The 56,453-nt window shown below is 61.2% G+C and carries 52 protein-coding genes and 1 pseudogene (1 of these 53 running past the window's edge); 28 read left to right on the plus strand and 25 right to left on the minus strand.

The window, feature by feature from the left end:
* Both ltrA and alaS read left to right on the plus strand, forming a co-directional pair.
* Positions 1-1,524 (plus strand): group II intron reverse transcriptase/maturase (gene ltrA / locus FSY45_RS18890; protein WP_148748167.1); only part of this gene is annotated, 1,524 nt, incomplete at its 5' end.
* A gap of 238 nt (positions 1,525-1,762) precedes the next feature.
* Positions 1,763-4,387 (plus strand): alanine--tRNA ligase, encoded by a 2,625-nt coding sequence (gene alaS / locus FSY45_RS18895; protein WP_057092340.1) that lies wholly within the window; start codon positions 1,763-1,765, stop codon positions 4,385-4,387.
* 236 nt (positions 4,388-4,623) lie between these two features.
* Here alaS and trmB read toward each other — a convergent pair whose 3' ends face one another.
* The 4 genes from trmB to FSY45_RS18915 all read right to left on the minus strand — a co-directional run bounded on the left by trmB (position 4,624) and on the right by FSY45_RS18915 (position 8,676).
* A complete protein-coding gene (gene trmB, locus FSY45_RS18900) occupies positions 4,624-5,358 on the minus strand; it encodes a tRNA (guanosine(46)-N7)-methyltransferase TrmB (protein ID WP_003074922.1) in 735 nt (244 codons plus the stop codon).
* A 29-nt stretch (positions 5,359-5,387) separates the two neighbouring features.
* Positions 5,388-6,446 carry a tRNA glutamyl-Q(34) synthetase GluQRS gene (gluQRS, locus tag FSY45_RS18905; protein WP_046461517.1) on the minus strand — a complete coding sequence of 353 codons (1,059 nt, stop codon included), beginning with the start codon at positions 6,444-6,446 and terminating at the stop codon, positions 5,388-5,390.
* 41 nt (positions 6,447-6,487) lie between these two features.
* Positions 6,488-7,603, minus strand: coding sequence for an NAD(P)/FAD-dependent oxidoreductase (locus FSY45_RS18910; RefSeq protein ID WP_046461516.1), 1,116 nt, complete (start codon positions 7,601-7,603; stop codon positions 6,488-6,490).
* 134 nt (positions 7,604-7,737) lie between these two features.
* Positions 7,738-8,676, minus strand: a complete 939-nt coding sequence (locus FSY45_RS18915) for a LysR family transcriptional regulator (RefSeq protein ID WP_046461515.1) — start codon at positions 8,674-8,676, stop codon at positions 7,738-7,740.
* A gap of 121 nt (positions 8,677-8,797) precedes the next feature.
* Here FSY45_RS18915 and FSY45_RS18920 point away from each other — a divergent pair, with 121 nt between their 5' ends.
* The 3 genes from FSY45_RS18920 to FSY45_RS18930 all read left to right on the plus strand — a co-directional run bounded on the left by FSY45_RS18920 (position 8,798) and on the right by FSY45_RS18930 (position 10,701).
* On the plus strand, positions 8,798-9,499 hold the full coding sequence (locus FSY45_RS18920; protein WP_003064881.1) for a pirin family protein: 702 nt from the start codon (positions 8,798-8,800) through the stop codon (positions 9,497-9,499).
* A gap of 69 nt (positions 9,500-9,568) precedes the next feature.
* Positions 9,569-9,976: a DoxX family protein gene (locus FSY45_RS18925; protein ID WP_003064883.1), complete on the plus strand. Its 408-nt coding sequence runs from the start codon at positions 9,569-9,571 to the stop codon at positions 9,974-9,976.
* Between the two features lie 170 nt (positions 9,977-10,146).
* On the plus strand, positions 10,147-10,701 hold the full coding sequence (locus tag FSY45_RS18930) for a flavodoxin family protein (RefSeq protein WP_034355547.1): 555 nt from the start codon (positions 10,147-10,149) through the stop codon (positions 10,699-10,701).
* A gap of 149 nt (positions 10,702-10,850) precedes the next feature.
* On the opposite strand, the gene FSY45_RS18935 is transcribed toward FSY45_RS18930, so the two are convergent.
* The 9 genes from FSY45_RS18935 to FSY45_RS18975 form a co-directional block, all read right to left on the minus strand.
* Positions 10,851-11,636 carry a sulfurtransferase gene (locus FSY45_RS18935; protein WP_003064888.1) on the minus strand — a complete coding sequence of 262 codons (786 nt, stop codon included), beginning with the start codon at positions 11,634-11,636 and terminating at the stop codon, positions 10,851-10,853.
* 51 nt (positions 11,637-11,687) lie between these two features.
* Complete coding sequence (locus tag FSY45_RS18940) at positions 11,688-12,539, minus strand: MinD/ParA family protein (protein ID WP_046461514.1); 852 nt, start codon at positions 12,537-12,539, stop codon at positions 11,688-11,690.
* 4 nt (positions 12,540-12,543) lie between these two features.
* Complete coding sequence (locus FSY45_RS18945; protein ID WP_052057607.1) at positions 12,544-13,338, minus strand: GGDEF domain-containing protein; 795 nt, start codon at positions 13,336-13,338, stop codon at positions 12,544-12,546.
* 40 nt (positions 13,339-13,378) lie between these two features.
* Positions 13,379-15,094, minus strand: a complete 1,716-nt coding sequence (locus tag FSY45_RS18950; protein ID WP_034355603.1) for a SulP family inorganic anion transporter — start codon at positions 15,092-15,094, stop codon at positions 13,379-13,381.
* Between the two features lie 478 nt (positions 15,095-15,572).
* The gene (locus FSY45_RS18955) at positions 15,573-16,949 is read right to left on the minus strand and encodes a DUF1329 domain-containing protein (protein WP_046461512.1); all 1,377 of its coding nucleotides are present in this window, start codon (positions 16,947-16,949) and stop codon (positions 15,573-15,575) included.
* Between the two features lie 185 nt (positions 16,950-17,134).
* Positions 17,135-18,547: an amino acid permease gene (locus tag FSY45_RS18960; protein WP_003064899.1), complete on the minus strand. Its 1,413-nt coding sequence runs from the start codon at positions 18,545-18,547 to the stop codon at positions 17,135-17,137.
* 599 nt (positions 18,548-19,146) lie between these two features.
* Entirely contained in the window at positions 19,147-19,941 is a 795-nt protein-coding gene (locus tag FSY45_RS18965; protein WP_003064901.1) for an ABC transporter ATP-binding protein, read from the minus strand.
* Between the two features lie 23 nt (positions 19,942-19,964).
* A complete protein-coding gene (locus tag FSY45_RS18970) occupies positions 19,965-20,849 on the minus strand; it encodes an ABC transporter permease (RefSeq protein ID WP_003054767.1) in 885 nt (294 codons plus the stop codon).
* A gap of 116 nt (positions 20,850-20,965) precedes the next feature.
* Positions 20,966-21,934, minus strand: coding sequence for an ABC transporter substrate-binding protein (locus FSY45_RS18975; protein ID WP_003064908.1), 969 nt, complete (start codon positions 21,932-21,934; stop codon positions 20,966-20,968).
* Between the two features lie 395 nt (positions 21,935-22,329).
* Here FSY45_RS18975 and FSY45_RS27860 point away from each other — a divergent pair, with 395 nt between their 5' ends.
* Complete coding sequence (locus FSY45_RS27860; RefSeq protein WP_164091598.1) at positions 22,330-22,485, plus strand: hypothetical protein; 156 nt, start codon at positions 22,330-22,332, stop codon at positions 22,483-22,485.
* Here the strand turns inward: FSY45_RS27860 and FSY45_RS18980 are convergent.
* The gene (locus tag FSY45_RS18980) at positions 22,474-24,177 is read right to left on the minus strand and encodes an electron transfer flavoprotein-ubiquinone oxidoreductase (RefSeq protein ID WP_034355525.1); all 1,704 of its coding nucleotides are present in this window, start codon (positions 24,175-24,177) and stop codon (positions 22,474-22,476) included. The two genes, FSY45_RS27860 and FSY45_RS18980, sit on opposite strands and share 12 nt — an antisense overlap.
* Positions 24,178-24,434: 257 nt before the next feature.
* Here FSY45_RS18980 and FSY45_RS18985 point away from each other — a divergent pair, with 257 nt between their 5' ends.
* The 7 genes from FSY45_RS18985 (at position 24,435) to FSY45_RS19015 (ending at position 31,850) form a co-directional block, all read left to right on the plus strand.
* Positions 24,435-24,857 carry a thioesterase family protein gene (locus tag FSY45_RS18985; protein ID WP_012838431.1) on the plus strand — a complete coding sequence of 141 codons (423 nt, stop codon included), beginning with the start codon at positions 24,435-24,437 and terminating at the stop codon, positions 24,855-24,857.
* Between the two features lie 309 nt (positions 24,858-25,166).
* Positions 25,167-26,462, plus strand: coding sequence for a dicarboxylate/amino acid:cation symporter (locus FSY45_RS18990; RefSeq protein WP_046461511.1), 1,296 nt, complete (start codon positions 25,167-25,169; stop codon positions 26,460-26,462).
* A gap of 62 nt (positions 26,463-26,524) precedes the next feature.
* Positions 26,525-28,387 (plus strand): ATP-binding protein, encoded by a 1,863-nt coding sequence (locus FSY45_RS18995; RefSeq protein WP_223305673.1) that lies wholly within the window; start codon positions 26,525-26,527, stop codon positions 28,385-28,387.
* A gap of 13 nt (positions 28,388-28,400) precedes the next feature.
* Positions 28,401-29,723: a sigma-54 dependent transcriptional regulator gene (locus tag FSY45_RS19000; protein ID WP_046461509.1), complete on the plus strand. Its 1,323-nt coding sequence runs from the start codon at positions 28,401-28,403 to the stop codon at positions 29,721-29,723.
* An 83-nt stretch (positions 29,724-29,806) separates the two neighbouring features.
* Positions 29,807-30,922 (plus strand): saccharopine dehydrogenase family protein, encoded by a 1,116-nt coding sequence (locus FSY45_RS19005; protein ID WP_046461508.1) that lies wholly within the window; start codon positions 29,807-29,809, stop codon positions 30,920-30,922.
* On the plus strand, positions 30,922-31,464 hold the full coding sequence (locus FSY45_RS19010) for a DUF4166 domain-containing protein (protein ID WP_370512840.1): 543 nt from the start codon (positions 30,922-30,924) through the stop codon (positions 31,462-31,464). Before FSY45_RS19005 ends, FSY45_RS19010 begins: the two co-directional genes overlap by 1 nt.
* Entirely contained in the window at positions 31,461-31,850 is a 390-nt protein-coding gene (locus tag FSY45_RS19015; protein ID WP_046461506.1) for a thiol-disulfide oxidoreductase DCC family protein, read from the plus strand. The genes FSY45_RS19010 and FSY45_RS19015 overlap by 4 nt, the downstream gene beginning before the upstream one ends.
* A gap of 64 nt (positions 31,851-31,914) precedes the next feature.
* Here FSY45_RS19015 and FSY45_RS19020 read toward each other — a convergent pair whose 3' ends face one another.
* Entirely contained in the window at positions 31,915-32,487 is a 573-nt protein-coding gene (locus FSY45_RS19020) for a hypothetical protein (RefSeq protein WP_046461505.1), read from the minus strand.
* Positions 32,488-32,562: 75 nt separating this feature from the next.
* Here FSY45_RS19020 and FSY45_RS19025 point away from each other — a divergent pair, with 75 nt between their 5' ends.
* Together FSY45_RS19025 and FSY45_RS19030 are read left to right on the plus strand one after the other, a co-directional pair.
* A complete protein-coding gene (locus tag FSY45_RS19025) occupies positions 32,563-34,041 on the plus strand; it encodes an RtcB family protein (protein ID WP_080944458.1) in 1,479 nt (492 codons plus the stop codon).
* Positions 34,042-34,423: 382 nt separating this feature from the next.
* The gene (locus FSY45_RS19030; RefSeq protein ID WP_003064934.1) at positions 34,424-34,960 is read left to right on the plus strand and encodes a YcxB family protein; all 537 of its coding nucleotides are present in this window, start codon (positions 34,424-34,426) and stop codon (positions 34,958-34,960) included.
* A gap of 104 nt (positions 34,961-35,064) precedes the next feature.
* Here FSY45_RS19030 and FSY45_RS19035 read toward each other — a convergent pair whose 3' ends face one another.
* From FSY45_RS19035 to FSY45_RS19055, 5 genes are all read right to left on the minus strand, one after another.
* Positions 35,065-35,652 (minus strand): SRPBCC family protein, encoded by a 588-nt coding sequence (locus FSY45_RS19035; RefSeq protein ID WP_046461504.1) that lies wholly within the window; start codon positions 35,650-35,652, stop codon positions 35,065-35,067.
* A complete protein-coding gene (locus FSY45_RS19040) occupies positions 35,649-36,371 on the minus strand; it encodes a YceI family protein (RefSeq protein WP_046461503.1) in 723 nt (240 codons plus the stop codon). Before FSY45_RS19040 ends, FSY45_RS19035 begins: the two co-directional genes overlap by 4 nt.
* The gene (locus FSY45_RS19045) at positions 36,368-36,931 is read right to left on the minus strand and encodes a YceI family protein (protein ID WP_046461502.1); all 564 of its coding nucleotides are present in this window, start codon (positions 36,929-36,931) and stop codon (positions 36,368-36,370) included. The genes FSY45_RS19040 and FSY45_RS19045 overlap by 4 nt, the downstream gene beginning before the upstream one ends.
* A 116-nt stretch (positions 36,932-37,047) precedes the next feature.
* On the minus strand, positions 37,048-37,629 hold the full coding sequence (locus FSY45_RS19050; protein WP_046461501.1) for a peroxidase-related enzyme: 582 nt from the start codon (positions 37,627-37,629) through the stop codon (positions 37,048-37,050).
* Positions 37,630-37,760: 131 nt separating this feature from the next.
* Positions 37,761-38,444: a LysE family translocator gene (locus FSY45_RS19055; protein ID WP_046461500.1), complete on the minus strand. Its 684-nt coding sequence runs from the start codon at positions 38,442-38,444 to the stop codon at positions 37,761-37,763.
* A gap of 116 nt (positions 38,445-38,560) precedes the next feature.
* Between FSY45_RS19055 and FSY45_RS19060 the strand changes: the two are divergent.
* The 3 genes and pseudogenes from FSY45_RS19060 to FSY45_RS27865 all read left to right on the plus strand — a co-directional run bounded on the left by FSY45_RS19060 (position 38,561) and on the right by FSY45_RS27865 (position 40,324).
* A pseudogene (locus tag FSY45_RS19060) lies at positions 38,561-39,510 on the plus strand (LysR substrate-binding domain-containing protein).
* Positions 39,511-39,600: 90 nt separating this feature from the next.
* Positions 39,601-40,092 (plus strand): DUF6882 domain-containing protein, encoded by a 492-nt coding sequence (locus FSY45_RS19065; RefSeq protein ID WP_012838414.1) that lies wholly within the window; start codon positions 39,601-39,603, stop codon positions 40,090-40,092.
* A gap of 82 nt (positions 40,093-40,174) precedes the next feature.
* Positions 40,175-40,324: a hypothetical protein gene (locus tag FSY45_RS27865; RefSeq protein ID WP_003064948.1), complete on the plus strand. Its 150-nt coding sequence runs from the start codon at positions 40,175-40,177 to the stop codon at positions 40,322-40,324.
* A 46-nt stretch (positions 40,325-40,370) separates the two neighbouring features.
* Here FSY45_RS27865 and FSY45_RS19070 read toward each other — a convergent pair whose 3' ends face one another.
* Positions 40,371-40,967: a YigZ family protein gene (locus tag FSY45_RS19070; RefSeq protein WP_003064949.1), complete on the minus strand. Its 597-nt coding sequence runs from the start codon at positions 40,965-40,967 to the stop codon at positions 40,371-40,373.
* A gap of 187 nt (positions 40,968-41,154) precedes the next feature.
* On the opposite strand from FSY45_RS19070, the gene FSY45_RS27870 reads away from it, so the two are divergent.
* The 6 genes from FSY45_RS27870 to FSY45_RS19095 all read left to right on the plus strand — a co-directional run bounded on the left by FSY45_RS27870 (position 41,155) and on the right by FSY45_RS19095 (position 47,882).
* A complete protein-coding gene (locus tag FSY45_RS27870) occupies positions 41,155-41,322 on the plus strand; it encodes a hypothetical protein (RefSeq protein ID WP_003064951.1) in 168 nt (55 codons plus the stop codon).
* 111 nt (positions 41,323-41,433) lie between these two features.
* Complete coding sequence (locus tag FSY45_RS19075; protein ID WP_003064953.1) at positions 41,434-42,318, plus strand: helix-turn-helix transcriptional regulator; 885 nt, start codon at positions 41,434-41,436, stop codon at positions 42,316-42,318.
* A 187-nt stretch (positions 42,319-42,505) separates the two neighbouring features.
* Positions 42,506-44,203 carry an FAD-dependent monooxygenase gene (locus tag FSY45_RS19080; RefSeq protein ID WP_046461498.1) on the plus strand — a complete coding sequence of 566 codons (1,698 nt, stop codon included), beginning with the start codon at positions 42,506-42,508 and terminating at the stop codon, positions 44,201-44,203.
* 12 nt (positions 44,204-44,215) lie between these two features.
* A complete protein-coding gene (locus FSY45_RS19085; protein WP_003064957.1) occupies positions 44,216-44,404 on the plus strand; it encodes a DUF2783 domain-containing protein in 189 nt (62 codons plus the stop codon).
* A 215-nt stretch (positions 44,405-44,619) separates the two neighbouring features.
* Positions 44,620-45,159, plus strand: a complete 540-nt coding sequence (locus FSY45_RS19090; RefSeq protein ID WP_046461497.1) for a PepSY domain-containing protein — start codon at positions 44,620-44,622, stop codon at positions 45,157-45,159.
* A 236-nt stretch (positions 45,160-45,395) separates the two neighbouring features.
* Complete coding sequence (locus tag FSY45_RS19095; protein ID WP_046461496.1) at positions 45,396-47,882, plus strand: YgiQ family radical SAM protein; 2,487 nt, start codon at positions 45,396-45,398, stop codon at positions 47,880-47,882.
* A gap of 74 nt (positions 47,883-47,956) precedes the next feature.
* Here the strand turns inward: FSY45_RS19095 and FSY45_RS19100 are convergent, their stop codons facing one another.
* The 3 genes from FSY45_RS19100 to FSY45_RS19110 form a co-directional block, all read right to left on the minus strand.
* Positions 47,957-50,431 (minus strand): bifunctional diguanylate cyclase/phosphodiesterase, encoded by a 2,475-nt coding sequence (locus tag FSY45_RS19100; RefSeq protein WP_057092323.1) that lies wholly within the window; start codon positions 50,429-50,431, stop codon positions 47,957-47,959.
* A gap of 297 nt (positions 50,432-50,728) precedes the next feature.
* Positions 50,729-51,289, minus strand: coding sequence for an NUDIX hydrolase (locus FSY45_RS19105; RefSeq protein ID WP_003064965.1), 561 nt, complete (start codon positions 51,287-51,289; stop codon positions 50,729-50,731).
* A gap of 134 nt (positions 51,290-51,423) precedes the next feature.
* The gene (locus FSY45_RS19110) at positions 51,424-52,119 is read right to left on the minus strand and encodes a fumarylacetoacetate hydrolase family protein (protein ID WP_046461521.1); all 696 of its coding nucleotides are present in this window, start codon (positions 52,117-52,119) and stop codon (positions 51,424-51,426) included.
* Positions 52,120-52,281: 162 nt separating this feature from the next.
* Between FSY45_RS19110 and maiA the strand changes: the two genes are divergently transcribed.
* Positions 52,282-52,947, plus strand: a complete 666-nt coding sequence (gene maiA / locus FSY45_RS19115; protein ID WP_034355595.1) for a maleylacetoacetate isomerase — start codon at positions 52,282-52,284, stop codon at positions 52,945-52,947.
* 10 nt (positions 52,948-52,957) lie between these two features.
* Entirely contained in the window at positions 52,958-53,875 is a 918-nt protein-coding gene (locus FSY45_RS19120; protein WP_003064971.1) for a polyphenol oxidase family protein, read from the plus strand.
* On the opposite strand, the gene FSY45_RS19125 is transcribed toward FSY45_RS19120, so the two are convergent.
* Positions 53,792-54,106 (minus strand): hypothetical protein, encoded by a 315-nt coding sequence (locus tag FSY45_RS19125; RefSeq protein ID WP_039050799.1) that lies wholly within the window; start codon positions 54,104-54,106, stop codon positions 53,792-53,794. The genes FSY45_RS19120 and FSY45_RS19125 overlap by 84 nt on opposite strands.
* Positions 54,107-54,310: 204 nt before the next feature.
* On the opposite strand from FSY45_RS19125, the gene FSY45_RS19130 reads away from it, so the two are divergent.
* Positions 54,311-56,203 (plus strand): alpha/beta hydrolase, encoded by a 1,893-nt coding sequence (locus FSY45_RS19130; RefSeq protein WP_046461494.1) that lies wholly within the window; start codon positions 54,311-54,313, stop codon positions 56,201-56,203.
* 145 nt (positions 56,204-56,348) lie between these two features.
* Positions 56,349-56,453, plus strand: partial view of an acetyl-CoA C-acetyltransferase gene (locus FSY45_RS19135; RefSeq protein WP_003064978.1) — the start only. Its footprint extends 1,077 nt past the window's final position; only the first 105 of its 1,182 coding nucleotides appear in the window; it begins with the start codon at positions 56,349-56,351; its stop codon lies beyond the right edge, outside the window.

The raw sequence follows: 56,453 nt of genomic DNA on the forward strand, positions 1-56,453 counted from the left end.
AACCACTCGTTTTCCGCCAGGGCTCTGGCGGTAAGACGTGTAACTGAAAACCAAGGTAAGCGAACGGCGGGAGTCGATCGCCAGCTTTGGGATTCTCCTGCCCTGAAACGGGCGGCGATTGGAAGGTTGAAGCAGCAGCGGGGATACAAACCCAAGCCATTGCGGCGGGTCCACATCCCCAAAGCCAACGGGAAGGAGCGTCCTCTGGGCATTCCAACCATGTTGGATCGGGCCATGCAGGCGCTACACCTGCTTGGACTGGAACCGGTGGCGGAAACCACGAGCGATCCGAATAGCTACGGCTTCAGGAGAAATCGTTCGACGGCAGACGCCATGGGCCAGATATTCGTCACGACTTCCCAGAAGACGGCGTCTTCCTGGGTGTTAGAAGCGGATATCCGAGGTTGCTTTGACCATATCAACCACGAATGGCTGGTGCGCCACGTTCCTATGAACAAGGCAATCTTGCTGAAATGGCTGAAAGCCGGGGTAGTCCATAGAGGGCAGCTATCGCCGACTGTAGAAGGGACGCCGCAAGGCGGCATCATCTCGCCAACTTTGGCGAATATGTGTTTGAACGGGCTGGAAACCGACCTGAAAGCGCACTTGGTTGCGAAATACGGGAAGACAAAAGCCAAGGGACTCAAAGTCCATGTGATCCGGTACGCCGACGATTTTGTGGTGACTGGCATCTCGCGAGAGGTGCTGGAAACACAAATCAAGCCGTGGATAGAAGCCTTCCTCGCACAACGAGGTCTGCAACTGTCGCCGGAGAAGACCAAGGTCGTTCACATAGACGAGGGTTTCGATTTCCTGGGATGGAACTTCCGCAAATACAAAGGGAAGCTCTTGATCAAACCGAGCAAGAAGAACGCGCAAGCGTTCTATCGCAAGGTCAGTGAAATCGTGAAAACACACCTATCGACGAAGCAGGAGGATCTCATTGCCAAACTGAACCCAATCCTTCGAGGCTGGGCGAGGTATCACCAACCGGTGGTGGCGAAGGAAACCTTCAGTCGGATGGACAGCCTGATCTACTGGCGCCTGGTGCGCTGGACGAGACGGCGACATCCGAATAAGTCCCACCCCTGGTGCAAAAGCCGTTACTGGCAGCGCATCAAGGACAGGGATGAGTTTGCTGCAACCGTGAAAACGGCGGACGGCCCGCTTACGACCAAACTGTTGAAGCTTGCAGATACAGAGATCGTGAGGCACGAAAAGATCAAGGGGGAATACAACCCCTTTGACCCGGTATGGGAGGTGTACGGAGAGGAGTTGAGAACGAAACGCATGTTGAAAAACATGGCGTACCAGTACGAAACTTCGATGCTGTACATCAGCCAAAACGGGCGTTGCGCACTTTGTGCGGAGCCGCTGGAGGAAGGGGAACGCTGGCACGACCACCACATTGTTTACAAGGTGATGGGCGGGTCGGACAACCTCTCCAATCGGGTGCTGCTGCATCCGGTCTGTCATAGACGACTGCATGCCTTGGGTTTGCAGGTAGCGAAACCGGCCTCTTAAAGGCTTCGGGTTCATCTCGAAAAAGCCTCTCCGAAGTAGAATGGGGTGCTTTAGACGGGACTGAATCTTGTTGTGCTTGAGCCGGATGCGGTGAAAGTCGCAAGTCCGGTTCTTAGGGGGGAATGGTTCAGCAATGAACTGTTCCTACCCGCCTTTGCCTGTCTGCGCAGCTCCTGAAAAAGCAGCGCCGGGCCGTACTGATCGCAGGCGTCATGCAGGCGTCTTCATACCAAACACCATGAGTACACCCACTTTTTCCGTTGCGGACATCCGCAAGACGTTCCTGGATTTCTACGCTTCCAAGGGCCACACGGTTGTCGCGTCCAGCTCGCTGGTTCCCGGCAACGATCCGACGCTGATGTTCACCAACTCCGGCATGGTGCAGTTCAAGGACGTGTTCCTGGGCACGGACAAGCGCCCCTACAACCGCGCAACTTCGGTGCAGGCCTGCCTGCGCGCCGGCGGCAAGCACAACGACCTGGAAAACGTGGGCTACACCGCGCGCCACCACACGTTCTTCGAAATGCTGGGCAACTGGTCCTTCGGCGACTACTTCAAGAAGGAGTCCATCGAGTGGGGCTGGGAGCTGCTGACCAAGGTTTTCGGCCTGCCCGCCGAGAAGCTGCTGGCCACGGTCTATCACGAAGACGACGAAGCCTATGACATCTGGAAGAACGTCATCGGCCTGCCTGCCGAGCGCATCATCCGCATCGGCGACAACAAGGGCGGCAAGTACAAGAGCGACAACTTCTGGATGATGGCCGACACAGGCCCCTGCGGCCCCTGCTCGGAAATCTTCTACGACCACGGCGAGCACATTGCCGGCGGTCCTCCCGGCAGCCCGGAAGAAGACGGCGACCGCTTCATCGAGATCTGGAACCACGTGTTCATGCAGTTCGACATGAAGGAAGACGGCTCCGTGGTGAAGCTGCCCGCACCTTGCGTGGATACCGGCATGGGCCTGGAGCGCCTGGCTGCCATCCTGCAGCATGTGCACAGCAACTACGAGATCGATCTGTTCCAGGCATTGATCAAGGCTGCCGGCCGTGAAACCCACACCGAAGATCTGAGCACTCCTTCGCTGAAGGTGATTGCCGACCATATCCGCGCCACCTCCTTCCTGGTGTCCGACGGCGTGATCCCTTCCAACGAAGGTCGCGGCTATGTGCAGCGCCGCATCATCCGCCGCGCCATCCGTCACGGCTACAAGCTGGGCCAGAAGACTCCCTTCTTCCACAAGCTGGTGGCCGACCTGGTGGTGCAGATGGGCGATGCCTATCCCAAGCTCAAGGAGCAGGAAGCGCATATCACCAGCGTGCTCAAGGCCGAGGAAGAGCGTTTCTTCGAGACCCTGGCCAACGGCATGGAAATCCTGGACAGCGCGCTGGCCGGTGACGTCAAGGTGCTGCCCGGCGATGTGGCCTTCAAGCTGCATGACACTTACGGCTTCCCGCTGGACCTGTCCAACGACGTGGCGCGCGAGCGTGGCGTGACGGTGGACGAGGCAGGCTTCAACGCCGCCATGCAACACCAGAAGGAAACTGCGCGCGCAGCCGGCAAGTTCAAGATGGACCGTGCGCTTGAATACACGGGGGACGCCAATGTGTTCACCGGCTACGACAAGCTGGCCGAGGCTGCCAAGATCGTCGCGCTGTACGCCGATGGCGTGAGCGTGAACGAGCTCCAGGCCGGCCAAAACGGTGTCGTGGTGCTGGATACGACCCCCTTCTACGCCGAATCCGGCGGCCAGGTCGGTGACCAGGGCGTGATTGCCGCAGGCGGCAACCGCTTTGCCGTGGAAGACACACTCAAGATCAAGGCCGATGTATTCGGCCACCACGGCGTGCTGGAAGCCGGCAGCCTGAAGGTGGGCGATGCGGTTGAAGCACAGGTTGATACGGCCGTGCGCGCAGCGACCATGCGCAACCACTCGGTCACACACATCATGCACAAGGCCTTGCGCGAAGTGCTGGGCGGCCATGTGCAGCAAAAGGGCTCGCTGGTCAATGCCGAGCGCACCCGCTTCGACTTTGCGCACAACGCCCCGGTGACTGCCGAGCAGATCCGCGAGATCGAAGCACGCGTCAATGCCGAGGTGCTGGCCAACACAGCCACCGACGCCCGCGTGATGGATATCGAGTCGGCTCAGAAGACCGGCGCGATGATGCTGTTCGGCGAGAAGTACGGCGAAACCGTGCGCGTGCTGGACATCGGCTCCAGCCGCGAGCTGTGCGGCGGCACTCACGTCAGCCGTACCGGCGACATCGGCCTGTTCAAGGTGGTGGGCGAATCCGGCGTGGCCGCTGGCGTGCGCCGTATCGAAGGCATTACCGGCGAGAACGCGCTGGCCTATCTGCAGTCGCTGGAGTCCACCGTGGACCAGGCCGCGGCCGCTTTCAAGGCCCCTGCAGCCGAGCTGACCAACCGCATCGGCGGTGCGCTGGATCAGATCAAGGCACTGGAAAAGGAAATCGCTGCGCTCAAGGGCAAGCTGGCTTCCAGCCAGGGCGACGAGCTGGCCACGCAGGCTGCCGACGTCAATGGCGTGAAGGTGCTGGCAGCCAAGCTCGAAGGCGCCGATGCCAAGACCTTGCGCGACACCATGGACAAGCTCAAGGACAAGCTGGGCGCAGCCGTGATCGTGCTGGCTGCCGTGGACGGCGACAAGGTGCAACTGGCTGCGGGCGTGACCAAGGCTGAAACCGCCAAGGTCAAGGCCGGCGAGCTGGTGAACTTTGTGGCCCAGCAAGTGGGCGGCAAGGGCGGTGGCAAGCCCGATATGGCCATGGCTGGCGGCACCGATGCCGCAGCCGTGCCCGCAGCGCTGGCCAGCGTCCAGGCCTGGGCGGCCGAGCGTCTGTAAGCGCATCGGAAAAGGCAGCTGGGGCTGCCTTGTCCCAAAACAAAACGCTCCTCAATGAGGAGCGTTTTTTATGGCTTGGAGCCAAGTCCTTGCAACTGGCGCTATCCAAATAGCTGGCGCTGACTCAAATCAGAGACAGCAAGCAAGGGCCGCCCCGCAGCGAGGCTGTCGTCCCCCTCCGCGAAGCAGAGAGGGGGAAGCGGCGGGGCCGCCTAGGCAAAGCCGCTCAGGGGGTGTTACTTTTTCCTGAACACCAGATCCCAGACGCCATGACCGAGGCGAATGCCGCGGTTCTCGAATTTGGTCAGCGGACGGTAGTCGGGCTTTTCGGCGTAGTTCTCGGCCGTGTTCTGCAGCATGGGTTCTGCGTTCAGTACTTCCAGAATCTGCACCGCATAGGGCTCCCAGTCGGTGGCGCAGTGGATGTAGCCGCCGGGCTTGATGCGAGCGGCCAGCTTGGCGATCAGCGGGCTCTGGATCAGGCGGCGCTTGTTGTGCTTTTTCTTGTGCCAGGGATCGGGGAAGAAGATGTGCACGCCGTCGATCGAGGCTTCGGGCAGCATGTTGTCGATGACTTCCACGGCATCGTGCTGCAGGATGCGGATGTTCTCGATCTCCTGCTCGCCAATGCGCTTGAGCAGCGCGCCCACGCCGGGCTCGTGCACTTCGCAGCACAGGAAGTTGTCGTCGGGGCGCACGCGGGCGATATGGGCGGTGGCTTCACCCATGCCGAAGCCGATTTCCAGAATCAGCTTGCCGTCGCGGCCATAGGCGGCAGCGGCGTCCAGAGGAGCCTTCTGGTATTGCAGCAGGAAGCGCGGACCTAGTTCTTCAAAAGCCTTGGCCTGGCCCGTGGTGGTGCGGCCGGCGCGGCGTACATAGCTTTTGATGGTCTTGGGATAGGCCACGCCTTCGGGCGCCTGACCTTGGGATGCTGCGGATGCGTCAGCGGCTGGCACGTTTTCGGCCATATCGGTGGTAGGTGTTGGATTTGAAGAAGTCACGGGGCGATATTGTAGGTTTGGCGCCAGCACCGGACCCAGAAGTCCAGCGCCAAAGGCAAGGCGCTTGCGGGGCTTTCGCTGCTGCAGGATGCGGCTGCTGGCGCTTGTGGCAGGCCGAGCTGCTGCGCGGCGCCAGAAAGCACGGTCAGCGGCTGGCTGACATCCACGGCGGGTGCGCCGTGCTGTTTGGAGAGCTTTTCTCCGTTTTCCATGCAGACCAGCGGCGTGTGCAGATAGCGCGGCTGGGTCAGGCCCAGGGCGTGTTGCAGCACGATCTGGCGAGGGGTGTTGTCGGCCAGGTCTTCGCCGCGCACCACGTCGGTGATGGCTTGCTCGGCATCGTCGACGACCACGGCCAGCTGGTAGGCCCAGAGCCCGTCCGCTCGGCGCAGCACAAAGTCGCCCACGCTGGTGATCAGGTTCTGCTGCTGCGCGCCCAGACGCCGGTCCTGCCAGTGCAGCACGGGGCGCTTGCTTTCGAGGCAAGAGCGCCCGATTGCTATGCTTTGCGTAGCTGCTTTCGCTTGTTGGTAGGGTGTTTCGGGTTGATGCTCTTGTAAGTCATGTACCTGCTGCTCCAGCGCAAAGCGCCAGGCTCTGGCAGGCTTGCCTCGCAGGCCATGACGGCAGGTTCCGGGGTAGGGTCGCTCCACATGGCGTTCGTGAGTCAGTCCCTGTGCCAGCCAGGCGGCTTCGATGTCCTTGCGCGTGCAGCCGCAGGGGTAGGCCATTTTTTGCGCCTGTAGTTGCTGCAGGGCCTTTTCATAGAGTGCATGACGCTGCGACTGCCAGACCACGGGGGCATCGGAGTGCAGGCCGCAGGCGGCCAGTTGGCGCAGGATTTCCTGGTCGGCGCCAGCCTGGCAGCGTGGCGGATCGATGTCTTCGATGCGAATCAGCCAGCGTCCGTGGTGGGCGCGTGCATCCAGCCAGCTGGCCAGCGCCGCGACCAGAGAGCCGGCATGCAGCGGCCCGGTGGGAGAGGGCGCAAAGCGCCCGATATATGGCCCCGTGCAGGGAGCGCTGGAGGAGGAACGGGAAAGGGCCGTAGTCATGAGGGACGCCATCTTACGCCCCTTGACTGCGCGCAGTTGGCTCAGGCCAGGGCCAGCCCCATTTCCAGACCCGAGACAAAAGCGTCTTCCACCCGCATGCCTATGCACCAGTCCCCGCACAGGCCCAGGCCGACCGAGGGGTCGTGGCTGAACGGCCTGCCCAGGGGCGCCAGCGTCTGGGCATGCTGCCAGAGGTAGACGCTGGCATGGCGCGGCGCAACGCGGATGCCTGTGATCTCGCCAAAGGCCTTTTGCAGCTTGGCAAGCACGCGCGTGGCGTCGTCGTGGCGGTGCTCGTTGGACCACAGCGGGTTGGCATGGATCGTCCAGCGCTCGGTCTGGGCGCGGCCGGGTTTGGAGGACTCGCGGGCCACCCAGGCAACGCGCTCATGCGTGCTGCGTGCGGCATTCCACTGTGGGCCCAGTGTGGTCAGTCCGGCCTGCGCAGCCATGGGGTAGGACAGCGTCATGGCCCAGCAGGGGGCCATTTCCACAGGGGCCAGGGTCCTGGCCAGGGCCGCACCCTGAGGCGCGGTCTGCAGCAGCTGCGCGGCCACGGGCGCCGGCACGGCCAGCACCACGGCATCGAAGTCGGCAGCAATCTGCGGGCCGTGGTCTTCGGTATCCAGCATCAGGGACCATTGGTGGCGGCTGTGGCTGCTGCCGCTGGCAATGTGGTGGCTCATGGCGCGCAGGGACTGGCCCAGATGCAGGCGCCCGGCATCCCATAGCGGCGCTGCCCAGGCCAGTGGCAGCGATTGCATATCGGGCATGCCGACCCAGTGGGTCTCGCGCACCGGCGTGTGCTTGTCGACTCTGCGGCCCTGGGCGTTGCGGGTCTGCACGCTGTTCAGGCTCCAGGCGCGCAGATTGCCGGGCGTGGTGTCCAGCACTTGCTGAAAGCGCGGATCGCGTACGGTGAAGAACTGGGCGCCGATGTCAAAGCTGCCGTAGGGGCCGCTGACCGAGCGCATGCGTCCGCCGGCCTGGGTCAGGCGCTCATAGACATGGACGTCATGCCCGGCCTGCATCAGCGTGCGGGCACAGGCCAGACCGGCAATGCCCGCGCCGATGACGGCAATGCGCTTGCCACCGGTATGCGGGGAAGGGGAAGAAGCGGAGGCAGTTGCGGACGCGCGAGTGCGGGAAGCATTCATGAAAAAGCCTTTTCGACACCGTTTGAGTTCTAGCGTAGCCAGCTATCCAAAAGATAGCAAGTGCTGCTTGTGCTGAATTGTTGCAGCGCAACTCACTCTACACCTCCCGCGTGGCGGCTGCGACGCGCAGCAGCTTATTGACGGTGATGGTTTTCCATAAGCGCCTTGCGCGTGGCGGGGCTTTCCAGTTGCGTCAGCCACCACTGAAGGGCGCGTCCAGGCGTGCGGTGGGCGGGGCCGGGCCATGCATAGTGCAGGCGCAGATTGCGACTGGCGCGCTGCACCTGTTTTGTGACCAGCAGGCCGGCATCGAGATAGGCCTGCACCATGCCGCGTGGCAGAAAGCCGGCGCCAATGCCGCGTATCTGGGCCTCCAGCTTAGCCTGCATGCTGTCCACGGTGAGCACGTCCTGGCCGTTGACCAGGCCAAAGCTGGTGTTGCTGCGCACGCCCGAGTCGGCCACGGCCACCATGCGATGGCGCAGCAGCAACTCGTCGGAAAGCGGCTCATCGAGTCCGGCCAGTGGGTGGTGCGGCGCGACGGCGAAGACGAAATCCATCTCCCCGATTTCGCGCGTCTGCAGCTCGGAGACATTGCTGGTGTTGACCGCCACGCCAATGGCCAGATCGGCATGGCCGCTGGTCAGCACTTCCAGCGTGCCGTTGAGAATGCCGTCGCGCAGCTTGAGTGTGGTGGGCGGGGTCAGCGCATAAAAAGCTTCGACCAGCTCGAAGATGGGCGTGCGGGCCACGGCCCCGTCAATGACGATGGTCAGCTGCGGCTCCCAGCCCGTGGCCACGCGCTTGACGCGGTGCGCGACGGCATCGATCTCCTGCAGCAGGCGGGTGCCTTCGTGCAGCAGGGCCTGACCTGCCTCAGTGGCCTGGGCGTGGCGCGAGCTGCGGTCAAACAGCAGCACATCGAGCGCATCTTCGATCTGGCGCACGCGGTAGGTCAGCGCACTGGGCACCAGGCCCAGGGAGCGCGCAGCGGCGGCAAAGCTGCCGGTTTCGGCAATGGCCTGCAGCATGGCCAGGCTGTCGGGGGTGAGCACATCGCGGGAGCTGGGCATGGTGAGATTGATGATTCAAACAGTTTGAATGATGCCATCAACGCCGTTCAGCCACAGCCTGGCAGGTGACTTCTACAGTAGAGCCCATAGAGACAGTCACTTGAACGAAAGGAAGCACACCATGATGACTCTGCGCAAATCCCAGGAACGCGGCTACGCCGACCACGGCTGGCTCAAGTCCTATCACAGCTTTTCGTTTGCCGGTTACTACGACCCGCGCCATATGGGGTTCGGCAATCTGCGAGTGATCAACGAAGACCGGATTGCCCCCGGCACAGGTTTTGGCTCGCACGGCCACCGCGATATGGAAATCATCAGCTATGTGCTCGAAGGTGCGCTCTCGCACAAGGACAGCATGGGCAATGAAACCCCCATCCTGCCTGGAGAGGTGCAGCGCATGAGTGCGGGCTCGGGGGTGGTGCACAGCGAACAGAACTACGCCAAGGAGCAGACCACACACTTTCTGCAGATCTGGCTGCTGCCCGCACGCACAGGTATCGAGCCAGGCTATGCCCAGAAGACATTCAGCGAGGCGCAAAAGCGTGGACGTCTGTGTCTGGTGGCTTCACCTGACGGTGCCGAGGGCTCGGTTCCCATGAATGCCGATGCACGCCTGTATGCCGGTCTGTTCGATGCAGAAGAGGCTGCCGATGTGGCCCTGCCAGCCGGTCGCAAGACCTATGTGCACCTGGTGCGTGGCGAGCTGGACGTGAATGGACAAAAGCTGACAAGCGGCGACGCTGCACTTATTGAAAATGAGGAGCGCCTGCGCCTTGCCAATGGCCGGGCTGCGGAAGTTCTGGTGTTTGACCTGGAACCTTGAGTCTGACGATTTCAAGGCTTGTACTGATATGAACCAACGCGGCCCTGGGTCGCAATGACTGGAGTTTAAATGTTGAATCAATTGCGAAATCCTCTGGACCTGGTGGGCCGTGTGCTGATTGCCCTGCTGTTTCTGCCAGCAGGCATTCAGAAAATCAGTGGCTTTGCGGGCACCGTGGGTTATGCCGCATCGGCGGGCATGCCCATGCCCCAGGTCGCGGTGGCGGTGGGCCTGGTGATCGAGATCGTGGGCGGTCTGGCCATATTGCTGGGCTGGCACACGCGCTGCGCAGCCTTGATCCTGGGATTTTTCACGCTGATCGCCAGCTTCTTCTTCCATAACTTCTGGGGCGTGCCCGCAGAGGCAGCCATGATGCAGCAGCTGCTGTTCTGGAAGAACATCGCCGTGGTCGGCGGCCTGCTTGGTTATGCGGCTCATGGAGCAGGCGCCTGGAGCATGGACGGTCGCAAAGGCTGAAGCATGAGGCAGCACAGGCTGAAAGTGCGCAAGCAGTCATAGCTTTGATAAGCTAGCGCGCTCTCGCAAGACAAGGCCCGCCGGGTGTCAATCCGGCGGGCCTTTATTTGGCACAGATACAGGATGGCGCGGCGGATGGCTGCGCCGATGCAAGCAGGAAAGAAGAAATCATGAGCAATATCGTTGTGGTCTACCACTCAGGCTACGGCCATACCCAGCGCATGGCGCAATCCGTGGCCCAGGGCGCGGGCGCACAGTTGCTGGCCATCGACGCCGATGGCAATTTGCCCGAAGGTGGCTGGGAGCAACTGGCCGCGGCCGATGCCATCGTCTTCGGCGCACCGACCTATATGGCCGCTCCGAGCTGGCAATTCAAGAAATTTGCCGACGCCTCGTCCAAGGCCTGGTTTGCCCAGGCCTGGAAGGACAAGCTGTTTGCCGGCTTCACCAACAGCGCGAGCGTGCAGGGCGACAAGCAGGTCACGCTCGATTATTTCTACCACCTGGCCATGCAGCATGGCGGCGTGTGGGTGGGACTGGGTCTGCTGCCTTCGAATACCAAGGCCGCCCAGCGCAACGATGTGAACTGGATGGGCAGTTTCTGCGGTGCCATGGCGCAGTCGCCCTCTGACTCATCGGCCGGCGAGATGGCCGGCGGTGACCTGGAAACCGCACGCCAGTTTGGCGAGCGCGTGGCCAAGGCCGCAGCACGCTGGGCCAGATAAGCGTTCAGCTAAGTTGGGTGCTATCCAATTCAAAGCGGCTAGCGCTGGTCCTACATAGGTTTCAGTGATGAATGCTTCTGAAACTTAGCCTGATTCAGCGCTAGCTGCTTAGTTTTTGATAGTGGCGTTGAGCGCCATCTTGGCGCTGCTTACTCCGCGTCCTGTTCCATCAGATGCTTTTTGATGGGGCGGGGGTGAACCAGCTCGGTGCGCGACAGATCGGTGCCCAGCGAGTCGCGACCGTCAAAGACGAAGCAGCCGCCGTCGTAGAACTTGCCGTCGGTCTCCTCGAAATATTTGAGGATGCCGCCTTCGAGCTGGTAGACGTTTTCGATGCCTTCGTCCTGCATGAGGATGGCGGCCTTTTCGCAGCGGATGCCGCCAGTGCAATAGCTGACGACGGTCTTGCCGGCGAATTCGTCCTTGTGCTGGCGCAGTGCGGGCGGGAATTCGGTGAACTTGCTCAGGCGCCAGTCGATCGTGCCGGCAAACGCGCCTTCGTCCACTTCGTAGTCGTTGCGCGTGTCCAGCGTCACCACCTCGCGGCCCTCGTCGTCATGGCCTTGCTCCAGCCAGCGGCGCAGCGTGGCCGGGCTGACCGATGGCGCACGGCCATGGGCGGGTCGAATGGCGGGATGATCCATGCGGATGATCTCGTTCTTGACCTTGACCAGCATTTTGCGAAAGGGCACGGTCTCGGACCAGCTTTCCTTGGGAGCCAGGTCGGCAAAACGCGGGTCTTGCTTCAGCTGGTCCACAAAGCTGCGCACGGCCTGGGCTGGGCCGGCCAGGAAAAAGTTGATGCCTTCTTCGGCCAGCAGCACCGTGCCCTTGAGGCTCAGGTCATGTGCACGCTCCAGCAGCGTCTGGCGCAGCTGGTCGGCGTCGGGCAGGGGCGTGAATTTGTAGCAGGAGATGTTGAGTATGTCGGCCACGTCGATATCCGGGGGGCGGCCGCGCGGCTGCTGCATCGACGGTGATGCAGCTCAGACCGGGGCCGTCAGCTCTGCCTTGATTTTATTGGACAGCTGTGCCACTGCGAGGGATGCGGGTGCTCCGGGCATGGCCTGCAGCAGCAACTGGCGGCGCATCACGGCCTCCCGCACGGCGGAGTCGACCGGAATATCGCCCCAGTGGGTCAGCTGCAGCGGCTGGCCGGACTCGGTGGTCACGAAGCGGTTGAGCACCTGCTGCAGCTGGCCAGTGATGGCGCGGCCATCGCCGGGGCGTTGCGCCTGGTTGATGACCAGACGGATCTGCTGGCGCTTTTGCTGCAGGGCCAGCACCTTGATGGCGGCGTAGGCATCGGTCAGCGAAGTGGGCTCGGGCGTGGCCACGACCAGCACTTCGGTTGCCAGAGAGACGGAGAACAGCACCACATCCGAGATGCCGGCGCCGGTGTCGAGCAGGATGATGTCGTAGCGCGGGCGCAGCAACTCCACCGTGCGCATGAACTGGGAACGAATCTCGGGGGTGAGGCGCGAGTACTCGATCATGCCCGAGCCTGCCAGCAGCACGGAATAGCCGCCCGGCGTGGTCAGAATGGCATCTTCCAGCGTGGAGCGACCCGTGAACACATCGTGCAGCGTGACCTTCGGGTAGAGGTTGAGCACCACATCCAGATTGGCCAGGCCCAGGTCCGCGTCCAATACCAGCACGTTGAAGCCATGGCGCGTCAGCGCAGCAGCCAGATTGGCCGAGACGAAAGTCTTGCCGACACCGCCTTTGCCGCTGGTGACGGCAATGATGTGGGCCTGCTTGTTGCGGCGAGGCGCCCGCAGGGCATCTTCCATGGATATATGAGCGGGCAAAGTAGGGTGAGGGGCCAAGGTGTCCATCGTCTCAAGGCGTTATGACCTGGCTTGCGGCGTCGGTGTTTACGTCTGGTGCTGTATTGTCAGAGACATTTTCCTCTAACGAAGCGGCAGGCAAAGGGCTGAAAAGCAGGCTTTTTTCCTCGGCACTCACCGTACTGTCGGGCGGATCCTCCACGCAGACGCAGTTGCGGCCTGCCGATTTGGCCAGATAGAGCTGGCGATCGGCACGCTCGGTCCACAGTTGCGCCGTGCTGCGAATCCATTGCTGGGCGTAGACCCCGCCGATACTCACAGTGATCTTCAGCGACTGGCCCGAGGACAAAGCGATGGAGTTGCTTTCGATGGCCTGGCGCAAGCGCTCGGCGACTGCGCGGCCCTGATGCGCAGGGCACACCGGAAGCACTATGGCGAATTCTTCACCACCGAAGCGCGCAAGGGTGTCCATGGGGCGAATGATTTCGGACAGCGTCTGTGCCACGGATTGCAGCACCATATCGCCAGCAATATGACCGTGCTCGTCGTTGATCTGCTTGAAATGGTCGATGTCCAGCATCAGCAGCAGTGCGGTTTCTCCGGAGCGGGCCACGCGGTCGATTTCGCGCTCGATCACGGAGCGGAAATGGCGCCGGTTGGCCAGCCCCGTGAGGGGGTCGCGCAAAGACAGTGCGCACAAGCCATCAATCAGTGCTTGCAGGTAATGGGTGGGAGTGTCAGTGGGCAGACGGTTATCGCTACCGCCCGCGCGAGTCACCAGATTGTGTGCGGTGGCAAGGCGCAGATCGCGCAAAAACACGGATTGGTGGGGGGCGGATGAAGTCACGACAAACTATCAATGATGACCGTCAGTGTAGCAGCGACCCCTAGCTTTTTGTGGATGTAGGCTTTTCGTCAGCGTTGATCCGACTCAGTTCTGTGGGGAAATTGCCAAGCGTTCGCAGAAAGTCGGCATCCGTGCGATAGAGCCTGATGGGGCTGCCTTCCTTGTGCAGTAGTCCGGCGCGTTCCAGCCTTTGCTCGGCCGGCAACTTCAATCCCACCACGTGCAGCAGACCGCCGCGCAATGCGACCAGGCGTTCCAGTCGGGCAAATGTTTCGACTCCTGTGATGTCTATGCTGTTGATGGACTGCATCAGCAGTGCCAGGTCTTTGGCCTGGGGCGTTTGCTGCAGGGCATCGGCCGCGTAGCGCTCAAGTGCCGTGGCCGTGGCAAAGTCCAGATCTGCATCCATGCGCAGAGCCACGACTTCAGGTGCCAGGGGCGGCAATTGCCAAAGCAGGCGGCTGCGCAGGCTGCCGTCGGGATGCTCGCCGACCTCGATGATGCGCGGGTGCAGATGGTGATAGAGGTAGTAAGCCTGGCTGAGCATGATGCCCGCGAACACACCCCAGTACATGCGCGGGGCGGTGACGATGGTCAGCACCAGCGTGGCGACGCTGATGCTGGCTTCGACCTTGGAGATCCTGAAAAGCTTGAGAATCGCGCTGGGCTTGACCAGGTTGAGCACGGCGGTGATCACGATGGCAGCCAGCGTTGCCTGGGGCACATGGTAGAGCCAGGGGATGAACCAGAGCACAACCACGACCACCAGCAAAATGGAAAACACGTTGGCATAGCCGGTCCTGGCACCTGCGAGCAGATTGACGGCAGAGCGTGAGAAAGATGCGCTGGTGGCAAAGCTGCCGAACAGGCCGGCGCTGATCTTGGACAGGCCCTGGGCGATCAAATCCTGGTTTTCGTTCCAGCGCGTGCCGGCCTGCTGATGCTCGACCTGAGCGCTGGACGCGGTTTCCAGAAAGCTGACCAGGGAGATGACCAGCACGGGCATGACCAGGGCGCCGAACTGCTCCCAGTCCAGCATGCCGGGCCATTGGAAGCTGGGCAGCCCCGCAGGCAGGTGGCCGATCACGGCTCCGCCCGCATCGGCGAAGCCCGTGAGCCAGCTGATGAACCCGCTCAAGCCGATGATGAAAATGGCCGAGGGAAAAGCAGGACGCCATTTCTTGGCCAGCATCAGCAAGCCCATGCTGACCAGGCCGTAGGCGATGGACTGGATGCTGAACAGATAGATGGACGGCGAATGCCAGACGGTGGACCAGTCAGCGCGCATGCCTAGCAGGGTGGGCAGCTGCGAAGCCAGAATCAGCAGCGCAGCAGCCTGGGTAAAACCTGCCAGTACAGGAGAGGTGACCAGATTGAGCAGCCAGCCCGCGCGTACCACGCCCAGACTCCATTGAACCAGGCCCGACAGAATGGCCATCCATGCAGCGAGAACCACCCACTGGGCCGAGCCCGGTTCGGCCATGCCGGTCAGAGAGGCGCCGATCAACAAGGCGCTCAGCGCCGTCGGCCCCACGCCCAGGCGGGGCGACGGACTGAAGAGGATGGCCACCGCAGCAGGAATGATGGAGGCATAGATGCCGGTAATCAGCGGCATGCCCGCCAGCGCGGCGTAAGCCACGCCCTGGGGCAGCAACATCAGGCCCACGGTCAAGCCGGCCCAGAACTCACCGCGCAGCAGGCCGAAAGTCGGTTTGGGCCAATTAAGAAAGGGCAGCCATCGGGCCAGGGATTGCATGGAAGTCATGATTGCGGCGAACTAAATCGTCTGCAAGCTTAGTCGGGCTTTGTTGTGCAGGGATTAAAACAGGACGAGGCTGCGACCTTGGCCGAGTGGGACGCCTTGCTCCAAAGTGACTCGAGGCGTTGTCCGAACCGGACCCGCATGGCAGCGATGGCGGCAAGGGTGTCGGCGGATGGCCGATGAGTCCGGAAGGGGTCGCCCGCCAGATCCGCGCCCTGCCATACGACCGGGTGGGTCTTTGGCTGCTTGTGAATGATGTTCACGTTGAAATCGACTCGAAGACAGAAAAAACGACGCCAGCTGCTATGGTTTTCAATGCTGGCACCGTGTTTCATCCTAGCACGCTGCCCGCGCATATGCTGGAGTGCGCTCCAGTTTCGGGGCGGCAGCGGCCATAAAAAAAGAGAGGCTCATGGCCTCTCTTTGCACCTTGCGGTGCGGTGCGCGCGGTGGCTGAGCCACCTGTTGTCTATCAGTTGCCCAGGTTGCGAATCGCCTCGGGAGTGTACTGGCTGGGCTTGAGGTTGTCCTTGCCCAGAATTGGTGCCTTGGGGCGCTCCTGGACCAGATTCATGCCCACATAGGAGCCGGCATTCAGGTCATAGTAGAACGATGTGCCCGCGTGCCATTTCTTGATGTCGTAGGCATAGTAGTAATTGATTTCACCGTGCTGCCACAACTGGCCGCGTGCGTCGTAGAAGTCGCCCGAGACGGCGTGACCGGTGTCTTCGTCGATGAACATCACACGCTTGGAGTACAGGTGACGGAAGCCGGGCTTGAGCTTGCCCTCCAGCACCCAGACGCGGCGCAGTTCATAGCGGGTGTAGGCCGGGTTGGGATGACCTGGCTTGAGCAGATCGGCGTATTTCATCTGCTGGTTGATACGGAAGGTGTTCGCAGGAATGAACATCTCGCGCTTGCCGTGCATGGTCCACTCGTAGCGCTCGGAGCCGCCGTTGAACAGGCGCTCGGAGTCGATGGTCGCCTTGCCGCTGGTGCCGGGGGAGGGCTGGTCATAGCCGAACTCGGGCAGTTGGCGCACGCGGCGAGTGCCGGGATCGTAATTCCAGGCCAGACGCTTGTCCGTGCCGAAGTTCATGGGCTCGATGGACAGAATCACTCCGCCTTTTTCGCGCTCGGGCAGGATGGAGAAATTGGTCACATAGGCGTATTTGCCTTCGTTGGGCTTGCCCAGATTTTCCTTGGAGTCATAACGACTGAGCTGAATATAGCTGGTGCGGCCCCAGGCGATATCGCCGCTTGCGCCCACCAGTGCCATGTCGCGTTCCACCTCTTCGGTGCTGGCGCGGCTGGGCATGAGGTTGTTCCATAGCAGTTCCAGGCCGGTCTTTGGAATGGGGAAGGGCAGAGCACCCATGAAGCCCTTGACTCCATTGCCGTCGTTGACTACCTCGGCTTCCAGTGCATTGCGCTTGATGACGGCGCAGATGTCGTCGTCATAACGGAAGTCGCGGTGGCCCGGATAGACGGGAATGCGCATGGTGGTGGGGAACTTGGCGAGTAGCGCCTTCTGGCCGGCGCTGAGCTTGTCGCCATATTGCGCCATGTTGGCGGCCGTGATTTCGAACAGCGGCTTTTCGTTGGCGTAGATATCGGGCTGGAACTGCCCCACTGACTTGGTGAACTTCACGCCGGGCGGAACGCCGAGGATCTTGCCCGTGAATGGCGGGATGCTGCCGTCGGCATTGCCGGCTTTGATGGCGCCGGTGCAGGTCAGCTCCTTGCCCAGCTTGTCGGCTTCCGCAGCGGGAACCTTGGCACAGGCGGCTCCTGCGCTCAGCAAACCTATGCACAGCATCAGCGCTGTGCTCATCGTCTTTTGTTGCATTGCTCTTGTTTTCCTAGTGAAAAAACCTTGCAGGCCGTTGCCTGTGAGCATTTATTCTTCAGATATTTGTCATGACATGAATCGTCTGTTGGGACTAATCGACAGCATCCGAGGCAAGCCCAGGACGCAAAAAAGGCAGCGCCGTTGCCGGTGCTGCCTTGGGTGGGATCAAAAATGACTAGGTATTAACGCGAGCCGTTCAGATCCATTTCCGAGTATTTGACGATCTTGGTGCCCTTGACCCATTTGTAGCCAAACCAGATGACCAGGAAGAGAGGCAGGCCGATATAGGTGGCGATGGCACCGACCCAGTCGATCTGGTCCTTGATCAGGTTTTCATAGTTCTGGCCCAAGGTGATGATCAGGCACAGCACAAAGGCGAATATGGGGCCGAAGGGGAAGGCCGCTGCCTTGTAAGGCAGCTGGTTCATATCGTAGTTCTGCACTTCGCAGCCCTTGCGGAAACGGTAGTGGCTGATGGCAATGCCCAGCCAGGCGACGAAGCCGCACATGCCGGACAGATTCAGCAGCCAGATGTAGACCACTTCGGGGCTGAAGATATTGGTCAGAAAGCACAGGGCGGCAATCACGGTGGTGGCGATCAATGCCAGCACGGGCACGCCGCGCGTGTTGACCTGGGCAAACAGCTTGGGCGCCATGCCCTGCTTGGCCAGCGCATACAGCATACGGGTGGAGGCATACATGCCGGAGTTGCCGGCCGACAGCACGGAGGTCAGCACCACGGCGTTCATCACGGCAGCGGCACCCAGCAGGCCGGCACGTTCGAACACCAGTGTGAAGGGGCTGACGGCGATATCGCCCAGATCGTTGCGCAGCAACTTGGGATCGGTATAGGGAATCAGCAGGCCGATGATGAGGATGGCAAAGACGTAGAACAGCAAAATGCGCCAGAACACCTTGCGCACGGCCTTGGGCACATTCTTGGCGGGATCTTCGGATTCGCCGGCAGCGATGCCGATCAGCTCCGTGCCCTGGAAGGAAAAGCCCACCACCATGGCCACGCCGATCAGGGCTGCAAAACCACCCGCAAACGGCGCGTCGCCTGTGCTCAGGTTGGCAATATTGCCCCAGATACCGTCGGGCGCGCCACCTTGCAAAATACCGAAGATCATCAGCACGCCGATGGCGATGAAGACCAGCACCGTTGTGACCTTGATGGCAGCAAACCAGAACTCGGATTCGCCAAAGCCCTTGGCGGACAGTGCGTTCAGGCCGAACATCAGTGCCAGAAACAGAGCGCTCCACAGCACGCCGTTGGTGCCGGGGAACCAGTAGGCCATCACCAGCTGCGCCGCAACCAGGTCCACGGCAATGGTCACGGCCCAGTTGTACCAGTAGTTCCAGCCCAGGGCGAAGCCAAAGCCTTCATCCACGTACTTGGCGCCATAGGTGGCAAAAGAGCCGGAGACTGGCATGTGTGCAGCCATCTCGCCCAGACTGGTCATCAGGAAATAGACCATCAGGCCCACAATCATGTAGGCCAGCAATGCACCGCCGGGGCCTGCTTGCGAGATGGTTGCGCCAGAGGCGACAAAAAGGCCGGTGCCGATGGAGCCGCCGATGGCGATCATCGACATATGTCGGGCCTTGAGGGAACGGTGCAAGCCACCGTTGTCAGTTTTTGCTTGGCTATCGCTCATGAGAGATATTGGTTTTTTGCGGATCATGAAGCCTTGGCGGTCCTGGCTGGTAAAAGCCTGGGCCCCATGCCCGTTTGTTGCGCCCTGATATCAGGAGTCCCCGGGTATCAACGCGGTCAGCGTGAACGGCGATGACATGCATCGTGCTCAGTGGCTTCCGATAGGGTGCAGATTGTGAGCGATTTGCGCATGAGCCGTACAGCGTGAGCTGTGGATTAGGGCAGCCATGGCTTGAATCGATATCTAAGTGTTTGATATTTCAGAATTAATGACTGGATCGGAGATTCAAAAAAATATCCTTAAATCTTCGTCAAATCGTCGACGAGAGCGGCTTCATACTTGGCTTGCATTCGGCAGGGCTCTGTCTATTTGATTGTTTATTTGTCAATTTCGTCAAAAATAAATGCCGAAATGTCAATGTTGATTGTCGATAGTTTCTATCTTGAGATGAAAAAAGCCGCCAGCCAATGGTTATCAAGGACTGGCAGCTTCTTTTTTGATAGTGAACTGTGTGCGGTCAGGCCGTCCGGCCTCAATCAGCTCAGCAGCAAGGCGTCATCCGCGAGCTTCTCGCCACGCACCTTCTCGAACATATGCAGCAGGTCGGGGACGTCCATTTTGGAGCGCTCTTCGCCGCTGACGTCCAGCACCACATTGCCCTGGTGCAGCATGACGGTACGCGTGCCCACATCCAGCGCCTGGCGCATGCTGTGGGTCACCATCATGGTGGTCAGATTGGCTTCCTGCACGATGCGTGCCGTCAGCTGTAGCACAAAGTCCGCGGTGCGCGGGTCAAGAGCGGCAGTGTGTTCGTCTAGCAGCAGAATGCGCGAAGGCTGCAGCGCCGCCATCAGCAGGCTCACGGCCTGGCGCTGTCCGCCCGAGAGCAGACCGATGCGGTCGGTCAGGCGATTTTCCAGACCCAGGCCCAGCGTGGCCAGACGGTCGCGGTACAGCTCGCGATTGCTGGCCTTCACTGCCTTGGACAGGCCGCGGAGGTTGCCGCGCTCGTGCGCCAGCGCCATGTTCTCTTCGATGGAAAGGTCTTCACAGGTACCGGCCATGGGGTCCTGAAACACGCGGGCCACCTGCTTGGAGCGAGACCATACCGGCATGCGCGTCATGTCGATGCCGGCAATTTCGATCTTGCCCTTGTCCACGCTCTGGTCGCCCGAGACGCAGTTCAGAAATGTGGACTTGCCTGCGCCGTTGGAGCCGATGACGGTCACGAACTGACCGTCGGGGATGGACAGCGACAGGCCGCGCAGGGCGCGGGTTTCGATCGGCGTGCCGGGATTGAAGGTGAGTTCGAGGTTTTGTGCGTTCAGCATGGTGTTCTCCGCCGTCCTTCTTCTTACTTGCGCTTGCTCAGCTTTTTCTTGATTTGCGGAATCACCAGTGCGATGGTCACCAGCACTGCCGTCACCAGATTCAAGTCCTGTGCCTTCAGGCCAATGGCATCGATATTGAGGGCCGCAGCGATGAAGAAGCGGTAGACCACGGCGCCGAGCACCACGGCCAGCGTGGCCCAGATGATCTTGCGCGAGGGCAGGATGGTCTCGCCCACAATCACGGCCGCCAGACCGATGACGATGGTGCCGATGCCCATGGAGATGTCGGAGCCGCCCTGCGTCTGCACGAACAGCGCTCCGGCCAGACCGACCAGGCCATTGGAAATTGCCATGCCCAGCAGAATCATGGCGCCGGTGTTGACGCCCTGGGCACGGGCCATGCGGGCGTTGGAGCCCGTGGAGCGGATGGCCAGACCGCGTTCTGTGGCAAAGAACCAGTCCAGGGCCAGCTTGGCCACGATGACAAAGCCCAGCATGATGAGAGGGCGCATCACATAGTCGTCAATGTTCGCCGGCTGCAGCATGGTGAACAGCGTGGGTTCGTTGATCAGCGGCACATTGGGGCCGCCCATGATGCGCAGGTTGACCGAGTACAGGCCGATCATCATCAGGATGGAGGCCAGCAGGTCCATGATCTTGAGCTTGACGTTGAGCCAGCCTGTGATGAAGCCCGCCACGGCACCGGCTGCCGTGCCGGCCAGCGTGGCCAGCCAGGGGTTGGTGCCCGTGGAAATCAGAATGGCGCACACCGCACCGCCAAGGGGAAAGCTGCCGTCGACCGTCAGGTCGGGGAAACGCAGCAAGCGAAAGGAGATGAAGACGCCCAGCGCCACCAGGCTGAAGATCAGGCCAATTTCAATGGCACCGAGGATGGAAAATAGAGACATAGAGAGAGCGACAGGCGCGGCAAACGTCTAAAAAAATCGGCAGGGCCATGTTGCCACGGCACCTGCCGCTGTGCTGGCACCGCCTGAGAGCGGCAGTGCTGGCGACAGGGAGTGGATTACTTGACCACGGTAGCGGCGGACTTGATCAGCGCATCGGACAGCTTCACGCCTTGCTTTTCAGCGGCGCCGGGGTTCACGAACAGCTCCATCTTGGTAGAGACTTCGGGCTTGATGTCGCCGGGCTTCTCGCCCTTGAGAATGCGCACAACCATGCGGCCGGTCTGCTCGCCCAGATCGCGGTAGTTGATGCCGTAGGCGGCCACGGCGCCGCGCTTGACGGAGTCGGTGTCAGACGCCACCAGAGGAATCTTGGCGTCCTGGCCAACCTTGACCAGCGATTCATAGGCCGACACCACGTTGTTGTCGGTGTTGGTGTAGATCACGTCCACCTTGCCTACCAGCGAGCGTGCGGCGCTGGAGACGTCCACCGAGCGGGGAGCCGCAGCCGTCACCAGAGTCCAGCCCATCTTGGGCAGCAGGGCCTGCAGTTCCTTCACGACCACGGCGGAGTTGGCTTCACCGGGGTTGTAGACCATGCCGATGCGCTTGGCATTGGGCACGACCTGCTTGACCAGATCCATCTGCTTGTCCAGGGCCAGCAGGTCGGAAACGCCGGTCACATTGTTCTTGGAGGGTTCCCAGCTGGCGACCAGCTTGGCGGCAACGGGGTCGGTCACGGCAGAGAACACGACAGGCACGCTCTTGGTCGACGCGATCACGGCCTGGGCGGAAGGCGTGGCGATGGCGACGATGGCATCGGGCTTGTCACCCACGAACTTGCGCGCGATCTGGGCAGCCGTACCGGTATTGCCCTGTGCACTCTGGTACTGCCACTTCAGGGACTTGCCTTCTTCGTAGCCGGCTGCCTTCAGGGCATCCTTGACGCCGTCGCGCACCGCATCCAGGGCGGGGTGTTCAACAATGGCGGTCACGGCCACGGACTTGGTATCGGCGGCATAGGCACCCGACATGGCGGAAATTGCCAGGGCCAGTGCGCCCATGCGGGCCAAGGACAGCTGCTTCATGTGTATCTCCAGCGTTTGTTGTGTGTTGCAGGTGAATTAAGACGGCAGTGCGTGATGCGCGTCGCCTCGCGGCAAAGTCTACTGCACCGATCTGGCTGTCTTCGCGATTGAGATAACCTTGTTTATCCCTATACGATGATCGCGAAAAAATGGCATGAAAGCTGCGCAAAGCGCTAATTGGCAGGAGTTAGTGTGTGTGGAAGCAGGTCTATGGCGCGCAATATTGCGTTGAGTGGTGTCTGATTTTGGTTTTGTGCCGCATTTTTCCTGCGCCTGATGCGATATGGGCAGGCATATTGATGCAATTGCCTGTTTTTTGAACATTGCTCTTTCTGCGCTGGCAAGCGATCTTCAATGAGTGATTTGCGGCGATTGCGGTGGCATGCGTTTTTTCTGTGATGCTGCAAATTTGTGGGCATTTGGCGGCCTGCGTTGCTAAAAACATTCAGCCCATGAAAAAAGCCTGCCCAGCAATGGCTGGCGCAGGCTTTGTGGCACAGCATCCGGAGCAACTGCTGCCGAATGCAATCGCGGACGGATTACATGCCTGAGTAGTTGGGGCCGCCGCCGCCTTCGGGTGTCACCCAGACTATGTTCTGTGTCGGGTCCTTGATGTCGCAGGTCTTGCAGTGCACGCAGTTCTGTGCATTGATCTGCAGGCGCTGCTTGCCGGCATTGGCTTCGTCCTCGACGAATTCATAGACGCCTGCGGGGCAGTAGCGCTGCTCGGGACCGGCGAACTTGGTCAGGTTCACGTCGACAGGAACGCTGGCGTCTTTGAGTGTCAGATGAGCTGGTTGGTTCTCTGCATGATTGGTGCTGCTGATGAACACGCTGGAGAGACGGTCGAAGGTCAGCTTGCCATCGGGCTTGGGATATTCGATGGGCGTGCAATCGGCTGCAGGCTTCAGATAGGCATGGTCGGGCTTGTTGCGATGCAGCGTCCAGGGGATGTTGCCGCGCAGAACGAACTGCTCCAGGCCGTTCATGATCGAGGCGGTGGTCAGGCCCTTCTTGAACCATGCCTTGAAGTTGCGTGCCTTCCACAGCTCCTCATACAGCCAGCTGTTCTCGAACGCATAGGTGTAGGCGGTCAGTTCGTCGCTCTGGCGACCTGCGACGATGGCGGCGTAGGCAGCTTCTGCGGCCAGCATGCCGGTCTTGATCGCGGCATGGCTGCCCTTGATGCGGCTGACGTTGAGGAAGCCGGCTTCGCAGCCCACCAGCGCGCCGCCGGGGAAGACAAAGCGGGGCAGGCTGGAGATGCCGCCGGCCGTGATGGCACGGGCACCGTAGGAGATACGCTTGCCGGGCTTGATGCCATTGGCTTCGTCGCCTTCCAGGTAGTAGCGGATATTGGGATGGGTCTTCCAGCGCTGCATCTCCTCGAATGGAGACAGATAGGGGTTGGAGTAATCCAGGCCGGTGATGAAGCCCAGCGTGACCAGATTGTCTTCCAGGTGATAGAGGAAGGCACCGCCGTAGGTGTCGCTCTTCATGGGCCAGCCTGCGGTGTGCAGCACCATGCCGGGCTTGTGACGCTTGGGGTCGATTTCCCAGAGTTCCTTGATGCCCAGACCGTAAGTCTGCGGGTCGCGGTTGGCGTCCAGGGAGTACTTGGCGATGATCTGCTTGCCGAGGTGGCCGCGCGCACCTTCGGCAAAGATGGTGTACTTGCCGTGCAGCTCCATGCCCAGCTGGAAGTCGCCCGTGGGCTCGCCTTCCTTGCTGATGCCCATATTGCCGGTGGCCACGCCCTTGACGGAGCCGTCTTCGTTGTAGAGCACTTCGGCCGCGGTGAAGCCGGGGAAGATTTCCACGCCCAGGGCTTCGGCCTGCTCTGCCAGCCACTTGGTGACAAAGCCCAGGCGAACGATGTAGTTGCCTTCGTTATGGAAGCACTTGGGCAGCAGCCAGTTGGGCGTGCGCAAGGAGCTCTTCTCGCCGAGGAAGACCATGGCGTCTTCAGTCACCGGCTGGTTCAGGGGGGCACCCTTTTCCTTCCAGTCGGGGATCAGCTCGGTCAGCGCGCGAGGATCCATGATGGCGCCAGACAGCGTGTGTGCGCCGGGCTCGGAGCCTTTTTCCAGCACGACTACGGAGACATCCTGACCTTTTTCGGCCGCCAGTTGCTTGAGGCGAATGGCAGTGGCCAGGCCACCGGGGCCACCGCCCACCACCACCACGTCATATTCCATGGCCTCTCGCGGGCCGTACTGGGCCAGGATCTCTTCGTTTGTCATCGGGAAAGTCTCGCTTGATATTGGATTGGGAAAACTGGCGTGCGCGGCCTTGGCAGGTGCGTCTGCAAAAACCGCGATGCGGGCGATTCTATGCTGACAGCCCGGCACGACCGTGCAGATTTGGCGACAGCTCATCAATCGGTGTTGCGGCAAAGTCCATAGGCTAGTGATCTCCCCAGGGCGTGCCATCCCTCAAAGAAACTAGAACAAGGTGGTGATGCAGTTGCAAATCTCGTTCAATCAGGAGACATACCGGCATGAAAATCGAGCTGCCAGAGCTGAAGAAGCAGGTCTATGAAACGCGCTTTCCCGTACGCTGGGGCGATATGGACGCCATGGGGCATGTGAACAACGCCCAGTACTTTCGCTATCTGGAAACTGCGCGTATCGACTGGATGCGCGGCATGGGCCTGAATCCGGACCCCGCAGGGCAGGGGCCGGTCATCGTCAACGCCTTTTGCAATTTCTATCAGCAGCTTGCCTATCCCGACGAGGTGCTGCTCAAGATGTTTGTCAGCGATCCCGCACGCACCACCTTTGAGACCTGGGCCACCATGGAGCGTGTGGCACAGCCGGGAGTCATCTGCGCCGCTGGCGGAGGCACGGTGATCTGGGTGGATTTCCCCCGGCAGAAAGCCGCTGCGCTGCCGGACTGGATACGTTCAGCAGTAACGGCCTGATTCCCGTTCGGAATTCCGTACATCAATCCGGATACCGTCCGGAAATCCGATTGTTGTTATGCAAAAAAGTATTTTGAATATAAGCAAATCAAAGACTTGGACGTGATTTTTTGGCTGGCACGGTATGTGCTTGAAGGACGGCACGCCGCTTCACTGCGGCTGACCAAGTGAGACTGGGGCTGGACCTTGCTGACGAAACCTCGGTTCCGTCGGCGGTCCGTCTCGGTTTGTTGCCGCTGCCGGAACCCGGTGCCTGCATGGCCCGGATTCAGGCAGCGGCTCAAACAACGCATACCAAGATTCCAAGAAATGAAATCCAACCGCCTGACCATCATGGTTCTGCTGGCCATGGTTCTGGGTGTGGTTGTGGGCTATCTCGTCCACGCCAACGCCGCGACACCGGAGACAGCCAAAGACATCGCCGGCTATTTCGGCATTCTCACCGACGTATTTCTGCGCATGATCAAGATGATCATCGCGCCCCTGGTGTTTGCCACGCTGGTGGCGGGGCTGGCCAATATGGGCGATGCCGGCTCTGTGGGCCGCGTGGGTGGTCGTGCGCTGGGCTGGTTTATCGCGGCGTCGTTCTGCTCGCTGTTTCTGGGTCTGGTTTTTGCCAATGTGCTGCAGCCCGGCCACGGCCTGACGGTGGAGCTTCCCACGAATGCCGAGAGCCTGGGTCTGAAGACCGGTGCGCTGAATTTCAAGGATTTCATCACCCATGTCTTCCCCAAGAACATCTTCGAGGCCATGGCCACCAATGAGGTGTTGCAGATCCTGGTGTTTGCGCTGTTCTTCGGTATCGCTCTGGGCTACCTGAACCACCAGAAAAAGCACATGCTGGTCGATCTGATGGAAGAGACCTCGCATGTCATGCTGCGCGTGACCGAGTACGTGATGCGCTTTGCGCCCGTGGGCGTGTTCGGCTCTGTCGCCGGCACCATTGCCACCCACGGACTGGGCATGCTGCTGGTGTTCGGCAAATTCCTGCTGGGCTTCTATATTGCGCTGGCCGCGCTGTGGGTGCTGCTCATCGGTGCCGGCTATCTGGTACTGGGCAAGGATGTCTTCCGTCTGCTGTCGCTGATTCGCGGCCCGGTGCTGGTGGGCTTTTTCACGGCCAGCAGCGAATCCACGCTGCCCAAGCTCATGGAGCAGCTGGAAAAATTCGGCATCAAGCCGCGTATCACAGGCTTTGTGCTGCCTCTGGGTTACTCGTTCAACCTCGATGGCTCCATGATCTACACCACCTTCCTGGCCATCTTCATCTCTCAGGCCTATGGCATCGAGATGTCGCTGACCGCGCAGCTGACCATGCTGCTGGTGCTGATGATCTCCAGCAAGGGCATTGCCGGCGTGCCTCGTGCCTCGCTGGTGGTGGTTGCCGCCGTGCTGCCCATGTTCGGTTTGCCGGAAGCGGGCATTCTGCTGATTCTGGGCATCGACCACTTCCTGGACATGGGCCGTACATTGACCAATGTGCTGGGCAATGCCATTGCCACGGCCGTGGTTGCCAAATGGGAAGGCAACGAAGAGCAGGAGTCGTGCGCAGATCCGGCTGTCGAGCCACAGCTGATGCCCGAGCCCATTCGCATCCGAGCCTGATCTTCTCCTTGCCCGGATTCCTGTCCCCTGCAGTGCCGGGCGCTGCTACCATGGTTCGCACCATGTTAGCTTTCCTGCCCCCGCGCCTGCGTGCTGCTTTGCTGATCCTGCTCTGGCTGGCTGCAAGCAGCCTGGGCGGCTGGCTGGGCTATCAGGGCTTCGTCAAGATCGGTCTCGAGACCGTGGTGGCTGCTGGCAACAACCGCCTCGATCTCTATGCTGCCAGCCTGCGGCGCGAGATCGACAAATTTGCCTTTCTGCCCGATGTAGTGGCCCTGCAGCCCGAGATCCTGTCGCTGCTGCAATCGCCGGGCGACAAAAGTCTGCAGTCTCGCGCCAATCTCTATCTGGAGGAGTTGAGCCGTCGTGCGGGCACCCTCAGCGTCTACATGCTCGATCACGACGGTCATGTGCTGGCTGCCAGCAATTGGCGCCGCGCCGACAGTTTTGTGGGCGAGAACCTAGGTTTCAGGCCCTATGTCCAGCAGGCATTGCGAGAAGGGCGGGGGCGCTACTTCGGTGTGGGCACCACGCGCGGCGAGCCCGGCTATTACCTGACCACTACCCTGGGGCAGGGCGAGATGCATGGCGTGGTGGTGGTCAAGGTCGGGCTGGCGCAGCTCGAGCAATCCTGGGCCAGCGCAGAGTCTCCGGTACTGGTCAGCGATGAAAATACCGTGGTCATTCTCAGCAACATGCCGGCCTGGCGCTTTGCCACCTTGCTGCCGCTGGATGAGGCAAGGCGTGCCGAGCTGGAAGCTTCGCAGAAATACAACCGCCTGAACCTGCGGCCTCTGGGCTGGCGTGGCATGAGCAGTGTCACGGGCGTCAGGCAGGTGAGCATTCCCGATGTCAAGGACGCTGCGGCAGACCAGAGCGCAGGCCGCTTTCTGGCCCAGTCCAGACCCATGGCCGGCACGCCCTGGCAGATTACCGTGCTCTCCCCCTTGAGCGTTGCACTGCAGTTGGCGGCCAGTCGCGCCTGGGTGACGGGGGCGTTGATTGCGTTGATGCTTTTGCTGGGAGCTTTGCTGTACCAGCGGCGCAGACATGTGCGTGAGCAACTGGCGGCCCAGCAAGCGCTGAAACAGGCTAACGAGGTGCTGGAAAACAAGGTGCAGCAGCGCACAGCCGATCTGCAGAGTGCCAATGTGGCGCTGCAGCAGGAGGTGATGGAGCGCATGCAGGCCGAGACCACGCTGCGCGCGGCGCAGGACGAGTTGGTACAGGCAGGCAAACTGGCCGTCATCGGTCAGCTCTCCACGGAAGTGGCCCATGAGCTGAATCAGCCCCTGGCGGCCTTGCGGGCGCTGGCCGGCAACAGTCAGCGCTTTCTGGAACGCGGTCAGAGCGAGATGGTGCAAAGCAATCTGCAGCGCATGGCCGAGCTGACCGAGCGCATGGGGCGTATTACCGGACAGTTGCGCAACTTTGCCCGCAAGTCCGCAGGCCAGCCCGAGCAGGTTGAACTGGCCAAGGTGGTCGATGGCGCTCTGTCCCTCATGGAGCCGCGCATTGCCCAAAGCGGCGTCATGATCGTGCGACAGCCCTCGGATCTCGAGCTGGGCGCCTGGTGCGATGCCAATCGCGTACAGCAGGTGTTGATCAATCTCTTGAGCAATGCGCTGGACGCCGTGCAGGGCGGCGATACGCGGTGCGTGGAAATTGCCTGCAACCGTTGCGGTGCCTGGGCGCAGATCACGGTGCGCGATCATGGTCCCGGACTCAGCGATCAGGCGCAAGCGCGACTGTTCGAGCCTTTCTTCACGACCAAGCCCGAGGGACTGGGCCTGGGTCTGGGCCTGCCTTTGTCGGCCGAGATCGCTCAGGCCGCAGGCGGCAGCCTGACGGGCGGCAACCATCCGGAAGGCGGGGCCATCTTCACGCTGAGCCTGCCCTTGGTGGATACTCGGCCGCTGTCCTGATTGCCTGCAGCCCATGAACCCTTCCCTCAAAGTCCTGATCGTTGAAGACGATGCCGATGTCGCCATGGCCTGCGAGCAGACCATGCGCCTCGAAGGTCTGGACTGCATCTGCGTGAGCAGTGCCGAGCAGGCGCAAAAGCACCTGTCCCCGGATTTTGCCGGCATCGTGGTCAGCGACATCCGCTTGCCGCAGATGAGCGGCCTTGGGCTGCTGGCAGCCGCGCGCGTGCTGGACGCCGAACTTCCCGTGATTCTCATTACCGGGCACGGCGATATCTCCATGGCCGTGCAAGCCATGAAGGATGGCGCCGCCGATTTTCTGGAAAAGCCGTTTGCGCCCGAACGCCTTGTGGAAGCCGTGCGTCGTGCGCTGGAGCGCCGTCGCCTGGTGCTGGAGGTGCGCAGCCTGCGCCAGCAGCTACAAAGTCGGGATGTGTTGCAGCACCAGTTGCTGGGGCGCTCGCTTCCCATGCAGCAGCTGCGCAGCACATTGCAAAGCCTTGCGGCCAGCGAGGCCGATGTGCTGATCTGGGGGGAAACGGGCACCGGCAAGGAAAGAGTTGCGCGCAGCCTGCATGAATCCAGCCGGCGCAAGAGCGGCAATTTTGTCGCCATCAACTGCGGCGGCCTGCCGGAGACGCTGTTTGACAGCGAAATGTTCGGCAGCGAGGCCGGGGCCTTTACCGGCGCGGGCAAAAAGCGCATCGGCAAGATCGAACATGCCAGCGGCGGCACCTTGTTTCTCGACGAGATCGAAAGCATGCCCTTGCCCATGCAGGCCAAGCTGCTGCGCGTGCTGCAGGAAAGAGTGCTGGAGCGCCTGGGCTCGAATACGCTCATTGCCGTCGACTGCCGTGTGATTGCGGCAACCAAGGTCGATTTGCTGGAACTCAGCCGTCAGGGCCTGTTTCGCTCCGATCTTTACTACCGTCTCAACGTGGTCACCGTGAATTTGCCCCCGCTGCGCGAGCGCCGCGAGGATGTTGCGCTGCTGTTCGAGCATTTCGCGTTGCAGGCCGCCGCCCGCCACCAGCGCCCCGTGGCAGAGCTGACGCCGCCGCGCCTGCAGGCGCTGCTTGCCCACGACTGGCCAGGCAATGTGCGCGAGCTGCGCAACACGGCCGAGCGCATCACGCTGGGGCTGGATGCTGGCCTGTCCCCGTCCGGTAAGGCGCCCGAGGCAGCGGCTTCGCTGGCGGCAACCATGGAGTCCATAGAGCGCTCCCTGATTTCCGAAGCCTTGCGCAACAACGAAGGCAGCCTGACGCGCACGGCCCAGGCGCTGCACACCCCCAAGACAACGCTGCACGACAAGATTCGCAAGTACGGGCTGTGACCGAGCCATGAGCGCGGCAGAGCAGGCTCGCCGTTGCGAGGCTTGCGCTCCGGAGCGAAACCCGCGTCCCGCTACACTGAGGCATGCGTGAATTCAAGGTCATGGTCGTCGGTGCTTATGGCTTCTTTGGCAGCCGGCTGGTTGCCAGGCTGGCCAGGCAAAGCGGTTTGCACATCGTGGTAGCAGGGCGCTCGGCCTCTGCGGCGCAGGCGCTGATTGAAAGTCTGGCCCCGGGCGCTTACTCAAGCCTGAGCCACGCAGTTCTGGACGTGATGGCGCAGGGTCTGGAGGACAGGCTCAAGATGCTGGAGGTGGATGCGCTCATTCACACTTCGGGTCCGTTTCAGGGGCAGGACTACCGCGTGGCGCTAGCCTGCGCCCGTGCCGGCGTCCACTATGTGGATCTGGCCGACGGGCGTGACTTTGTCTGCGGCATCGATGTGCTCGATCCGCGGGCCAAAGCTGCGGGCGTGCTGTTGCTCAGCGGTGCCAGCTCGGTGCCTGCGCTGTCCTCGGCGGTCGTGGATGAGCTGGCTTCGGCCATGGCTCGCGTCAGCCGTATCGACATAGGCATCAGCCCAGGCAATCGTACGGATAGAGGCCTGTCCACCGTCGCTGCCATCCTCAGCTATTGTGGCAAGCCGCTGCCTGGCTCCGGGCAGCAAGCCGTGATTGGCTGGCTGCGCAGCTATGGGCATGACTATCCGGCCCCTGTTGGGCGGCGGCTGCTGTCGGCCTGCGATGTGCCGGATCTCGCACTGCTACCGCTTCGCTATGAAGGCAGTCCGTCCATCAGCTTCGGTGCCGGGCTTGAGCTGTCGTTCTTGCAGCGCGGGATGAATGCCATGGCCTGGCTGGCTCACAGAGGGCTGGTGCAGGACTGGTCTGCACATGCGCGCAGGCTCAAGCGCATGGCGGACTGGTTCAGGAACTGGGGCAGCGATGCAGGGGCCATGCATGTCACGGTCGATGGCCTGAATGCAAAGATGCAAGCCTGCCAGCGCTGCTGGGTGCTTATGGCGGGCTCGGGCGACGGGCCCTATGTTCCCACGCTGGCCGCCAGTGCGCTGGTACGCAAGCTGGCTGCGGGCGTACCGCTGGAGCCCGGCGCCAGGCCTTGCATGGGGCTGCTGACGCTGCAGGACTTTGCAGCCGAAGCGCAGGGACTGGATATTCAGATGCGGGAGCTTGCCTGGTGATGCAGAGTGCTTCTTTGTTTCAGCAGGCCATGGGCGATGAGTTCTGCAAGCTCGATGTCGCCCTGCAGCGCTTTCACGGCCTGCAGGGTGAGCATGAGCTTCAGGGCAGGGTGCAGACCGGCGCCCCCCGGACTCTGGCGGCCAAGCTGCTGGCGCTGGCGCTGGGCACGCCACTCGCGGCCAGCGAGGGGACGATTCATTTCGAACTGCAGGCCAGTCCCGAGGTGGAAACCTGGATTCGCATCTTCCCCTCTCAGCTCATGCGCTCAACCATGCAGTTGCACAATGGTCGCCTGATCGAGCGCCTTGGCCTGGCGCGATTGTGCTTTGCCTTGCAGGCGGTGGATGGACGGCTTCTCATGCGACTGCAGCGTCTGTATTTTCTGGGCTTCCCATGCCCGGGCTGGCTGGCTCCGCGCATCGTGGCTGAAGAAACCGGAGCCGGGGAACATATGCAATTTCATGTCGAAGCGGCCGTCCCCCTGATTGGCGTGGTGGCCAGTTATCGTGGCTATCTGTTGCTGCCCGAGGAAAAAGCATGATTGTGGTCTTTGATGCGCAATGTCTGTTGTGCAATGGCTGGGTGCAGTTCTTGCTCAAGCACGACAAGCAGGGCATTTTTCAGTTCGCTGCCATACAGGGCGAGGTCGGCGGCAAGCTGTTGGCCGATGCAGGCTTGCGCATGGAAGGTCTGCAGACCCTGCTGCTGGTGGACGGCCAGCGCTCCTGGCAGCACACGGAGGCCATCCTGCGCGTGCTGCACGCACTGGGCTGGCCGTGGCGACTGACGGCAGTGATCAGGTTGATACCCGCTGCATTGCGCGATGCGCTCTACCGCATGATTGCCAGAAACCGCTATCACTGGTTTGGCAAAAGCGAGCAGTGCATGATGCCGGACCCTGCTGTGGCAGCCCGCTTTCTGGACTGAATTTCGGATGAAAACCGGTATCGCTCAGCGAATATGGAGATCAATGCGATTGATGGATACGCAATCAGGCATGCTCTGGCGGCATGGGCGGAATATTCAATAGGGCTTGGTACTTTTGCTGCAGCTCGCCAAAGCGTTTCAGCGTCGGCAGCACAGCTTGCATATTCAACGCCTTGTGCAGCAGCGGCAGCTGCTGCATGCCGAGATGGTTCAATGACTGGCTTGGCTCGTGAAAGCAGGCTTCGCCTTTTTCATCTTCGTAGTACAACTGCTCCAGTTCGCGCCAGCCCACGTAGTAGCCGTAGTCAAAGAACTCCTGAAAGTTCTCGGCAATCACCCAGCTCAATTCGTTCACGCAGGGCAGTGTCATGACGATGGGGCTGACGTTACCGGGCAGGCGCTCATCGACCAGATAGCTGTAATGAACGCTGTCGCAGCCCGTGGTCGCAAACGTCATCACATTGCGCGGCGTGCACCAACCGATGTAGCTGGGTACGGGGGGTATCTCCAGCCACAGGCCGCAGTCCCCAAAAACGGCGTCGGGCGACAGGCCGAACTGCGGGCCTATGGCCGCGGCTGCGTCATACAAAGTCTGCAGCGGTGCGGGAATCTGAAAGGACCGAATTGCATTGCGCATTGCAGCATATTAGCAACGCCGGTTAGGCGGCCCGGCGCTTACTCATTAGAATAGACCGCTTATCAGTCCTTCTTGATGCTGCTGCTCGAAGGTGCGTTGCATCTCCCAGATTCGGAGATGTGCTGTTGCGTACCTGTTTTTCTCAGCATCATGTCGCACTTTTCCGGGAAGCTTTCCCGACTGCAAAAAGCTCTGTCACGTCAGGGCATCCAGGTCTCCTACCGAGACAATATCTATCAAATCCATAACGAGCAGGCAGCAGCCACCATTTTGCTGCCCGACAGCCTGCCCCTGGAGCACAAAGCCGTCAGTCAATTGCTGGACTTCGCCTCGGTTGCCGACCCGCAAGGCCATGGCGCGGTCTGCAAAGCCTGTGCCACGCCGGACTTTCACCCCGGCAGCATTGCTCCCGTGGGGGCGGTGGTGGCCACGTCGCCAGACTTCGTGATTCCTGCTGCCATCGGCACGGACATCAACTGCGGCATACGCCTGCTGAGCACGGGCCTGACGCAGGCGCAGGCCGAGCTGCACAAAAGCACCATCGTGCAGCGGCTGACCCGCGTCATCTTGCAGAACGGGCGCGATGTACCCGTGCGCAGCGCAGGCTTCAAGGCACTGTTTGATGAGGGCCCCCAGGCCTTTATTGAACAGTTGCCTGACGTGGGTCTATGGCAGGGCGTGAACCGCGACCGGCTGCAGGCCGAACTGGCCGAGTGCGTGGGCCTGCAAGGCTTTGCGGGACAGAGTCGCTACGCGCCTGAAGCCCTGTTGCAGGCGCGCGAGCTGCTGCGCCCGCCATCTGCTGCCGACCTGGGAAGCGGCAACCACTTTCTGGAGTTCTGCGTGGTCGAGGAAGTCTACGATCGTCATGCCGCCTATGCCGCGGGGCTCAAGAAGGGCGATGTCACGGTGATGATCCACACCGGCTCGCGCGATGTCGGCTTTTATGTCGGTCGCCGCTGGATGGACCTGGCCAGGCAGCAATGGCCGCAAGGTATCAAACACCCTCAGCATGGTCTGTATGGCCTGAGTGGCGCGCTGGCGCAGGACTATCTGCAAGCGATGGGCGTGGCTGCGCGCTATGCGTGGTTCAACCGCATGGCGCTAGCGGAGCTGGTGCGCAAAGAGCTGGCAGGCATTGCCGCGCCCGATGCATCGCGCCTGATTGTGGATGTGCCCCACAACGTGGTGATGACCGAGGGTGAGTTCAACGTGCACCGCAAGGGCTCCACTCCCGCGCATGACGACCAGTGGGCGCTGATTCCGGGCTCGATGGGCGACTACTCCTTTCTCGTCAAAGGTCTGGGCCATGAAGACTGGCTGCGGTCCTGTAGCCACGGAGCGGGCCGCCAGGTGCGCAGACAGGACACGCGGCGCATGAAGCAGCCGCTGGTCGAGTCCGTCTGGCAATGCATCACCTTGCGTGAAGAGCGACTGATCGAAGAAGCTCCCAGCGCCTACAAACCCGTAGGGCCGGTGCTGCAGGCGCAGGAAGAGGCGGGGTTGATCCGTGCGAGTGTGCGGTTGAAGCCTTGGCTGACTTTCAAGGCTTGAGGTTGAAGTTGCTGCCAGCGCCTGAGGGCCAAGTGCTGGCAGCAAGACTGTTTGACTATTCGCGAGTTCGAGGAAGGTGGAGCGAAATTGATGGGTGGGAGACAATCAGATCAATGCATCGAGCCCGTCACGCCATTGCAACGGCTGTCTCGATTTGCTGCAATCTCACATCTTGCGGGCTGCATGGGTCGGGCTTGCATCGCATGCACAGGTCTGATCGCACCCTGTAATGCCCTGTGCGCCGGCTTATAGTGCAGGCTGCAGTGCCGGTAATGAAATCGTTCACGAACCAGAGCCAGCGACCGTGTGAGATGCCGCAGTCACCTTTCGATCAATACTCGCTGCTGCAGGTCGCTCATACCTGTTGCCACATGAGCCAACCATGAACATGACCGCCAGCTTTACTCTCATTCCCGCCGACTTCGTTCGCCTGCAGAAAATGGTTGCGCGGCGCTGGCATCAGAAGGCAGGGATGCTTTCCTGGCCGTTCCTCTTGCGGGTTGTGGTGTGGCTCTGCATTGGCCTCGCTGGCGCAGCCTACGCGCGACTGATGCGTGAGTTTCCCGAGATCTCCCGCCCGCTGGGAGTGGTTGCCTGCCTTTTGGTCGTCGCTTTGATCGCCGTCGTGACGATGCCATACCTGTCACAGGCATCCATGCGCAAGCTCATGCTCCTGCCGGATGGAGCGTTTCTGTCGCCACAAACGGTCACGCTCTCGTCGGACGCCATCAGGGTAGCCTCGGTTCGAGGTGACACGATACTGCCGTGGTCAGGAGTGCTGGCGCTTGCCGAAGATGACGTGAACTACTATCTGTTCATCGACGCTATGCAGGCTCTGGTACTGCCCAGGGCAGCCATTGCCCCCATGGCTGCAGAGTTCGAGCAGTTCACGCGCCGTCTCAGGTCCTCTGCGATTTAAGTCTTTGTTCTTGCAGATGCTTGCGCAGTCATGACGGCAACCCGAGGCACAGGGGCCGGGCTTGCATGCGTCCAATGCCATCTTGCCCTTGTAATGGCCTGCTGCTAATTTGCTGGTATCTGCTTCTGCTCTTGAAGCGTCAGGGCTTCGCGTCGCTGGATTTCATCCACCAGTGCCTTGAACTGGCGTTTCAACAACTGGCGCAGCACTGGCTTCCCGACCAGCGGCGGGATGGCGAAAGCCGGGACCAGGCGAGCGCTGTAAGCCAAGCGTACCCGGCCGTCGGCTTGGGTTTCCAGGGTATAGCTGCCGTCCATTTGCTTGAGATTGCCGCCTATTACATGCGCGGCAATGCGCTGCTGCGGCCATTCGGTCACAGCCAGTCTGACCTCGATTGCCTGGCGAAAAAACAGAAACCCCAGACTGCCTTTTTGCTCCAGCAGCACCTGGTTGCCATCGCGTTGCAGCACGCGCGAACTTTGCATATCCGGCACAAAGTCGGCCAGATGCTCGTAGTCGGAAATCACGCTCCAGGCCGTAGCCAGCCGGACTTGCATGACGGCCGAGGCGTTCACCGTCATGGCCTCATTGTGCTCGGCAGTCTCTATGCGCAGCTCTTGTGCCGAAACCTGCAAACCGCCGCAGAACAGGGTCAGAGCTGCGCCGCAGGCACCGACAAGCCCTGTTCTCATGACAGGGATTCCTGCTTCAAAGGTGGAGCGGCGCGTACTTCGAAGTTCAACTCGAGCCTGTCGCGGACCTGGATTGCACCGCCCAGGATGGACAAAGGCGTGATGCCAAAACTCGATTGATCGATGCTCAGCGAGCCGCTGATATGGAATTCGCTCGGCGTCCTCCTGATTCGGGCCGGTACGCTCAGGCTGCGTGTGACTCCGTGAAGAGTGAGTTCCAGGGCCAGCAATACATCGCCGTCCGCTTCGGGGGAGGCATGTGCCTGGATCAGTGCAAATGGATGGAGCGAGGTTTGCAGCAGCTTGTTCAGCATATTGGCACGGGTCGCTTCAATATCGGCAGCGCTGGGCTGGGTGTCCAGAGCCGCCTTGGCGCGCAGAGCGGGTTCGTCGACCGATAGCCTGTCCAGCGCCACATAGAGATCGGCCCGGCCAAGCCGGGGGGCCACATAGCCTTGCAGCTCATGGCTGGCAATCACATGGTCGTGCCCCAGTCTGGCCAGAGAGCCAGCGCGTCGAACGGTGATCGAGACCAGGGAATGCGATGAATCGATCTGAAGCACCGACTGGCCCCGTGCAGCAGCATCGGCATAGAAGGCCGCAGGAAAGTCCGCAGGCCTTGCCGTCGGGCCGGGAGGCTGGGCTGGCTCGATGCCTGGTTGCGAGCAGCCTGTGATCAGAGCCAGCAGGACTGCAATCAGCTGTCTGCGCAATGTCATGGCAACTCGCGCAGCTGGATGCGAAATTTCACTGTCACGGCGTCTCCCACGGCATTGCTGCTCTTCCACTCTCCTGTGCCGATATCAAATATCGAGCGATGGGTAACGAATTCGCCTTCCATGCGGCGCTCCTCGGGCTTCCAGCTGAACGGCAGCACAAGCGGCTGCCTGCGGCCTTTCAGCAGCAGGGTGCCGCGTGCCCGATAACCGGCTGCGCCGGGGGCGTCAAGAATCTCCCTGGCATCAAAGACTGCCTCGGGATAACGCACAAAGTCAAACCAGTCCTTGCCGGCAATGGCCTGGTTGATGTCCGGGTTGGCCATGTCGGCGCTGCTGATGCGAATGCTGACATTGAGCCTGTTGCTGTCTGGCTTTTGCGGGTCGAAGTCAAAGCGAACCCGGAAGTCTTTGAACACGCCGGTGACCGGCGTTTGCTCGAAAGTGGTGGTGAATTCCAGTCGGTTGTCGCCACCGGGCTTGAGCTCCCACGAGGTGGCATGAGCTGCAGTGGCGCAGAGCGTGGCGAGCAGGGCGGCGAGGCAGCAAACGGTATTGCGCATCTGGATGACCTCCGGCAAACAGCGTTTTGCCGGGTTGGCCGCTGCTCTGTGAGGGATGATGCGTCATTCCCGTGGAAGCTGCATCGATTGCAGGCAGCGAGTTACTGCTTGTTGCTTCAGGCTTTTTTCTCGCGCGGCACCCGGCCCATCAGATAGAACTCGGGATTGGGCTGCATGCCCGCGAAGCTGGCCATCCGGTTGGACAGTCCGAAGAAGGCAGTAATGGCCGCAATGTCCCAGATATCCTCGTCGTCAAAACCGTGAGGGTACAAGGCTTCGTAGTCGGCATCGTCGATTTCGGCGCTGTGCAGACAGACCTTCATGGCAAAGTCCAGCATGGCCCGCTCGCGCGGGCTGATGTCGGCCTTGCGGTAATTGACCGCCACCTGGTCGGCAATCAGCGGCTTTTTCTCATAGATGCGCAAGATGGCGCCATGAGCCACCACGCAATACAGGCACTGATTGGCAGCGCTGGTGGCTGTGACGATCATTTCGCGCTCGCCCTTGCTGAGACTGCCGTCCTCCTTGAGCATCAGCGCATCGTGGTAGGCAAAGAAGGCGCGCCACTCGGCTGGCCGGCGAGCAAAGGCCAGAAAAACATTGGGAATAAAGCCCGACTTTTGCTGTACCTCGGCGATGCGCAGCCTGATGTCTTCAGGCAGGCTGTTCAGATCGGGAAAGGGGTAGCGGCTTTTCATGGTGCCTGTCTCCTTTGGAGTTTTGCTGATATGTACCAACCATGACAAGCATGGCACGGGTGGGCGCTCCAAAGCTGTCGTTTGCGTTGCAGATGCTGCTATTGCGGCATTGGCCTGTCAGGCTTTTCCTGTCAGATGCTGGCATCCATCAGATTCGACGTGGCCGGTGTGCCGGTGGCGATCAGCAGCAGGCCCAGGACAAGCAGCACGCAGCCCAGACTGCGATCTACCCAGGGACGTATGGCTTGAACCTTGGGCTGGAGCACCGGGGCCGAGAAGAAACAGGCTACCAGCGCAAACCACAGCACGTGGGCCATGGCGACGAAAAGGCCGTAGGCCAACTGGGTGGGCATGGGCACGGCAGGGCCGACGATTTGCATGAACAGGCTGAGGATGAAGAGCGCTGTCTTGGGATTGAGTGCATTGGTCAGAAAGCCCAGGACAAAAAGCGAGCGGCCTGGCGCATGGCCTTTGCGTGCATTGCGCTGGCCGGGTTCGGCGCTGGACCGGGAATCTGGCAGATCGTCATTTGTACGGCTGGCGCCACGCCAGAGACAAATTCCGAGCCATACCAGATAGGCTGCGCCCGCATATTTGAGCAGCTTGAAAAGCCAGGGCAGTCCTTGCAGGACCATACCCAGTCCCAGCAGGGTGTAGGCCACATGGATCAGAACGCCACAGCCGATGCCCAGCGCCACCCAGAGACCCGCACGGCGCGATTCCATCAGGCTGGTGCGGGTGACCATGGCGAAGTCGGCGCCGGGGCTGATGACGGCGAGAGAGGTAACGAGAATCACGGTGGGCCAGGCGTTCATACAGTGTATTGCTTGAGTTCAAATATCAGTTTGTGAGATGGCTCGTGTTGCACGAGAATGGCAATCAGTGCCCTGTAGCTGTGAACTCTAGGGCGGTCAAAGTTTTTTGAATAACGATGATTTCTCAAGAAAATAGTGATTCAGACTCACATATTTCTGCCGGCAGTCCACCACGAATGCCTTCGCTGGTCGCTTTGCGCTGTTTTGAAGCGGCAGCGCGGCTGGAGAGTTTCAGCCGCGCTGCCGATGAGCTGCACCTGACCCATGGAGCCATCAGCCGCGCGGTGCGCTCGGTGGAGGAAGATTTGGGGGCGCAGCTGTTTGAGCGCCGCAATCGCCGTGTCTTTCTCAATGCTGCGGGGAGGCTGTTGTTCGACGGGGTGCATGCCGGTCTGGGCCAGATGGCACGTGCGGCCGAGGCAGTGCGGCAGGCAGGCCGTTGCTGCTGTCCTGCGAGCCCACGCTGCTGATGCGCTGGCTGATTCCGCGCTGGGGCGACTTCCAGGCGCGCTACCCGCAGCACACCGTGCATCTGGTTGCGGGCGGTGGCACCGTGGAATGGGGGCGCGGCATCGATCTGGCCATTCGGCGTAACGACTTTGACTGGGGGCCCAATGTCCAAATGCAGCCCTTGTGCGCAGAGCACATGGGGCCGGTCTGCCATCCGGACAGTCTGGCGCAGTTCTTTGCGTTGCAGTCCGATGGCGGCCTTGCGCTTCGTGGCGATGCAACGCTCTTGCATAGCAAGACGCGTCTCAAGGCCTGGGAGGATTGGTGGAAAGCCCAGCCAGATCAGCCTCCCACCCAGATCCGGCAGGCGCAAGCAGGCGGTGATCTAGTGCTTGAGCATTTCTACCTGAGCTTGCAGGCCGCAGCTGCGGGCCTGGGTGTAGCCATGGGCCCGCAACTGCTGGTGCAGGACGATATCGCCGCCGGCCGGCTGGTGGCGCCGCTGGGCTTTGTACCCGATGGCTCGCAATACTGTCTGCTGGCCGTACAGAGTTGGGAGGCGGGCTCGGTGCAGCAGCTTCTGGTCGACTGGATTCAGCAGCAGATGAAGAGCTGAACGCAGGCCGACGGGGGCATAGGATTTCGGGCCCGGGCATGCCCGCTTCTTGCCTGACAATGCGGTCTGTTGATAAGCAATGGATACGCGATGAGCAACGACGCACAAACCACCGACTGGGCTGCCTGGAGCCGTGAGGCCGTTGAAATGATGCAGGCCCGCAATGCAGAATGGCCGCTGGAATTTGGCTTGCAGGGCAGCCCCAGCTACCGCTGGGATCTGGACCGCGCCCTGCTGGCGCTGGAAGCTCCGCTGCATGAGGTGATCGCTACGGTCTGCCTTGTGGGCACCAGCAGCGAGCAGGACGGCAGCTTTGTCTGGAGTTGGGCCAACGAAGCCATTCCCAAGCAGCATGGCCAAGCGCTGGAAGTCGTGCATGAGTTCGGCCGACAGAACCAGCTGGCATTGCTGACCACGGCCCGGATTCCCGGCGGCCGTCCAGAGGCCATGGAGTGCATGTGCATTGCTGCCCGCCTGCAGCGCGCCGTAGGCACCTTCATCGACCAGCAGGGCGATGTAACCCTGTATTTCACCTTGCTGCACCTGCAGGTGGCGGTCGAGCAGCAGCAGCCGGCCAATTGAAAGCCGCGTACAGGATTGTTGACAGAATGCGGGCGGGGTCGCCTATAGACTGACGCCCTCAAAAATCTGAAAAGGTCACCCCATGAAAACGATGTTTGCTTTGGCCGCAGCCATGTTTGTGCTGAGCGGCTGCGCTGTCTATGACAGCCGTGGCGGATACTACGACGATGGCTACAAAAAGCCTCACCCCCACGGCTGCCCACCGGGCCAGGCCAAGAAAGGCAATTGCTGAAATTGCCCGCTCGGAAACCCGCCAAAAGCGGGTTTTTCTTTGCGTTCTACAGCTCGTCCGGCTTGAGCCAGCCAATGCGGCCCTGACCGTTTTCATTGAGTGCGCTGACAAATTCGGCGGCGTCGGGCTCAGGCATCTGCAGCTTGAAGCTCACCAGACTGCCGTGATCGACCTCCAGCAGTTCGGCACCCGCCGCATCGGCCATGCGCCGCACCAGGCCCTCCAGCGGATAGGGAGCTGTGCATTGCAGGATCTGCATGCGCTGAATGGCGACTTTTTCGGCCTGCAGCAAGGCCTGTGCCACGGCGTCGGTATAGGCGCGCACCAGTCCGCCTGCACCGAGCTTGACGCCACCAAAATAGCGCACCACGGTGGCCAGCACGCCCTCCAGGTCCTGATGGCGCAGCACGTCCAGCATGGGGCGACCGGCCGTGCCACTGGGCTCGCCATCATCCACGGCCGCCGATTGACCGCCCGCCAGCAAGGCCCAGCAGACATGGGCGGCGCCCGGGTGCTCGCGCCAGAGTGCATCCACCACGGCCTGCGCGCTGGAGCGGTCCGTCATCGGCTGAACGCAGCCGATAAAGCGGCTTTTCTTGATGATCAGTTCACTGGAGACGGGAGCACGAAGAGTCTGAGGCATAGCGGCGGCAGCATAACCGCAAAGTCGGGGCCGAGCAGCGTTGCGGTACATGGGCCGGGTAGCGGCAGCTGTGACCTATCCATGACATGACGACGCGGCTTGTGGGGATTGCTCGACAGTGTCCTTAAGCCAATTCCTACAATTTCGGCAAGCCTCGAGCCTTAAGCTTTACGCAAAGGAGGCCGTCATGAACAATCCGCATCCACAGTCCCTGAGCGAACATACTTTTGGCCGCGAGCATTTCACGCCGCCTCCGCTGGCGCAGGAGCTGGCAGAGCCCCAGGCCCTGCAGGCTGCGGCACCCGAAGATGAATGGGAGTTGCTGCAGCGCATACGCAATGTGGGCGAGTGGTAGGCCCGGCCGCATTTTCTGCTTCAAGCCAAACCGGCCAGACCGGCTGCTCCTGAAAGGGAGAGCCGGTTTTTCCTGTCCGCGGACACGATACAGCGGCGAGAATCGCAGCCCATGACTGCTAGCTCTGCGCCGTTTCCCGATTCTTCGCACTGGATGCTGCTGCCGGCTGCCGCACAGGCAGCGCAGCTGCCCGTGGCCCTGGCCGATGTGACGGCCATGATGGAAAGAGTGGGGCGCAGCAGCAGCGACGCCGTGGCCGAGCAGATCCTGCAACTGCTGGGGCGCCATGTGCCGCTGGCCCAATGCACGATCTTCTCCTTCCAGGGCATGGCCCGGCCTCGTGTGGTGGGCATGGGCGACAGGGCGCGCACGGGGGCGCTGCCCATGATTTCCCAGGATTACAGCGAGCGCTTCTATCCGCTCGATGGTTCGCAGCGCGTGATGCAGGCCGAGCTGGCGCGCCTTGCCAGGGACCCACATGCCAGGCCGCGCGTCTGGCTGCATCGCCAGGGACCGCACGATGTGCAGCACCCCGAGTACCGCCATGTCTGCTATGAGCTGCCGCGCATTGCCGAGCGGCTGTCGCTGCTGATGCTGCAGGAAAACGCGCGCTGGCTTTCCGTGAACCTCTATCGGGGCGAGGAGCATGGCTGCTTCGACGCCGCAGCCATTGCCCGGATCGAGGCCTTTGCGCCCCTGGTCATGCAGGCCATGCGTCTGCATTACGCGGGGCAGACGCTGCAGGACGACCTGGTCGGGTTGGTGCTGGCGCGACTGGCAAGGCGCTTCGAGCAGCTGACGCCGCGCGACCTCGACGTGGTGCGGGCACTGGCCCAGGGCCTGGATGCCGATGCGCTGGCGCAGCGCCTGGGCATTACCGTCAGCAGCGCGCGCACCTATGTCAAACGCGTCTGCGCCAAGCTGGGCGTGCAGGGGCAGCGCGAGCTGTTTGCGTTGCTGATGGAGCCCGCTGAAGCTGTCGATGGTCAACTTTGATAGCTTCTTGGGGTTGATCTGTAAAGGCTGGAGGCTGATTCGACTTGAATATCGGTTGCCGGCCGGCATTGTCTCCATCTGGTGACATCGGCCTCGAGCTGCTTTTCTACACTGCATCTCAAGCCAGACCGAAAGGGGATGAAAGCGCACCGGTTTGACCACGACAGCGCCCCCAGGAGACAAGAACATGCACCAGCCATTTGCCGAGCCACGGCGCTCCATCTACTACCAGTACCAGGTTCATCAGCCCTGGCTTGCGTCCCGGCATCCGGGCGAGCAAAGCCACCCCATCGTCATCGTCGGCACCGGCCCCGTGGGCCTGACCACGGCGCTGGAGATTGCTCGCCACGGCCAGCGCTGCGTGGTGCTCGAATCCGAATTGCAGGTGTCCGAAGGCAGCCGTGCCATTGTGTTCACGCGGCGCTCCATGGAAATCCTGCAGCAGGTGGGCGTGGCCCAGCGCGTGACGGAGACCGGACTGCCCTGGTGCTACGGCAACAGCATTTACCGCGGCCAGCGCGTGTTTCGCATGGAGAACGCGCGGGCCGACGACGATCGCTTCTTTCCCATGATCAATCTGCAGCAGCAGTACCTGGAGGAATACCTGGTCGATGCAGTGCAGGCCAACCCGCTGATCGAGCTGCGCTGGGGCAACCGCGTGAACAAGGTCGAGCAAAAGGGTGAGCAGGTTTTGGTGGAGGTGGATACCCCGGAAGGCAGCTACGAGCTGCGGGCCGACTGGCTGGTGGCCTGCGACGGCGCGCGTTCGGGGATTCGCACGGCCATGAATCTGTTGATGGAAGGCGCTTCCTACGAAGGCCGCTTCGTGATTGCCGATATCCGCATCGACCTGCCTCTGCCCACCGAACGTCTCGCATTCTTCGATCCCGCATGGAACCCGGGCAACACCATCCTCATGCACCGCGAGCCGCACGGCATCTGGCGTGTGGACTACCAGCTGCCTGCTGGCGAAGATCCCGAGGATGCGCTCAGGCCCGAGTCGCTGAAGGCGCGCATCGATGCGCAGCTGGAGATGATAGGCTTTGGCGGCACGCCCTGGGAGATGGACTGGAGCTCCGTCTACTCGGCCCGCGCGCTGACCCTGCCCGACTATGTGCATGGCCATGTGATCTTTGCGGGCGATGCAGCCCATATGCTGCCCATCTTCGGCGTGCGCGGCGCCAACACCGGTTTTCAGGATGCTCAGGGCCTGGGCTGGCGTCTGGCACTCGTCGCCAAGGGCGCGGCCAGCGCAGCGCTGCTGCAAAGCTATAGCAGCGAGCGAGTGGGCGCGGCCCGCGAGATTGTGGAAGAGGCCGGCAAGAGCACACGTTTCATGGCGCCATCAAGCAGAGGTTTCAGGCTGCTGCGCGATGCCGTGCTGTCTCTGTCGCTGAGCCAGCCCTTTGTCGGCCCACTCTATCACTGGCGCACCTCGCGCCCGCATGAGTACGGCAGCTCGCCACTCAACAGCATGGGTGACGACAACCTGCTGTTCAAGGCCGGCCCCGGCCATGGCGCACCGCCTCTGAACGTGCGCTTTGCGCCGGACAGCTATTTGCTCGACCATCTGGGCGGCGGCTTCGATCTGCTGTATTTCACGAGCGGCCAGGCGATTCCCGCCGAACTGCAAGCGGTCGCGGCCGGGGTCAGAGCTCGCGGTGTTGCTGTGCGCCTGATCGCCGTCAGCAGCCACGCTTCAGGCATTGTCGAAGGTTCCGATCTGGTACTTGATGACACCGAAGGCCGCTGCCGCGCCCGCTACGGAGTGATGGCCGACGGCGCCGCCTATCTGCTGCGCCCCGATCAGCATGTCTGTGCGCGCTGGATGGCGCTGGACGCCAATCGTTTGCAAGCCGCATTCAAAGCTGCCTTGCCAGCCTGAGGAGAGATTCAAATGATCCAAACCACTCTTGATATCGCCGGTCTGGAGACCGTGTACGACCAGCTGGCTGTCGCCATCGATGCCGTGGGCGCCGAAAAGTCCGAGCTGCTGCTGGTCAAGCTGGCGCTGCTGGCCGCCAATCAGCTCGGTGATGCCCGCCAGTTTGGCGAAATGATTGCGGCGGCCCAGCAAGATCTGTAAGCAAAAGGCTTGTCCGTGGCGGTCAGCCCGACCCGCCCAGGCTCGTTCCTGGCGGGTTCTCGGCGTGCTGACTCTCGGATTTCATAGCGGATAATCATTGTCTATCAATAGTTTGAGATGGATTTTCCACAAATCGATATGGCTTGATATCCGACAAGGCCGTGCCACGAAATCCAGGCAGACTGGAGCCATTGCCACTGTAGGAGGATTGGTCCATGAGATTGCGTCCCAGCACCTTGCTGCTATCTGCAGCCCTGAGCCTGAGTGGATTGAGTGCGGCTCCGGCCCTGGCCAAGTCGGCTGCCGAATGGCTGGCCTTGACAGGTGCCGTGCAGATCGGCTTGAGCCAGGCCGTCGAAAAAGCCCAGGCCGTTGCTCCCGGAAAAGCGATCGATGTCGAGCTGGAAGAGGGTAAGAAAGGCGCTGTGCCTTATTACTCGGTCACCCTGATCTCGCCCGTGAATGAGGAAATCAAGCTGCGCGTGAATGCCAACACGGGCGATGCCGCAGTGGAGGAGAACAAGGGGCGAGCCGAGGGCAAGCATGCCAAGCGCCTGGCCGATGCCCGGATCACGCTGGTACAGGCCGTCGATGCAGCTATTGCCGCCTTGCCCGGCAAGCCGCTGGAGGCCCAGCTGGATTCGGACTGGGGCAAGACCAGCTACAAGGTCAAGATGCTGCGCGCCGATCAGACGGTCATGAAGCTCAGGCTTGATCCTGCCACCGGCGCTGTGACGAGGCAGGAAAAGGACTGAGTCGACGCGTTATCTGGATTCTGGTGCTATTAAGAAGTGAGTGGCTGGCGCTTGTATTTCAATGATTTAAGGTGTGTTATGCATCGAATTTCAATGAAGGAAAGCGCTGGGTGCTATGAAGTTCAGAGTTCAACCCTGTTTCTGCAAGACCTTGCTCGTGCAAGGCTGAGGGCGGAAAAGTACACTGACGGGTTGTTTCTCCGAATAGGCCATGAGGCCATATAAAGCCCATCCACATGAACGCCCCGGTTGATGTTTCCTTTTTCCACCGCGATGCCAAGCCGCTGACCAGCTACAAGCCGTACTGGGCCAAGCGCTTCGGTCCGGCACCGTTCCTGCCCATGAGCCGTGCGGAGATGGATCAGCTCGGCTGGGACAGCTGCGACATCATTCTGGTCACGGGCGATGCCTATGTGGATCACCCCAGCTTCGGCATGGCCGTCATCGGCCGTGTGCTGGAGGCGCAAGGCTTTCGCGTGGGCATCATCGCCCAGCCCGACTGGACCAGCGCCGAGGCCTTCAAGGCCCTGGGCAAGCCCAATCTGTTCTGGGGCGTGACGGCCGGCAACATGGACTCGATGATCAACCGTTACACGGCTGATCGCAAGATCCGCAGCGACGATGCCTATACCCCGGGCGATGTGGCCGGCAAGCGCCCCGACCGCGCGGCCATCGTTTACAGCCAGCGCTGCCGCGAGGCCTACAAGGATGTGCCCATCGTGCTGGGCGGCATCGAGGGCTCGCTGCGTCGCATTGCCCACTACGACTACTGGAGCGACAAGGTGCGTCGCTCCATCGTGGTGGACAGCAAGTGCGACATCCTGCTCTACGGCAATGCAGAACGTGCCCTGGTCGAAGTGGCGCACCGCATCGCGGCGCGCGAGCCGGTGGAGCAGATCACCGATGTGCGCGGCACTTCGTTTTTTCGCCGCGCTTCGGAGGAGGGCTGGTTCGAGGTCGATTCCACCACGGTGGACGAGCCCGGCGAGGTCGAGCCCCATATCAACCCCTATATGACGACCAGCGAGCAGGCCGAGGCCCAGGGCCAGAGCTGCTCCAAGGAAGATGCTGCGAAAGCTGAAGCGGACGGCCCTAATGACGGCGCATCGGTAGCCAAGGTCCAGCCCATCCAGTTCGTGCCCAATCTCTCGCTGCGCAGCAAGTCCAAGCTGCCTGCGCGCGAGCGCACCGTGCTGCGTCTGCCCAGCTACGAAGAGGTCAAGAGCGATCCGATTCTCTATGCCCACGCCAATCGCGTGCTGCACCTGGAAACCAACCCCGGCAATGCCCGTGCGCTGGTACAGGCTCACGGCGAGGGGACCACGGCCCGCGATGTGTGGATGAACCCGCCGCCCATTCCTCTCACAACGGCCGAGATGGACTGGGTCTTCGGCCTGCCGTACGCGCGCAGCCCGCATCCTGTCTATGCCGACGAAAGCGGCAGCCACGAGGGCGCCACCAAGATTCCGGCCTGGGAGATGATTCGCACCTCGGTGAACATCATGCGCGGCTGTTTCGGCGGCTGCACCTTCTGCTCCATCACCGAGCACGAGGGGCGCATCATCCAGAGCCGTTCCGAAGACTCCATCATCCAGGAGCTCGAAGAGATCCGCGACAAGGTCAAGGGCTTTACCGGCACGATCTCCGACCTGGGTGGGCCCACGGCCAATATGTACCGCCTGGGCTGCAAGAGCCCGCAGATCGAAGCGGCCTGCCGCAAGCCCAGCTGTGTCTTCCCCGGCATCTGCCAGAACCTGCACACCGACCACGGTCCGCTGATCAAGATCTACCGCCGCGCGCGCAAGCTGCCCGGCATCAAGAAGATTCTGATCGGCTCCGGCCTGCGCTACGACCTGGCGGTGAAGTCGCCAGAGTACGTCAAGGAGCTGGTTCAGCACCATGTGGGCGGTTATCTCAAGATCGCGCCCGAGCACACCGAGCAAGGTCCGCTGACCAAGATGATGAAGCCGGGCATCGGCAGCTATGACAAGTTCAAGCAGCTGTTCGAGAAGTTCAGCGAAGAGGCCGGCAAGAAGCAGTTTCTGATTCCTTATTTCATCGCCGCCCACCCGGGCACCAGCGATGAGGACATGATGAATCTGGCCATCTGGCTCAAGAAGAACGGCTTCCGTGCCGATCAGGTACAGACCTTCTACCCGAGCCCCATGGCCACGGCCACGGCCATGTACCACAGCGGCCGCAACACGCTGACCAAGGTGCGCCGCCAGATGCGCGACGAGGCCGAGGAGCGCGTGGACATCGTGCGCGGTGAAAAGCGCCGCCGTCTGCACAAGGCTTTCCTGCGCTATCACGACCCGAACAACTGGCCGCTGCTGCGCGAGGCGCTCAAGACCATGGGGCGCGCCGATCTGATCGGCAACGGCAAGCAGCACCTGATCCCGACCTTCCAGCCCCTGGTCGACGGCAGCTATCAGAGTGCACGAAAGAAGAACAGCACCTCGTCCAAGGCGGGTGGCGGAATTGGTTACACCACCAACAAGGACGGCAAGGCCGTGGCCGTGCGACGCCGCAGCGAAGAGGCGAGCCTGGAGCCCAAGGGCGATGTGCGCTTCCGCAGCAGCCAGCCTCAACCGGGTAAGCTGCTGACCCAGCATACCGGCCTGCCGCCGCGCGCGGGTGTGACTGGCAAGGCCAAGTCCGGTTTCAAAACTGCGGCAAAGCCCGCCAAGCCAGCGGGCCAGGGTTCGCGCAAGCCGCGCTGATGGCTGAAGCCTGACTGCCGCCGACAAAAAAACGACGCTTGATGCGTCGTTTTTTGTATTGGCGTGCGCTGCTGTCAGCCCATGGCCAGAGCCCCGCACCACTGCGGCAGCTGGTTTTCCTGCGTGGGGGCAAAGTATTCGCTGGTCATGGGTTTGGGGCGGGCGATGGCGTAGCCCTGCACATAATCCACGCCCATGGTCATGAGTTCCTCGGCAATCTCGCGGCTCTCGACAAACTCGGCAATGGTCTTTTTGCCCAGTGTCTGGCCGATGCGATTGATCATCTCCACCATGGCGTGGTCTCCCTTGTCCTTGAGCATGTCACGCACAAAGCCGCCGTCGATCTTGAGATAGTCGACGGGCAACTGCTTCAGATAGGTCAGCGACGACATGCCGACGCCGAAGTCGTCCAGGGCAAAACGGCAACCCAGGGCGCGCAGCGACTGAATCAGCCGTGTGGCATTGCTGAGGTTGCCAATGGCGCTGGTTTCGGTGATTTCGAAACATAGCTTTTGCGGCGCAATTGCGTGCTGCTGCAACTGCTCCTTCACAAATTCCAGCAGGCCGTCGTCATCCAGGCTGGGACCGGAGAGGTTGATGGCGCAGGTTTCCACCAGCTTGGCGTGTCCGGGCTGCTGCGCCAGTGTCTGCAGGGCCCTGGTGATCACCCAGCGGTCAAGCGATGGCATCAGGCCGTAGCGCTCGGCTGCGGGTATGAAATGTCCGGGGGCCAGGATCTGGCCGCTTTCATCGCGCAGGCGCAGCAGGACTTCGAAGTGCATGCCGCTGTGGCGGCTGTGCTTGCGGGCCTGTAGCGGTGCGATGCTCTGGGCATAGAGGCAGAAGCGGTCTTCGTCCAGTGCGGTACGAATGCGTGTGGCCCATTCCATCTCGCTGACATAGCGGCTGTAGATTCCGTCCTCGGCCTTGTAGAAAAAGACCTTGTTGCGCCCGCGCTCCTTGGCCTGATAGCAGGCCATATCGACCATGCGCAGCAGATCGGAGGCATTGACCGCATCACCGGGAACATGAACGGCACCGATGGAAAAACCGGTGCGCAATATCTTCTCTCCCCAGGTGGTTTGCAGTTGCTGGGCTGCCAGGCGCAGCTTCTCGGCAATGCTCGCTACATTGGAAGGAGGGCAGTTCTCCAGCAGCACGGCAAACTCGTCACCGCCCATGCGCGCCAGGCAATCGGTTTCGCGCAGATTGGCCTGCAACATGCGAGAGACTTCACACAGCACCTCATCGCCAGCGGCATGGCCGCTGGTTTCGTTGATGAGCTTGAACTGGTCCAGGTCGATGTAGAGAAGAGCGTAGGGCTTGACCTGGTGCAGACCCTGGGTCAGCATTTTTTGCAGCCGTCGCTCGAATTCCCCGCGATTTTCCAGCCCCGTCAGCGTGTCATGGCGTGCATTCCAGGAGATCTGGTCCATGTACTGCTGCTCGCGCGACACATCGCGTAGCACGAAGACCGCCCCTGATGCCTGGCCATCGCGCTGCATGGCGGAGCCCAGCACCTTGACTGGCACGATGCTGTGGTCGGTGCGGCGAACCCAGTGCGTTTGCTCGTCACGCACGACGGTGGTCTCCCTGGTGTCATTGACAAGCTGAGCGAGCAGGCCTTCGCTGGTGATGGAGGCGTCCATGGTATAGAACTGCAACACCTGCTTGATGGGCTTGTCCAGATAGCTTTGCTTTTGCAGACCCAGCAGGCCTATGGCGGCGGGGTTGACATAGTTGACCATGCCCTTGGCATTGGTGGTGATGACCGCATCGCTGAGCGCTGCCAGCGTGGTCTCTGCGCGCTCTTTTTCGCTGTTGAGGCCGTCTTGAACCTGCTCTCGCAGCAGGATCAGGCGCCAGGTATTCCAGACCCACAGGCTCACCAGGCCAATGGCCAGGGCGCCGTTGAGGGCGAGCAGTAGCCAGACGATGTTGCGCGAGCTCTGGCCCAGAGAGTCGCTGAAGGCTCTGGTCAGGGCCGTCACGCCCTGGTTGATCAGGTCGATCTCGCGCTTCCAGGTGGCAATGTTTTCGCGGCTGATGTTGCCGACCTCGTATCCTTGCCGGATTTCCTGGGCCAGTGTGTCGAGCTGATTCAGGTATTCGTCACCCATCTTCCAGTACGCGACGGGTTCCTGCACCCAGCTGAAATAGCGGAATGTGCGCAGCAGCCAGATGAGGGAGCTGACATCATCGGGGTGGTTTTGGCCTTGCTCTATGCCTTTGCGCGCCAGGTCCAGGCGCAGAGGCTTGTCGTAGAGGGCAATACGTGCCTCGGCATCGCCACGCGGCACCTGCAAGGCCCGCTGATAATGGGCGAAGTCGATCGGGTTGCCTTCATCCGCGTAGCGGGAAAGCGAGTAAATCGCATCTTTCTGGGCCTTGGACCAGAGACTTTCTCCGTTGACAAAAGCTCGCACGGCGGAGAGCAGATAGAGGCTGCAGCTGGCGCTGAGCATCAGGATCAGTGCCAGGAGCGCAAAAGCCCAGACGCGCTGCAGCAATTGTTGAGACTTCAGTGTGGGGCTCAAAGATGCCTTCATGACGCCTCATCCAGTAAATTGACTGTAAATGCATGAGTCAGGGCATCGACAAGGCAGACTGGTATGAAACAGCCAGAAGGCAATGTGCCTGCTGACGATCAGAACGCCGTCACGATGCCCGCTCTCATGGCTTGACCTTTCACGGTATTGCGTAGGAGGTATGTCAGATCACACGCAATTTGTATTCATTGGTAATTTTTGGCCTGTAGAAGTGAGCCTGGCGTCGGACAACTTCCTCTGTACCCCCAAGACAGAGCGGTGTTTTCTGTGAGAAAGTGGGTAACCAATCTGGCCGATTCAGAGCAGGTCTATGCAGTGCACCTGCGGCTGCTCCAGCACGCCGGCCCTGCGGTCGGCAAAGAAGCGTTCCAGGGTGAGCTTGACGGTGCGAAACGCGATTTCTTCCCAGGGGATGTCTGCCTCGGCGAACAACTGGGCCTCCATGGTCTCGGGCCCGGGGTAGAACTGCGTGCTTCTAAGGCGGGCCAGATAGAAGAGATGGACCTGTCCTACCTGGGGCACGTTGATGAGACTGAACAGCCTGCCCAGCTCGATGTCGGCTCCGGCTTCCTCGTCGGTTTCGCGCTGGGCTCCGCGGCTGGTGGTTTCGGCCAGCTCCATGAAGCCTGCAGGCAGCGTCCATTTGCCGCGGCGCGGCTCGATATTGCGCTTGCACAGCAGCACGCGCCCGTCGTCCATCACGGGCAGGGTGCCGACCACATTGAGCGGGTTTTCATAGTGAATGGTGTGGCAGGCCGGGCAAACGGCACGCTCGCGCGTATCCCCATCGTCAGGAACGCGGTAGGTGACTGCGGTGCCGCAATTGCGGCAGAACTTGATGGGGCTGCGAAAAATCATCCCGCAACTATAAGCAAATCAGGCCGCTAGCGCAGGTACAACATGCGCAAACAGCTATGAAAAAGGGAGTCACACCTTGCGGAGCGACTCCCGGAGTACCTGGCCGGCGCAAACTGCCTGTGCGCCAGGGATTCTTAGGCGATCTGGATCTTGATGGACTCAAGTCCGGTGACTGCGCCTTCCAGCACATCACCCTTGACCACGGCGGCCACGCCCTCGGGGGTGCCGGTCATGATCAGGTCGCCGGGCTGCAGCTCCCAGGCGCTGGAGAGATGCTCAATGGTTTCGGCGATATTCCAGATCAGCTTGTGGATGTGGCTGCGCTGGCGATAGTCACCATTGACCTGCAGCGAAATCTCGGCGTTGACGATGTCTCCCGCCTGATCGGCTGGTGTGATGGGGCCTATGGGGGCGGATTGCTCGAAAGCCTTGCCGATACACCAGGGGCGGCCTTGCTTCTTCATGTCGTTTTGCAGGTCGCGACGTGTCATGTCCAGACCCACGGCATAGCCGTAGATGTACTGTAGTGCATCGGCTGCCTTGATGTTCTTGCCGGCCTTGCCGATGGCAACGACCAGCTCGATTTCATGGTGCAGATTCTGGGTCAGCGTGGGATAGGCCACGGTGGTGGTGCTGCCGGCTTCCACTGCCACGGTCGCGTCCGCAGGCTTCATGAAGAAGAACGGCGGCTCGCGGCCGGTAAAGCCCATTTCCTTGGCGTGATCCTCATAGTTGCGGCCCACGCAGTAGATGCGGTGAATGGGAAAGCGCTCGCCGCGGCCCACAACAGGCAGGCTGGCAACGGCAGGGGGATTGAACACGTAACTCATGAAGTCCTCGGCAGGAACACGCGCTGAAATCAGCAATGGTTGATGTGGCAAGCAGTGTGCCACGATGCAGGCCCGGAGACGGCGTGGCTGATGACGGCTTTTACGTATTCCGGCCCTAGGGAAAATGCCAGTCCGCGCGGCTCGCGCTATGCTGCTCACATCATGAAGCTGCATACCTATTTCCGTTCTTCCGCCTCTTATCGTGTGCGCATTGCGCTGCAACTCAAGGGGCTGTCCTATGACTCCGTGCCCGTGCATCTGGTGCGCGGCGAACAAAAGGCTGCGGCCTATGCCTCCCATGTGGGTGACGCGCTGGTGCCCGCACTGGTGACGGACGAGGGGCACTGGCTCACGCAGTCCATGGCCATCATCGAATATCTCGATGAGACCCATGCTGAAACACCATTGCTGCCCAGGGATGCACTGGGCCGTGCCCATGTGCGCGCATTGGCGCAGATGGTGGCTTGCGAGATTCATCCGCTCAACAACCTGCGCGTGCTCAAGTACCTGGTGCACCAAATGGGGGCCAGCGACGAGGCCAAGAATGGCTGGTATGCGCACTGGGTGCGCTCCGGCCTGGAAGCCTTCGAGCGTCAGCTGGCGCTGCTGGATGCTGAACGCAAGGCCATGGGCCTGGCGCCGTCGACGTTTTGCTGGGGTGACGCGCCCACGCTGGCCGAATGCTGCCTGGTCCCGCAGATCTACAACGCCCAGCGCTTCAATGTGAATCTCGAGGCTCTACCGCGCCTGATGGACGTGGTCGAGCGATGCAACGCCTTGCCGGCTTTCCAGCAGGCCCATCCTTCGGCCTGTCCGGATGCTGAGTGAAGAGGGCGTCATGAGCGAGACCTATAGGCCGGGTCCACCGGACCTCTGGCCTGACTCCTGGCTGGTCCCCGACTGGCCGGCTCTGCCCGGGGTGCATGCCATCTGCACCTCGCGCGAGGGTGGCGTCAGCCAGGCACCCTGGGGCAGCATGAACCTGGGCGACCACGTGAGCGACAACCCCGCTCACGTGCGCCAAAACCGTGAACTGTTCAATGCGGCGCTGCAGGCCCGCACCCCTGGTGCCTGCACGGCGTTCTTGCAGCAGGTACATGGTGTGGAGGTGCTGACGCTGGACGCAGGCAATGTGGCCGAGTCCAATGGTGCAGCCTTCGATGCCTGCGTGACCGACGATGCAGGCGTGGTCTGTACCGTCATGGTGGCAGACTGTCTGCCCGTGTTGCTGGCCCATGATTCGGGGCTGGTCGTGGGCGCGGCCCATGCGGGCTGGCGCGGTCTGGCCGGCATGCCGCCCGGTAGAAAGCTGTCTGACGGGCCCTTGCCCGGCGGTGTGCTGGAGACACTTTTCGAGGCTTTCTGTCGCAAGGTGCAGATGCAGCCATCGCTTTCAGGGGGCGAAACATTGCGCTCCCGGATTGCCGCGCACACCCAGGCCTGGCTGGGCCCATGTATAGGCCCCGACTCCTTCGAGGTGGGGGCCGAGGTACGCGATATCTTTGTGGCCCATGACCCTGATGCTGCGCGGCATTTTGTGCCGGTAGCGGGCAGTGAGGGCAAATATCTGGCCGATCTGGCTCAGCTGGCACGCCAGAGGCTTGCTGCATTGGGCATTGCTGCAATCTTCGGCAACGATGGCAGTCTGCCCTGGTGCACGGTCAGCAATGCATCACGTTTCTTCTCGCACCGGCGCGACGCCGCCCGTCTGGGCGGCAGCGGGCGGCTGGCTGCCAGCATCTGGCGCGACGCCTGAGCCGGGGCTGGGGAGCGCGTGTTCTGCAGCTAGCGCTTCCTGTTCCTGCCGGGCTTTGAGGCGGCGCTTTCTGGCCGGCGTGCCCAGTATGTAGAGCACGATGGAAAGCGGCAGCAGACCATAGAGCACAAAGGTGAAAAATGCACCCAGCAGGGTGCCGCCGGGGCTGGCAGCCTCGGCGATCGTCATCATCACGACAACGTACATCCAGGCGATGGCAATGAGGTACATGGTGTTTCTGTAATGAGCCAGAAAGCATGCTGGCTCCGGGTTGTTTTGTGTCAAAACAGCTTCATAACGGCAAAATGAGGCCGCTTCTTGTCGGAACTGCCTGGCACATAGGTGACAATGCCGCCGTGTGAGCCGTATTGCAGATTCCGCAAGCGTCCCCAGACCCTGAGATCGCCGGTCGCTTGCCTTGACTAGGATGTAAGCATGAATTTTGACCCGAGCTGGGGCCAGGCTGGCCAATCCATTCAACAATTCTGGCAGGAGCAGTGGAGCAAGAGCCTCCAGACGCTTCAGCAGATGCAGTCCGGTGCTCCCATGGGGCTCAGCGCCATGCCAGGTCTGGGGGCCGCACCCAACCCTTGGGCAGGAATCATGGATGCCATGCAATCGGCCATGCCCCAGATGGCTACGGGTTCGGCTCAAGCGGTGCAGTTCGATGCGGCCAAACTGCAGGGGCTGCAGCAGGAATACCTGCAGTCGGTGCAGTCGTTGGCAGATGGAAAACAGATTCAGGCCCTGCTGTCCAGGGACAAGCGCTTTGCCAAGCCAGAGTGGAGCGCCAATCCCGTTGCATCGATGGCCGCAGCCAACTACCTGCTGGGCAGTCGCATGCTGACCGGTATGGCCGAGGCGGTGCAGGGCGATGAGAAAACACGCAATCGCGTGCGCTTTGCGGTCGAGCAATGGGTGGCAGCCATGGCGCCCAGCAATTTTCTGGCGCTGAACGCCGATGCGCTCAACAAGGTTGTTGAAACCAAGGGCGAGAGCCTGGCTCAGGGCATTGCCAATCTGCTGGCCGACATGCGCCAGGGTCATGTCTCCATGACCGACGAAAGCTTGTTCACCGTGGGCAAGAACGTGGCGACCACCGAAGGCGCGGTGGTTTTCGAGAACGAGCTGTTCCAGCTCATCGAATACAAGCCGCTGACTGCCAAGGTATTCGAGAAACCTTTTCTGATGGTGCCACCCTGTATCAACAAGTTCTACATTCTGGACTTGCAGCCGGACAATTCCGTGATTCGCTATGCCGTCAGCCAGGGGCACCGCACCTTCGTGGTCAGTTGGCGCAATCCCGATGAAAGCCAGGCGCACAAGAGCTGGGATGACTACATCGAAGATGGCGTGCTCAAGGCTGTGAGCACGGTTCAGGATATCTGCGAGGCGCCGCAGATCAATGTGCTGGGTTTCTGCGTGGGCGGCACCATGCTCTCCACTGCGATGGCAGTGCTGGCTGCACGCCATGCCCGCGAGCATGGACAGCCGCAAGCTGCCAAGCCCCGCAGCCGCGCTGCGGCTGCAAAGACAGGCAGCAAAACTGCTGCGGCCAAGGTGGAGGCCCACGCTTTTCCCGTAGCCAGCATGACGCTGCTGACCACGCTGATCGACTTCCGCGACACAGGCATTCTGGACATCTTCATCGATGAAAACATGGTGCGCCTGCGTGAGATGCAAATGGGCAAAGGCGGGCTGATGAAGGGCCAGGACATGGCATCCACCTTCAGCTTTCTGCGCCCGAACGATCTGGTCTGGAACTATGTGGTGGGCAACTACCTCAAGGGCGAGACGCCGCCGCCATTCGATCTGCTTTACTGGAACAGCGACTCAACCAATCTTCCCGGCCCGTTCTACGCCTGGTATCTGCGCAATCTCTACCTCGAGAACAATCTGATCAAGCCCGGCGTGCTGACCGTGTGCGGCGAGAAGATCGACATGAGCCAGCTCAAGATGCCGGTCTATATCTACGGCTCGCGCGAGGACCACATCGTTCCTGTCGCTGCGGCCTATGCCTCGTCGCAGGTACTGGGCGGCGAGCGTCGTTTCGTGATGGGTGCCTCCGGCCATATCGCCGGCGTCATCAACCCGCCGGCCAAGAACAAGCGCAGCCACTGGCTGCGTGAGGATGGCGTGTTTCCCGAGGCGTTCAACGATTGGCTGGCCGAGGCCACGGAGTATCCGGGCAGTTGGTGGACGGACTGGAGTGCCTGGCTGGGCAGCCATGCAGGCAAGCAGTTCGCGGCTCCCAAGAGCTATGGCCGTGCACGTGCCTATGAAGCCATCGAAGATGCTCCGGGTCGCTACGTTCTGTCAAAAGCCTGAGCGAGGCCTGAGGCACAATCAGTTCCATATTGCGGTGCAGCAAACAAGGCTCGCACCGTGATAGGAAGCGGCGGGTGGCACGATGAACAGGATGCAACCCGCACGCATGCATCACTTGTAAGAAACCTAGAAAGGTTCGTCAGCAATGGAAGACATCGTTATCGTTTCCGCCGTGCGTACGGCGGTCGGCAAGTTCGGCGGCTCTCTGGCCAAGATTCCTGCAACCCAGCTGGGGGCGACCGTGATTTCC

Origin of the sequence: Comamonas sp. Z1, assembly GCF_008121555.1 — a bacterium.
Classification (GTDB): domain Bacteria; phylum Pseudomonadota; class Gammaproteobacteria; order Burkholderiales; family Burkholderiaceae_C; genus Comamonas; species Comamonas thiooxydans.

Excerpts from the sequence above, each read along its gene's own strand:
- FSY45_RS18910 (WP_046461516.1), bottom strand. The coding sequence starts at position 7,603 with ATGAATGCTTCCCGCACTCGCGCGTCCGCAACTGCCTCCGCTTCTTCC.
- FSY45_RS19010 (WP_370512840.1), top strand. The coding sequence starts at position 30,922 with ATGCAGAGTGCTTCTTTGTTTCAGCAGGCCATGGGCGATGAGTTCTGC.
- alaS (WP_057092340.1), top strand. The coding sequence starts at position 1,763 with ATGAGTACACCCACTTTTTCCGTTGCGGACATCCGCAAGACGTTCCTG.
- FSY45_RS19030 (WP_003064934.1), top strand. The coding sequence starts at position 34,424 with ATGAACATGACCGCCAGCTTTACTCTCATTCCCGCCGACTTCGTTCGC.
- FSY45_RS19065 (WP_012838414.1), top strand. The coding sequence starts at position 39,601 with ATGAGCAACGACGCACAAACCACCGACTGGGCTGCCTGGAGCCGTGAG.
- FSY45_RS19095 (WP_046461496.1), top strand. The coding sequence starts at position 45,396 with ATGAACGCCCCGGTTGATGTTTCCTTTTTCCACCGCGATGCCAAGCCG.
- FSY45_RS18925 (WP_003064883.1), top strand. The coding sequence starts at position 9,569 with ATGTTGAATCAATTGCGAAATCCTCTGGACCTGGTGGGCCGTGTGCTG.
- FSY45_RS19120 (WP_003064971.1), top strand. The coding sequence starts at position 52,958 with ATGAGCGAGACCTATAGGCCGGGTCCACCGGACCTCTGGCCTGACTCC.
- FSY45_RS19085 (WP_003064957.1), top strand. The coding sequence starts at position 44,216 with ATGATCCAAACCACTCTTGATATCGCCGGTCTGGAGACCGTGTACGAC.
- FSY45_RS19130 (WP_046461494.1), top strand. The coding sequence starts at position 54,311 with ATGAATTTTGACCCGAGCTGGGGCCAGGCTGGCCAATCCATTCAACAA.
- FSY45_RS19050 (WP_046461501.1), bottom strand. The coding sequence starts at position 37,629 with ATGAAAAGCCGCTACCCCTTTCCCGATCTGAACAGCCTGCCTGAAGAC.
- FSY45_RS18915 (WP_046461515.1), bottom strand. The coding sequence starts at position 8,676 with ATGCCCAGCTCCCGCGATGTGCTCACCCCCGACAGCCTGGCCATGCTG.
- FSY45_RS18930 (WP_034355547.1), top strand. The coding sequence starts at position 10,147 with ATGAGCAATATCGTTGTGGTCTACCACTCAGGCTACGGCCATACCCAG.
- FSY45_RS18950 (WP_034355603.1), bottom strand. The coding sequence starts at position 15,094 with ATGCAATCCCTGGCCCGATGGCTGCCCTTTCTTAATTGGCCCAAACCG.
- FSY45_RS19100 (WP_057092323.1), bottom strand. The coding sequence starts at position 50,431 with ATGAAGGCATCTTTGAGCCCCACACTGAAGTCTCAACAATTGCTGCAG.
- FSY45_RS19125 (WP_039050799.1), bottom strand. The coding sequence starts at position 54,106 with ATGTACCTCATTGCCATCGCCTGGATGTACGTTGTCGTGATGATGACG.
- FSY45_RS19075 (WP_003064953.1), top strand. The coding sequence starts at position 41,434 with ATGACTGCTAGCTCTGCGCCGTTTCCCGATTCTTCGCACTGGATGCTG.
- FSY45_RS18920 (WP_003064881.1), top strand. The coding sequence starts at position 8,798 with ATGATGACTCTGCGCAAATCCCAGGAACGCGGCTACGCCGACCACGGC.
- FSY45_RS19025 (WP_080944458.1), top strand. The coding sequence starts at position 32,563 with ATGCTGCTGCTCGAAGGTGCGTTGCATCTCCCAGATTCGGAGATGTGC.
- FSY45_RS19020 (WP_046461505.1), bottom strand. The coding sequence starts at position 32,487 with ATGCGCAATGCAATTCGGTCCTTTCAGATTCCCGCACCGCTGCAGACT.
- FSY45_RS19105 (WP_003064965.1), bottom strand. The coding sequence starts at position 51,289 with ATGATTTTTCGCAGCCCCATCAAGTTCTGCCGCAATTGCGGCACCGCA.
- FSY45_RS19040 (WP_046461503.1), bottom strand. The coding sequence starts at position 36,371 with ATGACATTGCGCAGACAGCTGATTGCAGTCCTGCTGGCTCTGATCACA.
- FSY45_RS18990 (WP_046461511.1), top strand. The coding sequence starts at position 25,167 with ATGAAATCCAACCGCCTGACCATCATGGTTCTGCTGGCCATGGTTCTG.
- FSY45_RS19090 (WP_046461497.1), top strand. The coding sequence starts at position 44,620 with ATGAGATTGCGTCCCAGCACCTTGCTGCTATCTGCAGCCCTGAGCCTG.
- FSY45_RS27870 (WP_003064951.1), top strand. The coding sequence starts at position 41,155 with ATGAACAATCCGCATCCACAGTCCCTGAGCGAACATACTTTTGGCCGC.
- FSY45_RS18970 (WP_003054767.1), bottom strand. The coding sequence starts at position 20,849 with ATGTCTCTATTTTCCATCCTCGGTGCCATTGAAATTGGCCTGATCTTC.
- FSY45_RS18960 (WP_003064899.1), bottom strand. The coding sequence starts at position 18,547 with ATGTCGATGATCGCCATCGGCGGCTCCATCGGCACCGGCCTTTTTGTC.
- trmB (WP_003074922.1), bottom strand. The coding sequence starts at position 5,358 with ATGGCCGAAAACGTGCCAGCCGCTGACGCATCCGCAGCATCCCAAGGT.
- FSY45_RS18985 (WP_012838431.1), top strand. The coding sequence starts at position 24,435 with ATGAAAATCGAGCTGCCAGAGCTGAAGAAGCAGGTCTATGAAACGCGC.
- maiA (WP_034355595.1), top strand. The coding sequence starts at position 52,282 with ATGAAGCTGCATACCTATTTCCGTTCTTCCGCCTCTTATCGTGTGCGC.
- FSY45_RS18940 (WP_046461514.1), bottom strand. The coding sequence starts at position 12,539 with ATGGACACCTTGGCCCCTCACCCTACTTTGCCCGCTCATATATCCATG.
- FSY45_RS19005 (WP_046461508.1), top strand. The coding sequence starts at position 29,807 with ATGCGTGAATTCAAGGTCATGGTCGTCGGTGCTTATGGCTTCTTTGGC.
- gluQRS (WP_046461517.1), bottom strand. The coding sequence starts at position 6,446 with ATGACTACGGCCCTTTCCCGTTCCTCCTCCAGCGCTCCCTGCACGGGG.
- FSY45_RS18965 (WP_003064901.1), bottom strand. The coding sequence starts at position 19,941 with ATGCTGAACGCACAAAACCTCGAACTCACCTTCAATCCCGGCACGCCG.
- FSY45_RS19035 (WP_046461504.1), bottom strand. The coding sequence starts at position 35,652 with ATGAGAACAGGGCTTGTCGGTGCCTGCGGCGCAGCTCTGACCCTGTTC.
- FSY45_RS18995 (WP_223305673.1), top strand. The coding sequence starts at position 26,525 with ATGTTAGCTTTCCTGCCCCCGCGCCTGCGTGCTGCTTTGCTGATCCTG.
- FSY45_RS19110 (WP_046461521.1), bottom strand. The coding sequence starts at position 52,119 with ATGAGTTACGTGTTCAATCCCCCTGCCGTTGCCAGCCTGCCTGTTGTG.
- FSY45_RS19000 (WP_046461509.1), top strand. The coding sequence starts at position 28,401 with ATGAACCCTTCCCTCAAAGTCCTGATCGTTGAAGACGATGCCGATGTC.
- FSY45_RS18975 (WP_003064908.1), bottom strand. The coding sequence starts at position 21,934 with ATGAAGCAGCTGTCCTTGGCCCGCATGGGCGCACTGGCCCTGGCAATT.
- FSY45_RS18955 (WP_046461512.1), bottom strand. The coding sequence starts at position 16,949 with ATGCAACAAAAGACGATGAGCACAGCGCTGATGCTGTGCATAGGTTTG.
- FSY45_RS19080 (WP_046461498.1), top strand. The coding sequence starts at position 42,506 with ATGCACCAGCCATTTGCCGAGCCACGGCGCTCCATCTACTACCAGTAC.
- FSY45_RS19045 (WP_046461502.1), bottom strand. The coding sequence starts at position 36,931 with ATGCGCAATACCGTTTGCTGCCTCGCCGCCCTGCTCGCCACGCTCTGC.
- FSY45_RS18980 (WP_034355525.1), bottom strand. The coding sequence starts at position 24,177 with ATGACAAACGAAGAGATCCTGGCCCAGTACGGCCCGCGAGAGGCCATG.
- FSY45_RS19015 (WP_046461506.1), top strand. The coding sequence starts at position 31,461 with ATGATTGTGGTCTTTGATGCGCAATGTCTGTTGTGCAATGGCTGGGTG.
- FSY45_RS19070 (WP_003064949.1), bottom strand. The coding sequence starts at position 40,967 with ATGCCTCAGACTCTTCGTGCTCCCGTCTCCAGTGAACTGATCATCAAG.
- FSY45_RS19055 (WP_046461500.1), bottom strand. The coding sequence starts at position 38,444 with ATGAACGCCTGGCCCACCGTGATTCTCGTTACCTCTCTCGCCGTCATC.
- FSY45_RS27865 (WP_003064948.1), top strand. The coding sequence starts at position 40,175 with ATGAAAACGATGTTTGCTTTGGCCGCAGCCATGTTTGTGCTGAGCGGC.